The sequence below is a fragment of the Xanthomonas floridensis genome, assembly GCF_001642575.1.
In the GTDB taxonomy this organism is placed as follows: Bacteria; Pseudomonadota; Gammaproteobacteria; order Xanthomonadales; family Xanthomonadaceae; genus Xanthomonas; species Xanthomonas floridensis.
In genome coordinates this window covers 1-49,068 of the sequence record NZ_LXNG01000026.1, presented here as the reverse complement: position 1 = coordinate 49,068, position 49,068 = coordinate 1, and the positions used below count along the sequence as shown (strand labels likewise).

The following is a 49,068-nucleotide window of genomic DNA, read 5'->3' as shown; positions in this document are numbered from 1 at the left end:
ACCTCGCGCCGTGTCTGCTTGCGCTTGCCGTTGTACTCCGCGTCGCCAAAGCTCAGCTGCATCGAGATCGTCCGCTCGGTTCGTTGATCCATTGTGGCAGTATCAGATGGAGTTGTTCAGACCTTCCTTAGCGGTGAAGCCTGTTCGCGCACGGGCGCGCTCCTCACTGACGGGTGTGCTGCCGCAGGCGTTAGCGGCGCTGCGCCAGCAGCGAGCGCTCGTACTGCGCCAGGTCGATTTCCAGCTGCCATTGCAGCCGCGCCTTCTCGCTGGCCTGGCGAAAGGCACGGCAGTGGGCATCGTCTGCCTCGCGTTGCAATGCGTCGTGGCAGGCCTGGACGCCGCCGCCATCGGCAGTCCACAGGCTGGCACCTGGCAGGAAGCCATACGTCAGCCCGTTGCGCGCCAGCTGCTTGAGCGTGGGGTAATCGATACCCTGTTCCTGCATGGCGCGTTGGTATTCGTGGGTCATGTCGGCACGCGACACGCCGGCATCGTCGGTGGCCAGCACCACCGGCACGCCTGCGCGCAGGTACATCGCCAGCGGGTGTTGCGCGCCCTTGACGCCCAGAATCACCTCGTTGCTGGTCAGGTTGATTTCCACCGCCACAGGTTGCTTGCGCATGCGCTCCAGCAGCCCACTGGCATCGTCCTCGTAGGGCAGGTCCACGCCATGGCCGATACGGCGTGCGCCGGCATCCACGGCCTGGCGGATATGCGAACGCAGCTGCGCCGGCGGTACCAGGCCCAGGGTCAGTTCGCCTGCATGCAGGGACAGCGGAACGCCTGGATAGCGCGTGGCGAAGAAGCGGAACATCGCCATATGCCGCGTGTAGTCGGCCAGTGCCACCGGGTTGTCTTCGGGCGCGACGATGTTCACCGCCACCGCGCGGCTACCACCGGCGGCCACCAGCGCATGGGCAAGCGCCATCTGCCCGAACACCGCCGGCTGCGGCAGCACGCGCAGCACATACGGCACGTAGCGATAGGTGACCCGGCAGCCGGGGCGCGCATCGGCCTGGTCGCAGCGCAGCACGCGGCGAACCTGCGCATCGATATCGGCCAGCGCCGCCTGTGCGGCCTGCACCAGCGGCGGCAACGCCTCCTGCAGGGCGGCCAGGTTGGCACTGTCGTCATCGCCTCGCCAGGGCAGCGCCTGCATGCGCTGCGCGGCCTGATCCATCTGCGGCGGGTTGGCGATGATTTCCACGTATGGCACGCGGTCGCGCGCGGCCTGGTCGAGCACCGCGGCCACGGCATCGGCCACGCGTGTGTGTACCACCGCATCGAACTTGCCGAAGCTGCCGAAGAACTGGCCGTGCCCGGTGGGCTGCGCGGCAGTGGGCAGGAACCTGCGCATCGACAAGGCATCCACCACCCGCCCGTACAACGCTGCATTGCGTGCGGCCAGGCCGCTGGCCGGCTCCTGCGCCTTGCCGCAGGGCGGCGCGCGCAGGCTCAGGTCATCCAGTTGCACGCAGGCGCCGTCTTCGCTGGCCCACTGCAGGTAGTCCTCGGCATACACCGAACCGGACAGGTGGTTGTGCAGGTCGCCGCCCTTGGGCATGGCCTGCAGCCAGGCGCGCAGCTGTGCAGGTTGCGCGGAGGCGGCGTGGAACAGCTGCGCCACCTGTTGCTCGCGCTGCTGCGCGGGAGCGACGGAAGCCGTGCGTGCCTGGGCGATGCAGGGCAACAGCACGCAAGCGCTCAGGATCAGATAACGATGCAGACTCGACATGCAGGAAATACTCGCTAAAGACAGTGGGGCGCCTGGTGGCTGCAGGCGGCTGCACAGGGATGCCAGGCAGGAAAGCAGTGCCCACGCAAGGCAGGCATGGCAGATGCAGGCTGCCGCCACGCAAGCACGATGGCGTGCGCAATGTCAGCCGGAGCACTGGCGGACACCGCATCACCCCCCCTGCGCAGGCGGTGCCTGACCCGCCGCATCACGCAGCCGGCAGCGTCGCTCGCGCGCCAGGCAATCACCGTCGCGCGTGCCATGCAGCGCCCGTGACGACTATATGCGGCGTGACTGCGCGAGTATGCGTCTGCGCATGCCGGCATCGGCTCATTCCAGCGCATAGCGCAGCACGAACAAGCCGGCGATCGCCCAGGTGGCCGGGTGCACGCCGCGCCAACGGCCGCTGCCGAGCTTGAGCGCCGCGTAGGTGATGAAGCCCAGTGCCAGACCGGTGGCGATGGAGTAGGTAAGCGGCATGGCGAGCATGCAGATCGCCGCCGGTAACGCTTCGCTGACATCGTCCCACTGGATCTGCGTGCACTCGCGCAGCATCACCGAGGCCAGATAGATCAGTGCCGGCGCGGTGGCATACGCTGGCACCATGGCCGCCAACGGCGAGAACAGCAGCGCCAGCAGGAACAAGGCGGCGACCACCAACGCGGTCAGGCCGGTGCGCCCGCCTACCTGCACGCCGGCGGCGCTTTCCACGTAGGCGGTGGTACTGGAGGTGCCGAGCAACGAACCGGCCAGGATGGCGGTGCTGTCGGCCAGCAGGGCGCGGTCGAACTGCCGGCGTTGCGCCTGCGTGCGCAGCAGGCCGGCGCGCTGCGCCACGCCCATCAAGGTGCCGGTGGCATCGAACATCTCCACCAGCACGAACACCAGCACCACATGCAGTACTGCCGCAAGTGCACCGCTGCTACCGTGGCCGTGCAGCGCGCCGGCAATATCCAGCTGCAACAGCGTCGGCGCCAGGCTTGGCGGCAGCGACAGCACGCCCTGGTAGCGCACCAGACCCAGCGCCAGCGCCGCGGCGGTGACGGCCAGAATGCCGAGCAACATCGCCCCTCGCACGCGGCGCACTTCCAGCACGCCGATCAACAGCAGGCCAGCCAATGCCAGCAGCGGTTCGGGCCGATGCAGGTCGCCCAGGGTCAGCAGCGTTTGCGGATGCGCCACCACCAGCCCGGCCTTCTGCAGGCCGATCAGGGCCAGAAACAGGCCGATGCCGGCCGCGATTGCGCTGCGCAACGTGGCCGGAATGCCATCCACCAGCCAGCGCCGCGCGCCGGTGACGGTCAGCAGCAGGAACAGGCAGCCGGACACGAACACCAGCCCCAGCGTCTGTTGCCAGCTGTAACCCAGCGTGCCCACCACGGTGAAGGCGAAGAACGCATTCAGGCCCATGCCCGGTGCCATGCCGATCGGGTAGTTGGCCAACACGCCCATCAGCAGCGAGCCCAGCGCCGCGGCCAGGCAGGTCGCCACGAACACCGCGCCATGGTCCATGCCGGTGGTGGCCAGGATGTCGGGGTTGACGAAGATGATGTACGCCATCGTCAGGAAGGTGGTGGCACCTGCCAGCAGCTCCGTGCGCCCAGTGCTGCCGTTGGCGGCCAGCGCGAATCCGGGCCAGCGCATCAGCGGGCGCTCCGGCAACGGTGGGGGAAGGCGATCACACAAGCGACCATCGGCAGGCATCTCATCGGCACAGGGGGCAACGCGCGGTCGTTGCGCAGACGCGCGGGCCGAACATCTTGCACTGTGCGACCGCAGTTGCCACGGACCTTGGGCACGGAATGCGTTGCGAGCGCAATGCCGGTTGCCAGCACGGTGCATGAGCGCCAGCGCCTGGCGCGGCTGCGCCAGCATTGCCCGGTGCGTGCAGCAACCGCATCGTGCAAGACGGTGCGCGGCCCACGCCCATCCACAGGGTCCCTGCAAGGTTGGCGGCTGCTTCGCCGTGCAGCATGACCGGCATCAGCCACCTGCGCGCCCGCTGTCGTCCTGTCTGCGCAGGCGCGACACACGCGCAATGCTCAAAGATCCAGCACCAGGCGCGGCGAACGGCTGCGCGAGCAGCACAGGGTGATCTGCGTGTTGCTGGCGCGCTCGGCCTCGCTGAGCACGCTGTCGCGATGATCGGGGACACCGGCGATCACACCGGTCAGGCAGGCCCCGCACATGCCTTGCTCGCACGAGAGCGGCACCTCGATCCCGGCATCCAGCAGGGCGCTGGCAATGCTGCAATCGGCCGGCACCTGCAGCACGCGGCCGCTGGTGGCCAGCTCCACCTCGAAGGGGCTGTCGGCGTCATGCGCAAGGCCGGTATCGGCGGCGGCGAAGTGTTCGCGGTGCAACTGCGCGTCAGCCCATCCCTGCGTCCTGGCAAGCTGGGTGAAGTGGTCCATGAACGCGGCCGGCCCGCATAGATACAGTTGGTCGTGCACACCTGCCTGCACGAGCGCTTCGGGCACATGCACGCGCGGGCTCTGGCCGCCATCGCTCAGATGCACATGCACCTGGCCATGCGTGAAGCCTTGTTGCAGCCGCTGCACGAAGGCCACGTCGGCATGCCGGCGTGCGTAGTAATGCAGCACGAACAGCTCGCCGCGCGCTTCCAGCGCCTCGGCCATCGACAGCAGCGGGGTGATGCCGATGCCGGCCGCCAGCAGCACATGCCGTTCGCCCGGATGCAGCGGGAACAGATTGCGCGGGCTGGAGATCTGCAGGCGGTCGCCGGGGCTGAGCTGCTCGCACAAGTGCCGCGAGCCGCCGCGCGAGGCATCGGCCAATTTGACGCATAGCACATAGTGATCGCGCACATGCGGCGCGCTGGCGATCGAATACTGGCGGATCAAGCCATCCGGCAAGTGCAGGTCCACATGCGCACCTGCCTCGAATGCTGGCAATTCCGCGCCGACTGGTTCCAGCCGGATCGCGCGTTGGCGATGGCCTTGATCGACGACGTCGGCAACACGCACTTCATGCAGGCTCATGGCGCGCTCCTTGGCGGTCAACGCAGGAAGAAGTCGCTATAGCCCTGGCTGCGCAGGCCACGGCGGTAGGCGATCGAACTGCGGTCGGCCGGGATATGCACTTCCAGCAGCGGGTCCAGCGGCAGGTATTCGGGGCGCTGCGCTTCCACCATGGCGCGGTCTTCCTCGAACACGCGCAGGTTGAAGGCGTGCACGTCTTCCACCGGCAGATGAGTGTCGAAGTTGCGCGCAATCGGCACCAGCAGGCGCGTCTTGTGCTTGGATACCGGGCTTGCGGCGTTCATGATCACCAGCCGCTTGCCCGGCACCGGGAAATGGATGGTGAGGGTGGCGGTGAACGGCAAATGCACTTCGAAGTGGCGCAGCCACTGGAAGCCGGGGTCCACGTCCGGCAGCGGCATGTCCACCGAATAGTTGGCCACACTGCTGAGGTAGTCGGCGTTGAAGCCGGTCGGCGTTTCGGTGGTGGTATAGGCCGGCACCTCGCGCTTGTCCGGCTGGGCGAAGGTGGCGGTATGCACGAAGGCGAAATGCGCCACGTCGATGAAGCCTTCCAGTTGCCGCGCCGCGCTGCCGGCGATGTCGAACGCCGGGCACACGATCTGCTGAAAGCCATCCTCGTCCCAACCCGGCATCGGCGGGATCTGCACCTCGGCCTCGCTCACGCCGGCGGGTTTGGCCAGGCACACCCAGATCAGCCCGTAGCGCTCGGCCACCGCATAGGTGTGCAGGCGCATCTTGGCCGGAATGTTCTGATTTGGACTGGCCGGGATGTGATTGCAGCGCCCGCCCGCGCCGAAGCGCAGGCCGTGGTAGGCGCAGACCACGCCGCCACCATCGGCGGTACCCATGCTCAGCGGCACGCCGCGGTGCGGGCAGACATCGCGCGCGGCCACCAGTTCCTCGCCCAGCCGGTACAGCACCAGTGGCTCGTCCAGCAGGGTGGCCTTGAACGGCGCCTGCCCCACCTCGCTGCCCAGCGCCACCGCGTGCCAGTGCTGGGCCAGGCGCTGCCAGTCGGCGGCTTCGAAGGTGCAGTGCAGCGGCAGGGCGGGGACGGCGACATCCATGGGGCGGTCTCTGGCGTGAGGCGGGAGCGGTGCCGGATTGACTCTAGGAAGCCGGGGGTGTGTGATCAAACATCGTTTTTCCGCCAAGCCATTGCAAAAAATGCAACGCCAACCGAGCTACGCCCCATGCTGACCTTCTCCCGCTTCACCCGTTACTTCATCGAAGTGGCCCGCTGCGGCAGCATCCGCAAGGCCTCGGAGGTGTTGCACGTGTCGGCCTCGGCGATCGACCGGCAGATCCTCAAGGCCGAGGAAGAGCTGGGCGCGCAGCTGTTCGAGCGCCTGCCCGGGCGGCTGCGGCTCACCGCTGCCGGCGAGTTGCTGCTGGTGGACGTGCGCGGCTGGGAGAAGGCCTACGCCCGCACGCTGGAGCGCTTCGACGAGCTCAAGGGGCTGCGCCGCGGGCACGTGGAGATCGCCATGATCGACGCGCTCAGCGAGGGCGTGGTGCCGGCGGCGGTGGCGGCCCTGGTGCAGGAGTACCCCGGCATCACCTTCAACCTGTCCACCGCGCGCAACCAGCGGGTGATGGAAATGGTGACCTCGGCCGACGTGGACATCGGCCTGCTGCTGGACCCGGTGAGCAGCGTGGACCTGGAGGTGCGCGCGTTTGCGGATATCCCGCTGGGGATTGCCATGCCGGTCGGCCACCCGCTGAGCACGCGCACCGAACTGCAGCTGAGCGAGACACTGGAGCACCGATTGCTGCTGCCGGCCGCGCCGCTGATCGTGGGCGAGCATGCCAAGGTGCTGTACCAGCGCCAGCACATCGATGTGAAGCGGCTCACCCACTGCAACGATGTGCGCACCTTGCGCGGCCTGGTGCGTGCAGGCGCCGGCGTGGGGCTGATGTCGTGGCTGGACGCCGCACCCGACGTGGCCGACGGGCGGCTGGCGTTCGTGCCGTTCCGCCAGCACCTGACCAAACCGATGACGCTGGCCTTGTGCGTGGCCCCGCAGCGTCAGCTTTCGCGCTCGGCGCAGCTGGCGATCCAGGCGCTGGCTGCGAAGATCGATGCGATGACGGTGCCGGAGGTAGGGTGAGTGTGCGGCGCAAGCGGCCCTCACCCCTGCCCCTCTCCCGCAGGCGGGAGAGGGGAACGGCAACGCCCTCGCTGCGGGCCGATGGTGTGTGCAGGTGCTGGATGGCGGCATGCAGTGCTGTCAGCCCTCTTTGGGGACGTAGAGGGTGCGCAGATGCTGACGAGCGCATGCAGACATGGCTAGCCGCGCGGGGATACCGCGGATGCCGCCAACAGCATGCAGGCCACCAACAGCATGCAGATACCGCCAACAGCATGCAGGCCACCAACAGCATGCAGATACCGCCAACAGCATGCAGGCCACCAACGGCATGCAGATACCGCCAACAGCATGCAGATACCACCAACAGCATGCAGGCCGCCAACAGCATGCAGATGCCGCAGCGGCTATCCCTTCTCCCGCGTGCGGGAAAACGACAAAGCGCCGAGCTAATCACCCCGCCACCCGCGCCCGCAGCGCGTCCCTTCTCCCGCCTGCGGGAGAAGGTGCCCGCAGGGCGGATGAGGGCAGCGCTCACCCGGTACAATCGCAACTGCTCTTTCAGGCCACACCCGCACCATGCAGTTGATCGATATCGGCGCCAATCTCACCCATGATTCCTTCGATCGCGACCGCGACGCCGTGCTGCAACGCGCCCGCGACGCAGGGGTGTCACAGCTGGTGATCACCGGCGCCAGCCGCGAGCATTCGCCGTTGGCCCTGCAATTGGCGCAGCAACACCCCGGATTCCTGTACGCCACCGCCGGCGTGCATCCGCACCATGCGGTGGAATTCACCGCCGAATGCGAAGCGGAGATGCGTACCTTGCAGGCACATCCGCAAGTGGTGGCGGTAGGCGAATGCGGGCTGGATTACTTTCGCGATTTCGCGCCACGCCCGGCCCAGCACAAGGCCTTCGAGCGTCAACTGCAATTGGCCGCCGACAATGGCAAGCCGCTGTTCCTGCATCAGCGCGATGCGCACGATGACTTCCTGTCCATCATGCGCAGCTTCGACGGCAAGCTGGGTGCGGCCGTGGTGCATTGCTTCACCGGCACGCGCGAAGAGCTGTTCGCCTATCTGGACCGCGATTACTACATCGGCATCACCGGCTGGCTGTGCGACGAACGCCGCGGCGCGCATCTGCGCGAGCTGGTGCGCAATATCCCCGCCAACCGGTTGATGATCGAAACCGACGCGCCCTACCTTTTGCCGCGCACGCTCAAGCCCATGCCCAAGGACCGCCGCAACGAGCCGATGTTTCTGTCGCATATCGTCGAAGAACTGGCGCGCGACCGCGGCGAAGACGTTGCCGTGACCGCTGCCAACAGCACCGCTGCGGCACGTGCGTTTTTCCGTTTGCCGGCAGCTCAGCCGGGCAGTTGAAGACGCACGCAGGCATCGGCTGCCGCATTGGCGAACGAGCGCATCGCCCAGGGCAGTGCGTTGCCTATCGCTGCCATCGCGCGCAGGTGCCTGCATGCATGGCGGTGCCGTAGATGATGATGGCAGCCGTTGGATAACACGCTGCCCGCCAGCACGTGCGCAGTGCGATAGCGCCGCAGGATGCACGGCAATCTCGCCGGGGAGACCAGGGTACGTAAAGGTACGACGTGCAGCCGGGCGCCAAGGCTTGGCCGTTGCGGCACTGCCGCTACGCGCTGGTGCCGCATGAACTGAGAAGCGCCCCGTCCGGCGATGCGCCGGTGGTTGTCATGGACAGGTCGTCATGCGGTCACCGGCAATGTCCACCTTCGCCGACGGGCAATCGGCCCTCGCACTGAAGGGAAAGACCATGCGCATTTCTCGTTACCTGGAGCGCGGTGTGTTCGCCGTGGCTGCAGTGCTCACCTTGACCCTTGGCGGCGTCACGTCGGCCTACGCGGATTCGTTCAAGGTCAGTGGGAATCTGTCCTATCGGTCCACCGAAGTGAAACGCCTGGCCAACTGTGCGGCGACGCAGTGGTACAACAAGTCCGAGTCCGGCGGACAGATCAACGACTGCAACAACGCCGGCAACGACGCTTACTGGGACGGGGTGCATCTGTCTGCGGCAACGGAGATGGAGATCATTGGCGAACGTGTCGGCTATTACAAAGGCGCCTGTCCGCCCAAGCACGGTTTTGCATACGTCAAGTGCTACTACGTAGACGGACGCGCCAAGGGTCACCCGGTGATGACGGTAGCGGTCGAGTCGTACGGCCTGGGTGGGATGACTGCCCGTGTGACCTGGTACTACCTCTGAGGGTGCGAGGCCACCGAGGCACTGCGCTGCCACATCGGTGGCGGCGCAGTGCGTGCGTCGAGTACGTCAGCCAGTGGCTGCGCGATAGCAGACCGCCGTGCTGTGGCTATCGCCCACCAGCACGGCAGCTGGGTAAAGCATGCATGGTTGAACTGACGGCGATGCGGCGCGACGCCGCCTTGTACTGCAAAGCCATCGTGGTGCCGTGGCTAGGCAGCCAGCAGTTCCCAGCCCTGCGCATCGCGTAGCCGCAGGCCTGGTTGCGGTGCGTCCACGCTAACGCGCAAGCCGTCGGCCCACGGCAGTTGGCGCTGTTGCGGAAACCACCGCCGGCGCTGGTCCACCACGATCAACAAGCCTTCATCGTCGCCCAGCGCGACAAAGCCTTCCACGGCCGGCGCGAACGGGTGCACGCCGAAATGATGGCCAACGCTGCTGGTCACCGCGGCCACGTTGCTGCTGGGCAGGCCGATCTCGCTCAGGCACAGCAGTTCGCTGCCATGAAATATGCCCTGGCCGGTGGGTGTGTCTTGCAGTGCATTGCGCGCAATCAGTTCGAGCACGGCCCCATCGGGGCCGGCAAAGTAGACCGAACGCGATTGCCACACGCCATCGAGCTGGAAGCGTTCCTGGCCAGCGGGATCGGTGAGCAGCGTTGCACGTGCGCCGATCCAGGCCGCCGCTGCATCGAAGCGCGCAGGCGCCACGTTGAAGGCCAGGTGCACGCTGCCCACAGACTGCTGCGCCTGGATGCATTCCAGCGTGCTCCATCCGATGCGGACGCTGTTGCCCGACAGCGGCAACTGCAGCGTATCTGCATAGAAGCGCAGGCTGAGGGTCGGATCGAGGCAGGGCAGAACAAGGTGGCGCAGTTGCATGGCGATACTTCTGTGGCGGGGAAGTCCATATTGAACAACCTCAATCATGGTTGAGATCAAGAGCCCGTTGCCAGCAAAGCGCTGTTGTTGGGATGGCAGGTCCGAACCTGATCGCGCTAAATGTGGCCGGAATATGTCGCATGGCGAACCCGTGGGGTATTAAACGAAGTTGCCTCCGTTTTTTTGCAGAGCCGTCAAGTAGAGTCCGGATGTGATTAGCGATTGTCACTGCGCGCAACAGCGGATTTAAGTTGCCATCCTTGGGTGGAACCGATTGCACAATGGTGACCGCAGCCACCGGAAGTCCCCTCAAATGGGTTTCTCATCTTTAATCGATCAAAAGCCGGGAGTGAATAAAATGAGCATAAAGATTTTATTTATGGCAGCCAGCGTGCTGGCAGCATCGCTGTGTTTTTTGCCGAGTGCCAATGCCCAGCTGACTCACCCTTTCCATGTGCTGATGGTCGGTGTTCCGAACAGCAGTAACATCAACTCAGTTTATGTGGTTGGCAGGGGTGTCAATAATACAGGATTTGAAACGTGTATTAGAGTGACTCGTGGAGGCGATCGTGGAGCAATCACGTGGGTTACACCTCCCCAATCTCTGGTGGCCAACGGAACAACCGTAACCATTCTCGGATTTACTTCAACTCGTTGCCAAAACGGCATCGTGCTACGTAGGATGTCGACTGTCCCAGGGTTTGACCGTCTTACAAATTTCTGGTTCTCACTGCGCTGATATCTGCCGCGCATATCACTGCTGCAGTCAGGGCATGTGGTGGGCAGCAGTGATGCGTGGCAGCATGGACCTTGTTTCAAGCAACGGATTACCCCGGGGGTAGGCGTAAAGTGGCGAGCGGTGCGGCAAGCCAGTGCGCAGGTGTGGAAAGTGCCGCGCCCGCTGCCGGGCGCGTAAAGGGCGATCAGCCGCTTGAGGTCGTTGCGACGCCGGTTCTTGATTACATTCAGATCAATTCCGCCAGCCCCCATAGATGGCGCACCAGCGGAGCGCTGTCCAGCGCGCCCGGTGCAACCGCCAGGGCCAGTCGTGCGAGCGGCATGCGTCCTTCGATATCCAGGTAGCGCACGCCGGGGCGCTGCAATTGCGCGGTGGAGGCGGGCACCACCGACACGCCCAGTTCGGCGGCGACCAGGTTGATGATCGACGACATCTGCGGCGCCTCCTGGGTAATGCGCAAGGTCACGCCGGATTCGCGGCAGGCGGCGAGGATTTCGTCGTAGAGGCTCGAACCGAAGCTGCGCGGAAACAGGATGAACGGCTCGCCGGCCAGCGCCGCCAGCGGCGCGCTGTTGTGGGCGGCCAGCGGATGTGCCGCCGGCACCGCGATCTTCATCGGCTCATCGGCAAAGCGCAGTAGCTGCAGGTCCGGTGGCGTGCTCAGTCCGTAGCGGACGAACGCCGCATCCAGGCGGCCATCGGCCAGGCCCACCAACAGGCTGGCGGTGTTGGTTTCTTCCAGCAGCAGTTCGACTTGCGGCCACTGCCGCCGGAAATCGCGGATCAGGCGCGGCACCACCGGACTGAAGGCGGCCGAAGCGGTGAAGCCCATGCGCAAGCGGCCCGATTCCCCGCGCGCCACGCGGCGGGCCGTTTCGGCGGCGCGCTCCACATCGGCCAGCACCCGTCGCACTTCGCCGAGAAAGGCCTCGCCGGCTGGCGTCAGCTCCGCACCGCTATGGGTGCGGCGGAACAGCGGTGTGCCCAGCTCGCGTTCCAGCGTCTGGATCTGCTGGCTCAGCGGTGGCTGGCCGATACCGACCCGGCCAGCGGCACGGGTGAAATTGCCTTCCTCGGCAACCGCCAGGAAATAGCGCAGGTGACGCAGCTCCATGATATCTGTTTCACATATGGCAACTGCCAGCATCATATATTGGACAGGGGGTGGTAGCAGGCGAATACTCGCCGTCCCCGGTCTCATCCAGATACCCGTGCCTGCTTCCGACTCCCGCCCCAGCGCCCTGCCGGCCACTGCCGCCGTCCCCGAGATCGCGGCGCCTGCCAGCGGCCGCATACGGCTGGCCTTGTTCCTGGCCGGCTTTGCCACCTTCTCGCTGCTCTACAGCGTGCAGCCGGTATTGCCCGAGTTCGCGCGTGCCTTCGGCGTGGATGCGGCGGTCGCCTCGTTGCCGTTATCGCTGGCCACCGGCGGGCTGGCGCTGGCGATCTTCTGTGCCGGTGCGGTCTCGGAAAACCTGGGCCGGCGCGGGCTGATGTTCGCTTCGATCGCATTGGCCGCGGTACTTAACCTGGTGGCGGCCTTCCTGCCGGACTGGCATGCGCTGGTGGTGGTGCGCACCTTGTCCGGCATCGCGCTGGGTGGGGTGCCGGCGGTGGCCATGGTGTACCTGGGCGAAGAACTGCCCGCCAGCAAGCTGGGCGCGGCCACTGGCCTGTACGTGGCCGGCAACGCATTCGGCGGCATGAGCGGGCGCATCATGATGAGCGTGCTGACCGACCACACCGACTGGCGCACCGCACTGGCGCTGCTGAGCGGGTTCGATCTGCTGTGCGCGTTTGCATTCCTGTGGCTGCTACCGCCTTCGCGCCATTTCGTGCGCCGGCAAGGGGTCAACCTGCGCTTCCATCTGCATGCCTGGGCCGGGCATCTGCGCGACCGCAACCTGCCGTGGCTGTTCGCGCTGCCGTTTCTGTTGATGGGCGTGTTCGTCAGCCTCTACAACTACGCCGGGTTTCGCTTGGGCGGGCCGGAATTTGGACTGAGCCAGAGCCAGATCGGCATGATCTTCAGCGCCTACGTGTTCGGCATCGTCAGCTCGTCGGTGGCCGGCGCGGCGTCGGACCGCTTCGGTCGCGGGCCGGTGGTCAGCGCCGGCATCGTGTGCTGCGTGGTCGGCGTGGCGCTGACCCTGGCGCATGCGCTGGCGCTGGTGGTGGGCGGCATCGTATTGCTGACGATCGGCTTTTTCATCGCGCATTCGGCGGCCAGCGCCTGGGTGAGCCGGCTCGGTGGCGCGCATCGCAGCCATGCCGCCTCGTTGTATCTGCTGGCCTATTACGCCGGCTCCAGCGTGATCGGGGCACTGGGCGGCTGGTTCTGGCAGCACGGCGGATGGGCCGGGCTGGTCGGCATGTGCCTGACGCTGCTGGCGCTGGCGTTTGCCGCCGTGCATGTGTTGCGCCAACGCGCCGATGATGCACGCCCGTACGGCCGGTGTGCCCCACATCCTGCGCGTGGGCAATGACATGCAGATCGAGCGGCTCGACCATCTTGGTGCTCACCGTTGCCGACGTGCACGCCACCTGCGATTTTTATGCGCGCGTGCTCGGCATGCAGGCGGTGCGCTTTGGTGAAGGGCGACGTGCGCTGGCCTTCGGGCAACAGAAGATCAACCTGCACGCCGCCGGGCGCGAGTTCGAACCGAAGGCGCGGTTGCCGATGCCCGGGCCGGCAGATCTGTGTCTGATCAGCACACCCCCATTGCAGCAGGCGCAGGACCACATCGCCGCTGCCGGTGTCACCATCGAGCAGGGGCCGATCCAGCGTACCGGCGCAACCGGTGCGTTGCTGTCGATCTATTTCCGCGATCCTGACGGCAACCTGATCGAGGTCAGCAACCTGCTGTAGCGACCGATTGCCGTGCCATGTGTGCGCTGTGCGACGTGGCAGGTGGCGCGATGCAAGGCACCTTGAAGCGATGGCCGTCGCTCACCCTTCCGAGCTAGCGTGCCCGCTTGCTGCGTGCCGTCTGCGCTGCAGAAGGCGGCGCGGCGATCGCATCGGCCGCACCCTGTGCCAGGGTTTCCAGCAGGCGCCCACGCCGCTGTTCCAGATCGGCCAGTTGGCGCTCGATTTGCTGCAGACGCGCGCGATGCACGTGTGCGGTTTCCGGGCACATCTGCGCACCTTCCAGTAAGCGCATGCAATCGGGAAATCGGAGAATATCGTCCAGGCTGAAGCCAGTGGCGATCAGCCGCTGGATCTGCCGCACCTGCGCAACGCATGCGGCGGGAAACACCCGATAGCCATTGGCGCTGCGCGAGGACGTCAGCAGGCCACGCGCGTCGTAGTGACGAATCGAGCGCACGCTGACGCCGGTCTGCAGTGCCAGTGCGCCAATGCTCAGCGAGGGTTCGGGAGGCGTTGCCATGCGCCAAGCATACGTTGCAAGTACTGCTTGACCCTCACACTGATGTCAGGCTGGAGGATGGCCGCTCTCATTGTCTGGAGCTCACCCCGATGCCTGTTCGCTTCTTCCCTGTCGCTGGCATGCTGCCGATGCGCTGCGCGCTGGCTTGCCTGTTGCTGCTTTCTTCAACCTTGGCCGCGGCGGTCACCCCCGCTTCGCGCACCTATACGGTGACTGCGCCCGATGGCGTCACCCTGGCCGTGCAGGAACACGGCGCCGGCGATGCTCCGGCGATCGTGTTCGTGCACGGCCTGCTCGGCAGCCGCATCAACTGGGATGCGCAGCTGGCCGACCCGCTGCTGCAACGTTACCGGTTGATCACCTACGACCTGCGCGGGCATGGTCTGTCCGGCAAACCGACTGCCGCATCGGCCTATCAGGACGGCGCGCGTTGGGCCGACGACCTGGCGGCAGTGCTGAAGGCCGCTAATGCTCACGACGCCGTGCTGGTGGGGTGGTCGCTGGGTGGCGCGGTGATCAGCAATTATCTGAGCCGGTATGGCGATGACGGCCTGGGCGGCGCAGTGTATGTCGATGGCGTGATCGAACTACGCGCGCAGCAACTGGGAGCACACCCGGCGATCTACCGCGACCTGGTGTCCGATGACCTGCGCACGCATCTGCAGGCGGTGTACGACTTCCTGCGGCTGTGCTTTGCCACTCAACCGCCTGTGCCGGTATTCGACACCCTGCTGGCCAATGGCCCTGGCCTCGTGGGACATGCAACGCGCAGTGCAAGGCATGTCGATCGATACTGCCGGCCTGCAGCGCACTCGGCTGCCGGTGCTGCTGGTGTATGGCGCGCGCGATGCGCTGGTGCGGAGCGCGCCGACGCTGGCGCGTGCACGTCAGCTGCAGCCGCGCGCGCAGATTCGCCTGTATCCGCAGGCAGGCCATGCTCCGTTCCTGGAAGAAAGCGCACGCTTCAATCGGGATCTTGCGCAGTTCATGGAGCAGGCTGGCGTTGGGCAGTGAGCGCAATGGGCAGTGGCGGGATTGCGTGGTGAGTCATGCGCGTGTGCAATGACAGGCAATGATGCGTCGCGCTCGTACCGGCGTGTCGGTAAGCGCAAGGCCCGCTGGCCGACTGCTGCAATCCTGGGAGGCGGCCTCTCCGGTGACGGCGTGCCACGCTCCAGGCGGTTGCTTGGAATCGACCATCCAGCCCCAATGTCATGAACTCGCTGACGGCGGCACGCGTGGACATTTCAGCTGCATCCAGTGCCTTTGGTTGCGCGTACTAGATGCTGAGTTGTGCCGATGACGCAGTGCACTGTAATCCACACGGTTCACTGCATCATCGAGCAAGCGTGCGCTGCAACCGCTCCGGTAGAGCTTGCAATGCGTTGCGCGCAGTATGTGTCTGCAAGGCGATCCCATGGCAATTGGAGTTGTTCGATGACCGCTGTCCTAGCCCAAGCCGACGACGCGCTGCAGGCGTTCATCGAGCGCCACCAACGTCTGTTCGTGCTCAGTGGTGCCGGGTGCAGTACCGATTCGGGCATTCCCGACTACCGCGACCTGCAGGGCGGCTGGAAGCGCCCGCAGCCGGTGACGTTTCAGGCCTTCATGGGCGAGTTGTCCACGCGCCAGCGCTACTGGGCACGCAGCCTGGTGGGCTGGCCGCGGTTCGGGCTGGCCAAGCCCAATGCCACCCATCACGCACTCGCCGCACTGGAGGCGCGTGGCCAACTGGAATTGCTGCTCACCCAGAATGTGGACCGCCTGCACCAGGCCGCCGGCAGCCAGGCGGTGATCGACCTGCACGGCCGGCTGGACGTGGTGCGCTGCATGGGCTGCGAACGGCGCATGCCGCGCACCGAGTTCCAGCTGCTGCTCGAGCAGGCCAATCCCGGCTGGGCCGACCTGGAGGCGGCCCAGGCGCCCGATGGCGATGCGGATCTGGACGATGTGGCGTTCGACAGCTTCGTGGTGCCGCCATGTCCGGCATGTGGCGCCGTGCTCAAGCCAGACGTGGTGTTCTTCGGCGAGAACGTGCCGCGCGAGCGGGTGGAGCGTGCATTTGCGCATCTGCAGGCGGCCGATGCGGTGCTGGTGGTGGGCTCGTCGCTGATGGTGTATTCGGGCTTTCGTTTCGTGCAGGCCGCCGCGCGCAACGGCCTGCCGATCGCCGCACTCAATTTCGGGCGTACCCGTGCCGACGCGTTGCTCAGTCTGAAGGTGGAGCAGTCGTGCGCGCAGGCGCTGGCCTTCCTGCGGCCGTACCCTGCCGCCTGACCGCTCCGGCCGATCCTGTTGCTGTACTTCCGCGATCCAGACAGGGCGATCGCGCTCAGCAGTGCCCTGCAGCGCGTCGGCATTTGCCTGCCAGGCGCACCCATGCACGCTACGAACCGGCGCGCGCTGCAGTTTTTGTCGTATGTCCTCGTGCCGGGAATCGCCACGGCTTACTGAACGCCCGCTATCGGATTCTTATGCCGGCCGACATGTGGCATCAGGTGTCGGACATGTGGCTAAAGCATAGGAACCTATGTCTGGGTCCTAGTCGGCGTGATGCCACTTGCATACGCCATTCAACACAGGAAGGAGCCGGCCATTGCCAGTCGGCTTTACCACCACACCGTCAATCACTTCGCCGTCCCGGTTGATCGTGACGTCCGCCTGCAGGATGTCGTTGGACGAACTGTCGACTCTTTCGTGCTCCGTCCATTGGTAAATGGTTCTCGTGCTTGGGTCGAACTGCGACTGCGGATTTGTGATGTAACTGGTGGCCTCGCCATGGAATAGGGCCATTACGATGTAACGCCCTGGCTTGACTCGGGTGAACATGAACTCGCCATTGGCGTTGGTCTTGCCCGGAAGGCCTGACGCAAAAGCACGGTTATCTACTTCAACCCGCACTTTTTTTCCTTTCTTGCGGTTGGCATCAAACAGGTCGATCGCTTCCTTCAGATAGGGAGTGTACGGAAAGAGCATGATTCCCTGATTAGGCGCCGTCTGGAATTGAGAGCCGCCTACCGTCATCACTCGCCCGCATGTGAAGCCCTTGATCGTCGAGTTGCCTTCGGACTGCAGCGTCGTATCCGCGTCTGTGGGGCTGAATATCGCCTTGGGCCTGACAACCTTGCGGCGGTCCGCGATTTCAGGCGCCGCACCGCGATCGCTATCAGCCCTGACGACCGCTGTTTCTCGGCTAGCGGTCACCGATGCCTTGGCGGCCTCGCCTGCACTCATACCGCCATTCAGCGCGGCCAGCAGTGGTTTGGCGAGTGCGGAATTGCGAGCGGCATTGCGTCTGCTCGCATTTGCGGGCTGTCCATTCAATTTTGCATCATCAAAGAACGAACAGACGTTGCCTTTCGCATCGGGCGCAGTCATGCCTTTGGGCAATTCGAAGGAGATGACCGCAGCATCAGTGTCGGGTGCCACTATCATGACAATAGGAAAGCTGCGCGAGGTCGCGGATGCTTCCTGTGCGTAGACCATGGTAATGAGGCCATCTTCGAGAGTGGAGGGGCCTTGGATGAGTTGAAACTTCTGTCTCTTGGCCATGGCCGCAAGGCTGGATGTCACTGCGGACTTGTTGGCGCCGTATAGTCCAACGAAGCTCTGGTGGATAACGCCGCCATTGGAGCCGGGAGATGAATTATAGTTTTGCTCGCATTCGCTCGCTGCATGGGCAGCCTGTGCATGAAGCAGCATCCCCAAACATATTCCGTAAGCACTACACTTAATCGCACTAACCATTGCCTTTCCCATGGCGTCTACATCCTTTTTGTGTGAAGGGAATTGTTGTTCTGGATCGGCTTAATGATAACAAACGTCACCAAAGGTTGCCGGTGTTCAGGTGATGGTGGTCATGCGGTGCGGTGCCAGTGCCGCATTTTACACTGCATTCCCATTGCCTGAGGCGTGTTGCCGACTTGATGTGGTCTCGCTGTCATGACCGAATGCAAGCGCCGTATCCAGCCAAATTTTTCGATGTCGGGTAAGTGTTGAGCTTCTCTGGCCTGAAGGCGGAATCGGCTCCGTCGTACGAGCATGCGTTGCGGGCGATCTTCAATGCCTTGCGCTCGAAGGCGTGAACTGGATCGCCACGATGCCTCCTGCCCAATGACGGCACGCCATGGAGCGTGGCCTCGAAGCAGTGGGAAGCGCGCAGCCGGCTCGAATTGCTGCCACCCAGAACGTGGACCGCCTGCACCAGGCCGCCGGCAGCGGATCGATGATCGACCTGCCCGATTGGGCTGCACGGGCCGGGCAGGCGCCTGATGGCGCGCCAACTGGAAGGCGTGGACTTCGCCGCCTTCGCGGTGCCGGCCTGCACGCAATGCAGCGGGGTGCTCAAGCCGGATGTGGTGTTCTTCGGCGAGAACGTGCCGCGCGAGCGCGTGGAGCGTGCCTTCGCGCATCTGCAGGCGGCCGATGCGGTGCTGGTGGTGGGCTCGTCGCTGATGGTGTATTCGGGCTTTCGTTTCGTGCAGGCCGCGGCACGCAATGGTGTGCCGATCGCGGCGCTCAATTTCGGGCGTACCCGCGCTGACGCGTTGCTCAGCCTGAAGGTGGAGCAGTCGTGCGCGCAGGCGCTGGCCTTCCTGCGGCCGCCGCCGGATCCCCTGCAGGCTGCGCCGGCCAGGTACGACAGTGCGCGCTCTGCATGACGCAGTGATCCATCGCAGCGGTTGTGCGGCGGCGCGTGGCGCAGTGCAATGGGCACCCCCACCCCGCGCCCGGATGTTGCCTTGAGCCAGTTGTTCACCCCCATCGCCTTCGGCCCGCTCGCGCTCGCCAACCGCATCGTGATCGCGCCGATGTGCCAATACTCCGCCCAGGATGGCCGCGCCAGCGATTGGCACCGCATCCACCTGGGCACGCTGTCGCAATCGGGTGCGGGCCTGTTGATCCTGGAGGCTGCCGCGGTGCTGCCGGAAGGGCGCATCAGCTACGCCGATCTGGGCTTGTACGACGACGCCACCGAGCAGGCGCTGGATGCGGTGCTGCAATCGGTGCGGCGCTGGTCGCCGATGCCGGTGGGCATCCAGCTGGCGCATGCCGGCCGCAAGGCCTCGACCGATCTGCCGTGGAAGGGCGGGCAGGCCATCGCCCCCGATCACGCGCAGGGCTGGCAGACCGTATCTGCCTCGGCGCAGCCATTCCAGCCGGGCAAGCCGGCGCCGCAGGCGCTGGACGAGGCCGGCATCGATGCAGTGGTCGCCGCGTTCGTCACCGCGGCAACCCGCGCCGAACGCCTGGGGTTGGACCTGATCGAACTGCATGCCGCCCATGGCTATCTGATGCATCAGTTCCTGTCGCCGCTGAGCAATCAGCGCAGCGACGCGTATGGCGGCTCGCTGGAGAACCGCATGCGCTTGACGTTGCGCATCTTCGATGCGGTGCGTGCGGCGGTGTCCGCGCGCATCGCGGTCGGCGTGCGCATCTCGGCCACCGATTGGGTGGAGGGCGGCTGGGATCTGGAGCAGAGCATCGTCTTGTCCAAGGCGCTGGATGCACGCGGCGCGCATTACATCCATGTCTCCAGCGGGGGGCTCGATCCGCGCCAGCAGATTCCGGTGCAGGCCGGCTATCAGATCCCGTTTGCGCAGGCGATTCGTGCGCAGGTCGCCACGCCGGTGATCGGCGTGGGCCTGATCACCGAGCCGGCGCAGGCCGAGGCGATCCTGCAGGACGGCCAGGCCGACGCAATCGCGCTGGCACGCGGCATCCTGTACGACCCGCGCTGGCCGTGGCATGCCGCCGCGGCGCTGGGTGCATCGGTCACGCCGGCCCCGCAGTATCTGCGCTGCGAACCGCGCGATGCACGCGGCGTGTTCGCCAGCTGACGCACGCCACCGACGTCATACCGAAGAGGACGCACACGCATGCCGATAGGATTTCTGGGAATGGGCACGATGGGCCTGCCGATGGCGCACAACCTGCTGCGCGGCGGCTTCGAGATAAGTGTCTGGAACCGTTCGCCAGAACGCGCGCGGAGCCTGCGCGATGCCGGGGCGACGGTGGTGGATGCGCCGGTGGGCGCTGCGTGCGGCCCGCTGTTGTTCTCGATGCTGGCCGACGATGCCGCGGTCCGTCAGACCGTGCTGGACGGCGGCGTGCTGGATGCACTGCCGGCCGGTAGCGTGCACGTCAACATGGCCACCATCTCGGTGGCGCTGGCGCACGAGTTGACCGCACTGCACGCCGAGCGCGGCATCGCCTATGTCGCCGCGCCGGTGCTTGGCCGCGTCGACGTGGCCGAGGCCGGCAAGCTCAATATCCTGGCTGCCGGCGACGCTGCGGCGCTGGCACGGGTGCAGCCGATGTTCGATGTGCTGGGGCAGAAGACCTGGCACATCGGCGATACCCCGGAGCAGGCCAACGCAGTGAAACTGGCGGCCAATTTCTGCCTGGCCAGCGCCATCGGCGCCATGGCCGAGGCCAGCGCACTGGCGCGCGGGCACGGCGTGGACGCCACCCAGTTCCTGGGCATGCTCACCACCACCTTGTTCGCTGCACCTGCGTACCAGGGCTACGGCAAGCTCATCATGCAGCGCCAGTACACACCGGCCGGCTTCACCGCCACGCTGGGGCGCAAGGATGTGGACCTGGCCATCCAGGCCGGTGCCGACAAGCAGGTGCCGATGCCGTTGGGCGAACTGTTGCGCGCCAGCCTGGACCAAGCCATCGCGCACGGCGACGGCAACGCCGACTGGGCCGTGCTGGCAGAGGTGTCGGCGCGGCGGGCAGGGCAGGCCTGATCGCGACGCAAGAGTGCGGATGTGTTGCGCGCTTTCCTCGAAAGCGACATGCGATGCCTCTTGCTCACCCGAACATGCAGCGGACCTTCTAAAATGTTGGCTCGTTACAGCCGCCGCTCCAGGGAGGATGCGATGCGACACCTGCATATCACGCTCGGTTCGACCGAGCGCAAACCCCGCGCACCACTCTGCGCCGGTGGCGCACGATGACTGCCGAACCGGTCGTCAACCAGGGCCCGGTGGGTCCGGACCATCCGGAGCACCCGGACCACTATCTGTTTGCACAGATCCGCGAAGCGGTGGGCGTGCTCGATGCCGAGCTGGACAAACCCACCGACGAGGCCAGCGTGCGCATGGCCGCGCGCCTGCTGCCGCTGGCCAAGCAGCACGGCTTCGATCAGGTGGATTACGTGGTGCTCAGCCGGCACGTCGGCGAGGTGGGCGAGAACGTATTCCTGGTACGCGGCGAACTCTCCGACCCCGCGCACCTGCGTGCGCACATCACCACCCAGGAAGCGATGGAGACCTCGGTGGAGACCTCGATGGCGCAACTGGACGAGATCAATCGCCGGCTGATGCTGCGCCTGCCGCCGCGTTGATCCGCATCGGCAGTGGCATGCGTATCGCTTTTGGCGCCGTACGCCACCAGCGCAACGCCCGCCATGCGCTGATCGGCTGATCCGCAGCACGGCGGGTCAAGTGTCGTTGCGCTTCTCTGCGTTGCGTCGGCCTTGTCCGTTGCGCCGCGTCGCACTGTAAAAGTTACCGACGCAAGCACTGCGCCTGCGGTGCCATGCATTGGCTATCATTGCGCCGATGCGCTCCGACTACATTCTCACGCTGTCCTGCCCCGACCGCACCGGTATCGTGTACCGCGTCACCGGCCTGTTGTTCGATCTTGATTGCAACATCCTCGATGCCCAGCAATTCGGCGACGACGAAAGCGGCCGCTTCTTCCTGCGCGTGCATTTCAACAAGCCGCCCGGCACCGGGATCGCCAGCCTGGAGCAGCGGTTCGCGCTCCTCGCCAACGAGTTCCAGATGGCCTGGCAATTGCACGATGCGCGCCGCCGCGCGCGGTTGCTGGTGTTGGTGAGCAAGCAGGGGCACTGTCTCAACGACCTGTTGTTTCGCATGCACAGCCGGCAACTGCCGGTGGATATCGTGGCCGTGGTCTCCAATCACGCCGATTTCGCACCGCTGGCCGCGTCCTACGGCATCGACTTCCATCATCTGCCGGTGAGCGCAGACACGCGCGCCGAACAGGAAGCGCAACTGCTTGCCCTGGTCGAGGACCTGCACATCGATCTGGTGGTGCTGGCGCGCTATATGCAGATTCTCTCGCCTGCGCTGTGCCGCGCATTGGCCGGGCGCGCGATCAACATCCACCACAGCTTCCTGCCCAGCTTCAAAGGCGCCCAGCCGTATCACCAGGCGCACGCGCGCGGCGTCAAGATCATCGGCGCCACCGCCCATTATGTTACCGAGGACCTCGACGAAGGTCCGATCATCGAGCAGGACGTCGCCCGCGTGGACCACGCCATGACCCCGCGCGATCTGGTACGCGTGGGCAGCGACACCGAATCGCTGGTACTCGCCCGTGCCGTGCGCCGCCACGTCGAGCATCGCATTGTGCTCAACGGGCACCGCACGGTGGTGTTTCGCTAAACAGGATTACGAACAAGGGTGCACGGAGAAGGCGACCTGGGCGAAGACTGGCGCACGCATCCAATGCTTGATCGATGTACTACGCCCAGTGCCGCTGAATAACGCCTGCGCCTGGCCCTTGCTTGAGTCATCCAAGACTAGTTGGAACCTTTCATGGGCACGTTTCATGCCAAGGTTGTTGGCGTCTTGGTCTCCAATGCAAATGGAATATCCCGACAAGCCTATATCGCGAAATTCTGTCGGATTGGTATGCCTGTCGTGCTTCACCGCGAGCCTGCAAACCCTTACGACGCGAATGCCGTCGCTGTCTTCATTACCGCACGGGTGCTGATTTTCTTTTCCGCATCCGTGCAGATCGGCTATCTCCCCGCAGACCTTGCACCTGAAATAGCAAGACACCTGGATCAAGGTGGGAAAGTAACGGCCGTGGTTTCTAAAATCACTGGCGGATCTGAGAGCAAGCGGTCACTAGGCGTCAATCTTAGGATCACCAAATTTTGAGATGCCGCAGGTGGTCGGCACCTACGCGCCGACCACCAGGTGCGCTAATGTCTTTTTGAGCATCACCGCGCTGCGTTGGCATTCATCACTGCATTGCGGTTGGCGTCCAGATACTGCGCCGGGTCGCGCATGCCGGTGGTGTGGCACTGGCCGGTGGTGTGACCGCGGTTGACGCCGCCGGGCAGCTGCGCATTGACCTGCTCCACGGTGCCGTCTTCCGGGTCGTTCAACACCAGGTCCGAGGCCGCGTTGCAGTAATCGTTGGTGTACCAGTTGGTCTTGGCGAACGAGGTGGTGTAGTAGTTGACCTTGGCGCGCGCGTCGGCGGGAATGCCGGCCAGCCAGGCCTTGGCGCCGTCGTAGGTGAGGTCGGTGTTGGTGCCGCAGCCCACCCCGAACCACGAGCCCACCGCAGCAAGCACGCCGGACAGATTGGTGCCCTGGTAGGGCGTACCCACCGATTGCATCACGCGCCCGCCGCTGGCGTTATCCAGGCCGCTCCAGTAGTACGCATACAGATGCAGCGCGGCCATGCCGCCCTGGCTGTGCGCCACCGTGGAGAACGAGGACCACTGGCTGGCGAACTGTGCGATGCGCTGTGCAAACTGATCGTTGCTGCGGTTTTGCTTGGCATCCAGGAATGTCGAGGCATTGGTGAACTGCGCCTGCGGCCACACGCCGTTGGAGCAATAACCGTGCACCAACACCAGTTGCGAGCCTGCTGCCTGCGGCTGTGCCATCGCGGTGGCCAGCGTCGACGGGCGCGGCCCCATGCGCATGCTTTCGTCGATCGCCGCGCTGGAGCGCGCGATGCTGGCACGTCGCAATGCGGGCACCTGCAATGGCAGCGTGCCGGCCTGTACCAGCGGAATGTAGTGATCCGGGTCTTCGATACGCAGCCCGCGCAGCGTGAACGGCGCACGCGCACCGGCACGCGCGATCCAGCGTTCGTCCAGGCTCAGCGGCAACTGCCCCTGCTGCGGCGTCAGCATGCCGCCGATCCACGCCACCGGCACGTCCTTGCCTTTGGCATCGGTGCCCCACACCTGCCCGAACACCCGATAGTGCGACGGTGCATTGCCGCGCGCGGCCACCGGCAGCGCCACCGTCAGCCGCGTACCCTCGCCAGCACGTGCGTTGAGCGCGTTGCCGAGCAATCGCAGCGAGGTGTCCAGCACCGGCAGCACGTGTTCGCTGGTGCGGACAAACGCCTGACCGGCCTGGTCGTGGCCACGCACGATCACCTGCGCGATCCAGGTGCCCTCACGCGTTGGCTGGAAGTTGCCCCCGTACACACCGTCGCCGGCGGCGCCATCGTTGTGCGCCCCATCGTCGGCCATCGGCAGAACGCGCACGCTGCCTTGCGGATCGATCACGCGCAGGCTGGCTTCGTCGATCTGTCCGGCCTGGCCCGCAAGCAACGTGGCTCCGCGCGCATCGTTGCCGCTGAGCATGGCGTTGAGCGTGAGCGACTTGCCCACCAACTGCTGGCGATCGCGCGGATACGAGGCCAGCTGCGTGCGTGGGTCGCCTTCCATCAGCACATAGCCACGCTGCGCCACCGGTGATGCCGAGTGCAGCGTCAGCGACCAATTGCCGTTCTGGGCGGTGTCCACGGCATAGCGCATGCCGCTGGTGCCGCTCTCGGCCGTGCCCAGCAGTGTGCGCTGTGCCTGCAGTTGCGGTGCAACCGCAGCAGTGCGTGCGCTGGCAACGCGTGGCGCGCTGATCGCCGCATCCCATGCCTGTTCGCCTGCCAGCACCATGAAACGCAGGTGGCCGTTCTCCACCGGCAGCGTGCCTTGCCAACGCGCTGCAGTCCCTGCGGGCGTCAGTTCCACCGGCAACAACGCACTCTTGGACAGGATCGCCGACTCGGCCGGATCGGGCGCGCGCATCTGCGCGAACTCCTCCGGTGGGCCGGCAAGCAATTTGGGCTGCAACTCGGCCGCGGCCAGCGGCAGGGACACGAGCGACAGGCTGCACATCAGCGATAACAACGACGGCTTGGGCATGGCGACATCTCTCCTTGGACGTTGCGGATGCGTTGCCGCCGCGCATGGCAACGGCATCGGATGCAGCGCCCCCTCGCCGCGATTCGCCGACGGTTATACCTCGCACTTGTGACAGGTCTGCTGTGCGCTGCAACACCTCACGCGCAGCAAACATACCGCCAGAAATAAAAAGTACAGACTGTGATCTGGGTCGTGGACATGGCCACGCCGCAACGCAGTGCGTGCTGAAAGCCGGAGGTCTGCAGACGCTGTGCAGCGCGAATTTGGCGGGTGTCAGTCCAGCCGGACCCGCACGGCGCTGGAGCGGTAGCGCTCCACCCACGCGACAGTCTGCGCAATGCCGCCGAAGGGATAGAAGTGCAGGCTGACGTCTCCATGCGCTTCAGTCAGGCCATTGGCCAGGCGATCCACAAAACGATCCGGCCCCGCAGTGCCGAACAGCTTGCCGAGCGAGATGCCGTACTTGGACAGCATCGAGGCGCAGGCACCGACACCGCAGCTGGCGGCATAGCGTGCAAGCACCGCCACACCAGCTGGACCGGGAACGCCTACACGCACGGGATGTGCAACGCCGCGTGTGCGCAGTGCTTGCAACCAGGTCAGCACGATGTCGGCATCGAACGCGAATTGCGTGACGATCAGCGGCGTCATGCCGCGCTCGGCGATGCTGCGACACTTGCGGTCCAGTACCTCCCATCGATCGATGGCAGGCATGCTCGGATGCCCTTCCGGATGCCCCGCCACGGCGATGGTCTGGATGCCGGAGCGCTCGAAGATCCCGGTATCGATCAGCGACAAGCTGTCCGCAAACGGCCCGACCGGAGCAGGCGGATCGCCCGCGATCACCAGGCAGCGCTCGACGCCGGCTTCCTGGGCGGCGCGACTGACGAAGGTGTGGAGCTCCGCGCGCGAGGCGATGCGGCGCGCGGACAGGTGCGGCATCGGCTGGAAGCCGAGTGCGCGCACCATCCGAGCTGCGGCCAGTCGCGCGTCGTCGTCCTGGTTGGGCAGGTAGGGGATGGCAATGGTCGAGCCGCGCATGATCCGGGGCGCCGCTGTCGCCAGCCCGGCAATGTGCTTTGCGCTGACCTCCAGCGAATAAGCCTCGGTGATGGTGCTGGCGAGGCTGGGAGTGTCCGGATCAGTCAAAGGTGTTGCCGTCCTGTGGTGGTGAGTGGCTGCGCCGCTGCGTCAGCCCTGATCGAGCGGGCAGGGAGCCAGAGAACACGTCGAAATCCCGGTCGCGCCCCAAGACCCGCTTGCACTCAATCGTCCTGTTCCGCATCGCCGTAGAATTTCATGCCCAGTTGTATGCGATGGCGCCCGCTTTCCACGCGGTGTCGATTGGTGTCGCGCAGCGAGTAGACGCAGCCGCAGTATTCCTGCTGGTAGAAGTTCTCGCGCTTGCTGATCTCGACCATGCGCGAGGAACCGCCGCCCTTGCGCCAGTTGTAGTCCCAGTACATCAAGCCGGGATACTTCGCCGCAGCGCGGACGCCGCAGTCGTTGATCTGCTGCATGTTCTTCGAGCGCGAGATGCCCAGGGAGCTGGTGATCACCGGGAAGCCGTGCTCGTGCGCATACAGCGCGGTGCGTTCAAAGCGCATGTCGAAGCACATGGTGCAACGCACGCCGCGCTCTGGTTCGTTCTCCATCCCGCGGGCCCGCGCGAACCAGTTGTCCCGATCGTAGTCGGCATCGACGAAGGGCACGCCGCACTGCTCGGCAAAGCGGATGTTCTCGTCCTTGCGCAGCTCGTACTCCTTGCGAGGATGAATATTGGGGTTGTAGAAGAAGATGGTGTAGTCGACGCCGGACGCCAGCATGGCTTCCATCACCTCGCCGGAGCATGGCGCGCAGCAGGAATGCAGCAACACCTTGTCGTGGCCGGCAGGCAGGGGAAGTGGCGCGCGCGTTGCGGTGGTGTCCATCAGTGGGCTCCGGGTGTCGTGGCGATGGCATTGGCAGGCTGGCGGGCCAGTTCGATGAAGGCGCGCAGGTAGTCGATGGCGATATCGGCCTCGCGTGCGCCCAGGAAGATCTGCTTGGGGATGCCGCGCGCGCCCAGCCGCACCGGCACCACCTCCATCCTGGAGGCGTATTCCTCCACCAGCCAGCGCGGCATGGCGGCCACGCCGCGGCCACTGGCCACCATCTGCATCATGATGTCGGTGGTCTCGATGGCCTTGTGGCGGCGCGGCGTGACACCGGCCGGTAGCAAAAACTGGCTGTAGATATCCAGGCGTTCCAGGTCCACGGGGTAGCTGATGAGTACCTCGCGGGTCAGCTGCTGCGGCTTGACGTAGGCGGCTGACGCCAGCGCATGGCCCTTGGCCACCACCAGCACCTGCTCGTAGTCGAACACCGGCTCGAACCTCAGCCCGGGCTTGAACAGCGGGTCGGGGGTGACCAGCAAATCGATCTCGTAGCCAAACAACGCGCCAATGCCGCCGAACTGGAACTTCTGCTTCACGTCCACATCCACATCCGGCCACGTGGCCAGATAAGGCGACACCAGCTTGAGCAGCCATTGGTAGCAGGGATGGCACTCCATGCCGATGCGCAGCGCGCCGCGTTCGCCCTGCGCAAACTGCCCGAGGCGCTCTTCGGCCAGGGCCAGCTGCGGCAGCACCCGGTTCGCCACGGCCAGCAGGTATTGCCCGGCCTGGGTCAACCGCAGGCTGCGTCCCTCGCGCAGCCAGACGTCGGTGCCCAGCTGCTGCTCCAGCTTTTTCATGCTGTGGCTCAGTGCGGACTGGGTCAGGTTCAGCACGCCCGCGGCGGCGGTCAGCGAGCCCTGCTGCTCGACCTGCTGGACAATGGTGAGATGGATGCGCTCAAGCATTCAGATGATCCGAATTCATGGATTGTTGAAATAACACCATTTTACTTCATCAAATGCGACCCCTAGCATCGGGTTCGTCGTCATTCGCCGCCTCTGGGCCTGCCCGCATCAGCATCACCCGAGGTCGGGCCTGCCTGTTCTGGCGGCGAACGCGCTTCCCCACTGCTCAGGTCCCTCCGCATGACTGCAACCCTGCCACCTCCACTCCGCGTTGTTGCCGTCTCTGGCGGGCTGCAGCGTCCCTCCAAGGCCGCCGCGCTGGCACACCACCTGATGGCCCTGATCGGCGGCGACCTACCGTGCGAGCCACATCTGGTCGAACTGGGGGCGTTGGCACCGCACTTTGCCGGCGCGCTGTGGCGCTCGCAGCTGCATGCAACGGTGGAGCAGGAACTTGCCGCCGTAGAGCAGGCAGACGTGCTGGTGGTGGCAACGCCGGTGTATCGCGGCTCGTTCACCGGGTTGTTCAAGCACTTCTTTGATTTCATCCATCAGGATGCCCTCATCGACACCCCGGTATTGCTGGCGGCGACCGGAGGCAGCGACCGTCATGCACTGGTGATCGAGCATCAATTGCGGCCGCTTTTCAGCTTCTTCCAGGCACGCACGTTGCCGCTGGGCGTCTACGCGACCGACCGGGATTTCCTGGACTACCGCGTGCACAACGATGCCCTTGCCGAGCGGGCCAGGTTGGCGGTGCAACGGGCACTGCCACTGATCGCATTGACGCGGCAGGCACCGGCCAGCGCCGCAACTGCGGTGGCCGCGGCCTGAGCGCTACCGGCCTCATGGCTGCACGGCGGGCCACCTGCGCCTGCCGCGACAGGATTGTTTGGTGCGTGCCGGCTGCTCCAGATGCCGGGCGCGCATCCAGCCGGCACCCACCGCTGCGCCGCAGGGCGCGCGTCCCATTCAAAGAAACAAGGCGTCAGCTGCAATGACTCAACAATTCACCTTCACCATCAAGAGCCTCCGGTTCGACGAGGACTACCAACCCTCGGCCACCACGCGCAACACCACCAACTTCGCGAACCTGGCCAGAGGGCAGCGTCGTCGGGAGAATCTGCGTAACACGCTGGCGATGATCAACAACCGCTTCAACGATCTGGCCCACTGGGATAACCCCACGCGTGACCGCTACGCTGTCGAGCTCGACATCATCTCAGCCGAGATGCACATCGGTGGCCGTGACGCGGGCGATGCCTTTCCGTTGATCGAGATATTGAAGCCTTCCATCGTCGATCAACACACCGGTGCCCGCATCGATGGCATTGCGGGCAATAATTTTTCGTCCTACGTGCGCGACTACGATTTCAGCGTGCTGCTGCCAGCGCACAATCAGGACAGCTCCGGTTTCAACATCCCCGAGGATTTCGGCCACCTGCACGGCACCCTGTTCAAGCACTTCGTGCACTCGGACGCCTACACCGCGCGCTTCAACAAGCCGCCGGTCATCTGCATCAGCGTCTCCACCAGCAGAACCTATCACCGCACCGGAAACCGGCACCCCATCCTGGGTATTGAATACAGGCAGGATGCGTTTTCGCTGACCGATCAGTATTTCGAAAAGATGGGCCTGAAGGTGCGCTATTTCATGCCGCCGAACAGTGTTGCCCCGCTGGCGTTTTACTTCTTCGGTGATTTGCTCGGTGACTACACCAGCCTGGAGCTGATCGGCACCATCAGCACGATGGAAACCTTCCAGAAGATTTACCGGCCAGAAATCTACAACGCCAATTCCGCAGCAGGTGCGATCTACCAGCCGAGCCTGAAACACCAGGATTATTCGTCCACCCGGATCGTCTACGACCGGGAAGAGCGTAGCCAGCTCGCGGTGACGCAGGGCAAATTCACCGAGGAACACTTCATCCGGCCCTACGGCAACCTGCTCGAGCAATGGGCGTCCCGCCACGCTTCCTGATCCCCCAAGGCAAGACACCACTCATCATGAAAAAGCTGCTCCCCACCTCAACCGCCGGCAGCCTGCCCAAGCCGTCCTGGCTCGCGCAACCGGAGAAACTCTGGTCGCCCTGGAAGCTGCAGGACGGACAACTGATCGAAGGCAAGCAGGATGCATTGCGCCTGTCGCTGCAGGAACAGCAGCACGCCGGCATCGATATCGTCAGCGATGGCGAACAGACCCGCCAGCATTTCGTCACCACCTTCATCGAACACCTCAGCGGTGTCGATTTCGAAAAGCGCGAGACGGTCAGGATCCGCGACCGTTACGATGCCAGCGTGCCGACCGTGGTGGGCGCGGTGAGCCGGCCCAAGCCGGTCTTCGTCGACGATGCGAAGTTCTTGCGCCAGCAAACCCGGCAGCCGATCAAATGGGCGCTGCCCGGTCCCATGACCATGATCGATACGCTCTTTGACGCGCACTACAAAAGCCGCGAAAAGCTGGCCTGGGAATTTGCCAGGATCCTCAATCAGGAGGCCAGGGAACTCGAAGCCGCCGGCGTGGACATCATCCAGTTCGACGAGCCGGCCTTCAATGTCTTCTTCGACGAAGTCAACGACTGGGGTGTTGCGACCCTGGAACGCGCAGTCGAAGGACTTAAGTGCGAGACCGCCGTCCATATCTGCTATGGCTACGGCATCAAGGCCAATACCGACTGGAAGCAGACCCTGGGCTCGGAGTGGCGCCAGTACGAGGAGTCGTTCCCCAAGCTGCAGACATCCTCACTCGACATCATTTCGCTGGAGTGCCACAACTCGCACGTGCCGATCGATCTGATCGAACTGGTCCGCGGCAAGAAGGTGATGGTCGGCGCCATCGACGTGGCAAGCAATACGATCGAAACACCGCAGGAGGTGGCTGACACGCTGCGCAAGGCGCTCCGGTTTGTCGATGCCGACAAGCTCTACCCGTCCACCAACTGCGGGATGGCGCCGCTTGCCCGTGACGTCGCAAGAGGCAAGCTCAAGGCTCTTAGTGCAGGTGCAGACATCATTCGTGCAGAACTGGCGGCGGGCTAGCACGCGGGTACTTGTGTGGATCAATGGCCGACGCACGGTGGCGATGCGCGCTCCATCCTGCCGTAGCAGCTGGTGAGCGACATCGGAGATGCACCAATTTCGAGCCTGTGCACGCGAGGGCACGTTGTCGTTCATCAGGTTGCAGAGCGCGGCAATTGATCTGCAACTGCACCCGCAGCAGGTCGCCTTCTGTCAATGGAAACAGGGCGGCAGTGACGTCGCTGCGCTTCAGCCTGGGGTACGCCAACAGCAGTTCCAGCGTGTCCATCGATTGCCACGGACACCACTGCATCCAGGTACAGGCGCAGGCGCGTCGGTGGCGAGCCACCTGGTCATTCCCTGCGGCGGACATATCCACGCTTCCGGCCCGACGACCGCGCGCCATCGTGACGTAGCCGGCCAGCGGATCGCGGTCGGGACGCACAGCCGACACAGTGCCGATGCTGAACCTAGGTACGTCCGTGTGGCCTGCCCGATTGCCCGCGTTGCACTGCCTCGCTAGAGTTGCGGGGTCGAAAGAGTGCAGGCCGGATGGTAGCCCGGTCATCCATCCATCCGGGTGGCAAGCTCTCCCGCTGAGGGTATCCGCGACACCGAGACCGGCATTGCCGGAACGAGGTGTGCCCGGTGATCTCTCACGACCCATCATCGGCGCGCCTCCACTGACCCTGGAAGGATATTGCGCATGAATCTCACCTCAAACACCCTCTTGATCACCGGCGGTGCCACCGGCATCGGCTTTGCGCTCGCACGCGCGCTGGTGGAGCAGGGCAACACCGTCATCGTCTGTGGACGCAACGCTGAGGCATTACGCCAGGCCAAGGACACGCTGCCCGCACTGATCACCCAGGTCTGCGATATCACCGACACGGCAAGTCGCCATGCATTGGTGGACTGGTTACGGGCACACCATCCGCACTGCAACATCCTGATCAACAATGCCGGTGTGCAACAGCATCGCGACTTCACCGGCACCGATGCTGTGGCCAACCTGGATCAGGAGATCGCCATCAACCTGACCGCGCCGATCCATCTGATCGCCGAGCTGCTGCCGTTGCTGCAGCAGCAACAGAATGCGGCCATCATCAACATCACCTCGGGGCTGGCGTTCTCGCCGATGGCCGATGTGCCGGTCTACTGCGCCAGCAAGGCGGCGCTGCACTCCTTCACCTTGAGTCTGCGTCACCAGTTGAAAGGCAGCGCCGTGCGCGTGATCGAGATCGCTCCGCCGATCGTGGACACCGGGCTGGGGGGCGGCACGCGCAGTGCAGGGACCGCAACGCGCAACATGATGCCTGCTGAGCAGTTTGCCATCGAGGCCATCGCCCAGCTGGAAGACGACAAGGACGAGGTACTGATCGGGATTTCGGCCGACACCCGTCGTTTGGGTGAGGCCTTGTTCGAGCGCATGAATCACCGCTAGTTAGTGGGTCACGTCGCTGGTGGTGGTTGCATGTTGCAAACGCCACCAGCGACGTTTGGCTGCGATAGCGTTCGATTTAGAGCAGCCAGCACAACTACCGTGCTCACCACCAGGCGGGCGTGGGCGCTGCTCGGTGCGGCATCTATTTCGTACATTCCGGTCCTGAGCACGTCGTCCGCACCCACCTGACGACTACCCGCGTCGTCTTGTCAGCCGCGTCTAGCGGGCGATGGTCCGCGCTCAGCAATCGCCTTGCCTGCATGGGTGGCTATCGCTGGCGCGCCACTGCTTCACCAGCTGGTGGCGATTGCCCTGATAGGGCTCCTGCAGATAATCGATCCTGTCGATGGCTTCTGCGCGGAAGATGCGGAAATCGCCACAGGCCTCGCACCATGCGGCGATCTTCCATCGTGCATCGACCAGGCCCAGCATGATCGGCCAGATCGTGCGCTCCGATACCACGCCGGCCTTGCTCGTATAGCCGATGCGCAGCTTGCGTTGCGCATGCAGCGCCTTGCGGATCTTGCCAAGGTCCACGATGGACTCTGGCTGCTGGCCCCGGCTGATGTACAGCGCGCTGTCGTCCAGCGCCAGGCGCATCTCCTGCGAGATCACGCCGTCGAGTTTTGCCAGTGCGTTCTGCACCGCTTGGGTCATCGCATCGTCGCTCTGGCGGCTGACCCACTGCGCGCCAGTGACCAGCGCACGAATCTCTTCTTCGGTGAAGGCCAGCGGCGGGAGCACAAAGCCTGGTCGCAGGATGTATCCCACGCCCGCCTCTCCCTCGACATCGGCGCCCATCGCCTGCAGGGTGGCAATATCGCGCCGGATCGTGCGCAGCGACACGCCAAGTTCTTGCCCAAGCGTGCGTCCGGACACCGTGCCGCGGTGTCGACGCAACACTTGCAAGAGATCGAACAGGCGCTGACTGCGCGCCATGTCAGTCCATCCTGACCAAGCCCTTGCCAGGGCGTTTCTGGCCGGATTCCAGGGCGTTCATCAGGCCGATGGCGCCTTCCAACGGAACGATCTCGCCGATCGGCAGGCCAAAGGTTCCGGCTTCGGCTGCGTTGGCGAGGTAGGCCAGGATGGCGGCGGACGGTTTGCAGAACACCAGCTTGAAGCGGCGGTCCACCACGGCGCGGGCGAACTTGCCCAGGTCCGGTTCCAGATCCAGCAAGCTGCCGCGCTTGTCGCGCAGCAGCGCCAATCCCGCAGCTGCCTTCATGACGGCGGAGGTGTCGAAGATCACGTCGAAGCGCTCACGGATATCTGTCGGTTGGGTCACCCTGTAATCGTAGACCTGTTTCAGGCCCAGCGATCGGGCCCGCTCCATCGATCCCGCGCTACAACTCCCTGACACGGTGGCGCCCAAAAGCTGCGCCAGCTGCACCGCCGCTTCGCCCACCGCGCCGGCGCAGCCGTTGACGAACACATGCTGGCCTTTCTTTAGCGCAGCCTTGTCGACCAGACCATTCCACGCGGTAACCCCCGGCGTGCCCAGGCACGCGGCATTTTCGTAGGAGACGCTATCGGGTTTTTTGACCAGATTTTCTTCGGTGGTGATCACCGCCTCGGCCAGCGCGCCGCACTCCTTGAAGCGTGCCAGGCCGAACACCGCATCGCCGGGCGTGAAGCGGGTGACGCCTTCGCCCACCGCCAGCACCACGCCCGAGAAATCCATGCCCATCGCACGCGGAAAGTTCCGCCCGGTCACGATCTTCATGACGCCGTTGCGCATCTTCCAGTCGACCGGATTGATCGCGGCGTACTTCACCTTCACCGCGACCTGGCCTTTTGCCGGCGCAGCAAGCGTGAAGTCGGCCAGCTGCATGACGTCCTGGCCACCGTAGCGGTTGTATTGAAGGCGTTTCATTGGGGCGGTGCTCCGGTGGTGGTAGCGGCAGGTGCGCAGGCGGTCTGGCAGGCGGGATGCACGCCCCGTTGGTCGACCGGGCTGCCGGGACGGGCGGCAGGCCCGGTTCGGCGGCCGACAAAAGGCCGGCTTGCGCGGTAGAGCGCGCACTTGGCCGTACGCGAGGGCATTCGTGTGGGCGCGCGCGCGGCGCGTGCGCTTGACGCTGCGGGGTCGGTAATGCAGCAGCGGATGGAGAGGGTCACCAGGACACTCCTCGTGTTGGGCGCCCAGTGTAGAAAGCGGTGGTGACAGATTCTGGCACCATGCTTTTGCTGGATTGCTGGATTGCCACAGCGCCAAGCCAGGGCCCCGCGTGACTTCATCGCATGCATGCGCGGTGCGGCATGCGCGAGCCCGACTTCGCCTATCGGTCGATCAGATAGACGCGTATCGCAATGCAATCGCTTCATGGAAGCGAACGGCTGCCTCCCTTCCCTTTGTCTGCGCTGCCGAGATGCCGGCGGGTTCTGAAAGGCGGCCCTGACCCGGCGTCCTACCGCTCGTCGGACAGCAGCCGGTGCGGCTTCCATTGCGACCGACCTTATGTATGATGACCATCATGAAAAAGACCTCGCCAAGTTCCCGCGCATCGTCAGGCCGCAAGGCCGACAGCCATGCACGTATCGTCGAAGTCGCTGCGCGTGCGATCCGGCGCACCGGCTACGACGGCACCGGCGTGGCCGACATCATGAAAGAGGCCGGGCTGACCCACGGTGGCTTCTATGCGCACTTCGCATCGCGCGAGGCGTTGCTCGCCGAGGCTGCCGACCATGCCGGGGCACAGACGGTGGCCGTCTCCGCGCAGATCGCGGCCGCCGCGCCGCCGGAGCAGGCAGCGCAGGCGCTGATGCGGGCGTATCTCTCCGATGGGCACGTTGGCAACGTCGAATCCGGCTGTCTGATCGCCGCGCTGGGGTCGGAAATGCACCGGCAGGCACCGGCAGTCCGGCAGGCGGCAACGCGCCGCATCAAGGAAATGATCGACCTGGCTGCCCGCCAATCGCCGGACTGGGGAACGCCGCAGGCGCATGCGCGGGCACTGGTGACGGTGTGCGCCATGGCCGGCACCTTGATGCTGGCGCGTGCCGTGGACGATCCCGCATTGTCGGCCGCGATGCGCAAGGCGGCCCTCGACCACTTCGACGCAGCCTGAGCAACGCGCCCGCGTTCGTCCTTGGTCATAAATATGATGTTCGTAATATTTTGGATGTACAGACAGCCATCCGCCGCAGCCGCGGCTTTCCACCACCCCCCGTGCGACGGCAGCGCCTGCATGGCTTGCTTCCACACATCACCTGAGAACCGCCAGCTATGAACCGCAAGATCGCGCTCGTGACCGGAGCCTCCTCCGGCATCGGTGAAGCCACCGCCGCCCACCTGGCCCAGGCCGGCTATACCGTCTATGGCACCAGCCGCCGCGGCGGCCGCTCCACGACGCCCGGGGTGCAGATGCTGTCGCTGGATGTCACCAGCGACGCGTCGGTGACCGCCGCCATCGACACCCTGCTGCGCAAGGAAGGCCGTCTGGACCTGTTGGTCAACAATGCCGGCTTCAGCGTCGCGCCCGCCGCAGCCGAAGAGAGCTCCATCGCGCAGGCGCAGTCGGTGTTCGACACCAACTTCTTCGGCACCGTGCGCATGAGCAATGCGGTGATCGGCCAGATGCGCAAGCAAGGCGGTGGGCGCATCCTCAACATCGGTTCGGTGCTGGGGCTGGTGCCGATTCCATACACGGCGCTGTATGTGGCCAGCAAGCATGCGGTCGAAGGCTATAGCGAATCGCTGGATCACGAACTGCGCGATTGGGGTATCCGGGTCTCGGTGATCGAGCCGGCGTACACCAGGACGCCGTTCGATGCCAATTCGCTGCAGCCGGATGCGCCACTGGAGATCTACCGCGACCTGCGTACGCATCTGGCCGCGCACGTCGCTGAGGTGATGCGCAAGGCCGACGCGCCGAGCGTGGTGGCCGAGGTGGTGGTGAAAGCAGCGCAGGATCCGCAACCGAAGGCGCGCTACACCGCCGGCAAGGTGGCCTGGCAGCTGAGCCTGCTGCGTCGCCTGCTGCCCAACCGCATGCTCGGCAAGGCGCTGCGCAAGGAACTCAAGCTGGATCAGGTCGCATCGCCGGCCCGCGCCAGCGGCGCATCCGCTGCCGGAGCGCGCGCATGATGCGCAGGATCGATCGCACCGATGCCAAGATGCGCGCACGCGCCTGTGGGGAGCACGCATGAAAGCCGTCATCGTCGATCAGTACAAGACACATGGCCCGGTGCGGATCGGCGACATGCCGATGCCGCAGCTGCGCCCCAACGATGTGTTGATCAAGGTCAGCGCAGCAAGCCTCAACCCGCTGGACGCCAAGGTGCGTGATGGCGAATTCAAACTGCTGCTGCCGTTCAAGACGCCGTTCGTGCTGGGCAACGATGTGGCCGGCGTGGTGACGCAGGTCGGCACCGCGGTGCGCGACATCGCGGTCGGCGATGCGGTGTTCGCCAAGATCGAGCCGGGCCGCATCGGCACCCTGGCCGAGTACGTGGCGATCGATGCGGCAGTGGTGGCACCCAAACCGGCCAGCCTGAGCATGGAGCAGGCCGCATCGTTTCCGCTGGTCGGCCTGACCGCCTGGCAGGCACTGGTGGAAACTGCTGCGCTCAAGCCGGGGCAGAAGGTGTTGATCCATGCCGGCTCCGGTGGCGTGGGTACCATCGCGATCCAGCTGGCCAAGCATCTGGGAGCGTATGTGGCCGCCACCACCAGCACTGCCAATGTGGAGTGGGTCAAGGCGTTGGGTGCCGATCTGGTGATCGACTACACGCAGCAGGATTTCCAGGCGCTGGTGCGCGATTACGACGTGGTGCTGCATAGCCTGGATACGCCGACGCTGCTCAAGTCGCTGCAGCTGCTCAAGCCCGGCGGGAGCCTGATCTCGCTGTCCGGTCCGCCGACCCCCGCATTCGCGCAGCAGCTCGGCCTGGCGTTTCCGCTCAGGCTGGTGATGCGCCTGCTCAGCCGCAAGGTGCGTGCGCAGGCCAGGCAGCGGCAGGTCTCCTACACGTTCCTGTTCATGCGCGGCGATGGTCCGCAGCTGCGGACGTTGGCAGCGCTGCTCGACAGCGGTGCATTGCGCCCGGTGATCGACACGGTGTATCCGCTCGCGCGCACGCAAGAAGCGCTGGCGCATGTAGACACCGGTCGCGTCAAAGGCAAGGTCGTGGTGACGCTGTAGCGGCAGCGATTACGGGCTGCTGCAGCATCGGGGTAGCGATGCGGCCATGGGTTGAAGCGACAACGGGCAGCGCAGGGTGCCACCCCGTTTGCATCTGTGCTCCCTGCGTGGCTAGCCGGTGCGCCAGGCGAGTCGCGCCGCGAATCTGGCCGGAAGGAACTGCCAGGCAGCGACCGGCCACACCGCCGGCCTATCCGCCCGGATGTCATCAAGGTTCTCAGACGCGGCAACGCCCAGGTTGACCCGGCGGTCCGGATGGGCCGGCAATACCCTCCCGGCAGATGCAACAGCCGGAAGGGATCCTGGAAGGTGGCCGCCGCATCTGGCGCATCTAACGCCGCCGCCGCGCTGCGAGGCGGCCTCGGATCGCATGAAGCGTCAGGCCTGCAGCCGGGACCGCAAACCACGCACGTCCGCTTGCCAGTCGTCGAAGGCATCGGTGTCCTCCCACAACTCGCGCAACTCCGAGGTTGGTCCAAGAATGCGATCGATCGCCTGCGCGGCGTCGCTGGCCAACTGGGCGTCAGGGAGCGGCTTCACCCTGGCGATCCATTCCACGACATCCGGCTCATCCAGCGCCTCGGCTGTCGGGCGTCCCAAGGCTGCAACGATCGCTTCGATGGCCGCCAACGCAGTGGTTGCGTCGGTCGCATCCACAGCGCTATCGGCAGCAAGCACTGCTGCAACTGCCTCGCGAACGAGCGACAAGTCGCCACTCTTGGTGAGGTCACAGACCCAATCTGCGGCTGTGTCGTTTTCAAAAGAACCGATACCCCAGCACCCCATGCACGTTCTCCAGGTCGAATGGTTGGCAACAGACGCGTGGTGGCGTCCCGCCTGATGGATGAGCATGCCCCAGCTCATTGCCGCACGTAGCGTAGGTGTGTGGCCGCAGGCCCGTCAAAGACCTTGTCGATACGCAATTGTGTCCCGGGCTCGCCGAGGTGTTCGAACAGACGTCGTCCGCCGCCGAATAGGACCGGTGCCAACGCAATCTCCAGCTCGTCGACAGCGCCCAGGGTCAGATACTGCTGGATCACAGCCGCGCCACCGGCAATACGAACATCACGGCTGCCTGCCGATTCGCGAGCCAGTTCCAGCGCACGTTCCGGCCCGTCGTTGATGAAGTGGAAGGTCGTTCCGCCGGGGCGCACCCAGGGCTCGCGTTTCTCGTGGGTCAGTACGTAGACCGGTGTGTGAAACGGGGCCTCCTCTGGCCATGCAACCTCGCCTTGGTCGAACATGCGCTTGCCCATGATGTTGGCGCCGATGCGTGCGAAGGTGCTGCGGACCATGTCGTTGACCGGGCCGGTCGTACCGCCCGATGCAAGCTTGAGGACGTGCTGGCGAAAGGACTGCGATGTGATCAGCCAACCCATCATCGCGCCCCATTTGGCTCCCCAGTTCTTGTGCTCGGGGTCGTCCATGGTCATGCCCTCCGGCGCCATGTAGCCATCAAGGCTAAGGCCGATACTGACGAATACCTTGCTCATGGTTTCACCTCTCGGATGCTTGTGTATCGCCGATCGTCGGACGTCGGCCTGCGCGCGCGGCGACGCCGGCTTGAATGCGGACTTGGAGTGGCTGACAAAACGTAGCGAGCAGTCTGCAGGCGGGTGTGGACGGCGCGGAGGAATTGGAGTGTACGAGTGGTACATGCCGATTCCGAGCACCGGCCGTGCCCGCCTGGCGGCTCCGCAGTAGTTTCGTTAGCCGCTCTTGGCCCCGCGGTTGGCGGGGATGAACTGCGAACCTCACGCCCGGGCCAGGCGATCGTTGCCGCGTATTCGCGCGCCGCCGTGCCGCACCGATTCGCGCCCGTCTGCCCATGCGGCTGGTCAGGCGCGATGTGCATGCCGCTTGCGATCGGCGATCGCCAACTGCAGTAGCTCGATGACGGGTGCACTGCTGCTCGTCGAGACAGCTCGAACCTTGACATGGCGTAGTGCCTTGCCGGTCCCTTGCATGATGCCGTGCGGATCCGCAAGCGAGGTGCCATGATAGAAACCCAGGTTGACGTAGGCGTCGTGGACCGAGAGGTAGGCATAGTGCTCGGTCATCTTCCTGGGGCCAATGCCTAAGCTGATGATTTTGAGTTTTGGCCATGCAAGCTCGACAACCTCGCTGTGCAGCGAAACGATCGTGCGGCGCAACGACTCGCAAACCAGGCGCGGCTCCGCTTTTGCAATGGACAGGATGTCGTCGAACGTTGCGAGTGTCTTGGTGGTCGCCATGCTGCCTGCCGTGAAGTCCGAGCCCCGAGCAAGGCCGCACCGCGAAGCGGATCGGCCTGAATGAAGAATCAAACGGCCGTGCCATCGACCGTTGGCACAGGAGCGTTGCCGACCGCCACGACCCGCGATGCATGCGAGCATGCCACACGCACCGGTGACGCGGTTCCGACCAGGGAGCGTGGACGCGCGGCGGCGCCCAGGCAATGGACACAGCAGCGCAGGGCGAGGGCGAGCCGGGAAGAGCGTCAGGGATGAAGAGGCGGTCGCGGCCGCTTTGACAAACGATGTGGCAGAACGCACGTCGGACTTCGTTCCTGGCGCGTCGAGCGAAGACCGGCCGGTTGCGAAGACGCCGGAGGGGTACCGAAGCGACACGCCGACACACGATGCCAGGCACCGCCGACTGAGGCGCGTGCGTGTCGCTTTGAAGGCACCCGCTGCCTGCGCCGACGACACGTAGTACTCGGGTTTTCGTGGTCTGCTGCGAGGTCGCGCAACGGTGATCGTTGCACTGCAGATACATCCGGCTTGCGCACGGTATGCGTAGCCGCAGCGCGATCATCCCGCACTCGTCGCAGCGCTATCGCGCGGCGCTGCATGCGAACGTGCGTCTTTGCTTCGTCGTCATCCGCATCACCGGCAGCGACTGCCATCGACGGACGCTGTCGGTGCCGCAGGGACTGGCCGGCGCGGTGGTGATCAGCCCCTTCTTCAGTTCCATCCAGGCGCGCAATCGATGCCAGGACCGGCTGCCGCTTCGGGGAGGTCGTTTGATGCGCTGTCCATCGACTGCGACTGCGACTGCGACTGCAGCCGGTCAACGGGGCGGTCGTTGTACCTGCCGCGGTTACTCCGCCCAGGGCTCCAGCACCACTTTGCCGGTGGTCTGGCGACCTTCCAGTAGTCGGTGCGCCTGCGCGGCCTGTGCCAGCGGCAACACCGTGCCGATCTGCGGGGCCAGTTTGCCGGTCATGATGAAGCCCATGATCTCGCCCAGTACCTCCTGCATCAGCCCGGGCTGGGCCTGATAGCCGCCGATGTAGAAGCTGGTGACCGTGTGGTTTTTCAGCGTGAGCTGCCAGGGGTCGATCAATGCGGTCTTGCCGCTGGACTGGCCCAGGAACACCATGCGCCCGAACGGTGCCAGCGCCGCCAGCCCTTCGCCGACATTGTCGCCGCCGGCACTTTCCAGGACGACATCCACGCCGCGTCCATCGGTCAGCGCCAGCACCTGCTCGGACCAGCCGGGTGCGGTGTAGTCCACCGAGGCATCGGCGCCCAGGCGTTCGGCCAGTGCGCGTTTTTCCGGCGAACTGGCCGCAGCGATGACCTTGCCGGCGCCATACAGCTTGGCCAGTTGCACCGCGAACGAACCCACGCCGCCGGCCGCCGCTTCGATCAACACCGTCTCGCCCGGTGCCAGCCGCGCGGCATGCCGCAACGCGATGCCGGCAGTGAGCCCGTGCGCGACCACTGCGGCGGCCTGCACCGCGCTCACGCCGGGAGGCAGCGGCACCACCAGCGCGGCGGGGAAGGCGATGTACTGCGCGTAGCCGCCCACGCCCGGCGTGGCCAGCACCGCCATGCCCACGTCCAGTCCAGCGACGCCTTCACCGAGCGCGGCGATCGTGCCGGCTACCTCGCTCCCGAGGGTGTACGGCAGTGGCGACGCCTCGATGTAATCGCCGCGCCGACGCATGACGTCGGCAAAGTTCAGGCCGACCGCTTCGATCTTGATCAGCACTTCGCCATTGCCGGGCTGCGGCTGCGGAACGTCTTCGTAGATCAGCACGTCGGCGCCGCCGTGCTGGTGAAACCGTACTGCTTTCATGATGCATGTCTCGCTGGGTGAGGTAGCCAGGTGGCCGGAGGCGTCTGCCGCAAACAGGTGTCGGCAGGCGATGCTGTCCCGGTCGCAAGGCTGTGCAGGCGATGGTCGCGGGACACTTCACAAGGTATATTCGGTAAACCTGATGTCAATCAGGCACCACTCATCCACCAGGTATCCCGCGAGACACTTGCAATGAACACAGCGATGCCGCAGCCCGCCTTCAGATTCGACTGCCCGGGCCGCGAGACGTTGGAGCAACTGGCGGACAAATGGTCGGTGATGGTGCTGGCCTGCCTGCTGGTGACGCCGCTGCGCTTCAATGCCATCAAGCGCAATCTCGAAGGCGTTTCGCAAAAGGCCTTGACCCAGTGCCTGCGTCGGCTGGAGCGCAACGGCATCATCGCGCGCACGGTCATCGTGCGCTCGCCGATTGCGGTGGAATACCGCATCACTCCGCTCGGCCTGCGTCTGAAAGAACCAATTCAATTGCTATGCGCCTGGACGCTCGACAATCAGCGTGCCATCGCCAAAGCGCGGGAAACCTTCGACCGCGAAACCGCGTAGGCGCTGATGCAGCGATCTGCGACAGGGCGTGGCTGCGTTGCGATGTGCACCTCAGTGGCAGACAGGCACGCCGCGATACTGGACGGCAGGGCATCGCAGCGCATGCAATGGCGCACTATCGCGCTTGCACCAGCCTCGCAGGCACGGACAACCGCAAGGTAATGCGATGCTGACACCGTGTCATGGACATGTCATTGCCGCACGAAGGGGTGCGCAGCCAGATGCCTTAATGTGCAGCAACCGCCACTGACCTTGACGTTGTGCAGCATTGCACTGCATGCCGTACCACCACATCTGCACCACAACTCGCAGCGTCGCAACGCAAACGCCCCGCAGAGAGCGGGGCGTTTGCAGTACCGGCACGGCAGCGTTGCAGCATGTCCAACGTTGATCTGGAGCGTGCGGCGCAGGCCGCGTGAACTGCCTCAGTAGTTGACCTGCAACTGCAACCGCAGCAGATCGCCTTCCACCACCGGATACGGCGCAGTGGTGACATCGGTGCGCTTCATCTTCGAATACGCAAACACCAGTTCCAGCGCATCCATCGGCTGCCATTCGACACCGGCTTCCACTTCGTCCAGGCGCATGCGCGGTGCATTGGTGTCGAACTTGGAGCCGCCGCGGTAGGTTTGCCATTTCAGGTACGGCAGCAGGGTGCCGTAATTGAAATCGTGCTTGAACATCGCCTGCACATAACCGCCACTCAACGAGCGGGTACGGATACGGCGCTGCGCCACATCCAGCTCCGGGCCGCGGCCCACCGTCCACTCGGCCTGCAGGCCGAATGGCTGCGGGTAGTAGATGACGTGCGCGGCCACGCGCTGATCGGTATAGCCGTTCGGGTCGGTGATGGCCGGGGTGAAGCTGCGGCCGCCGATGTTCACCGCCGCCGCAGTTGGTACGAAGCGCCCGCTGTAGGCATCGGCGCCCACTTCCAGGTACTGGCCATTGGCGAACTTGAACGGGTAGGTGGCATGCACCACCGCATGCATGCCGTCGTTACGCTCGGCACGGTTGGCGCCCTGGCCGTTGTAAACGCCCGCGCCCAATACACCGTAATCGCCGGAGCCCTTCAGGCCGGACTTGACCAGGTCCTGGAAGCGTCCCTTGGCCACGGTGGGGCTGTAGTAGAACACCGCACCGATATCGCGCTCGTCGCGCAGGCCGGAGTTGAGCGCATCGGCGCGATCCAGGGTGAGGCGGTTCTGGCTGGACTGCAGGTTTTCCCAGCCATACGGCATCTTCGACTGGCCCACGCGCACGCGATACTCGCGCTTCTTGTCGAAGAAGATGTCGGCGTACGCATCGCGCAGCTGCGCGAAGTTGGAAGTGGTGGAACCGGTCGGCGTGCTCGCAAAATCCGGCTGGAAATACAGCGACACGTGCTCGTTGAGGTCGCCGCTCAGCACCAGGCGCGCACGCCGGATGCCAAGGCTCTGGTCGTTGCCGATGAAGCGGTCGCCCGGCGCGCGCAGGTCCTGCGCATCGCCGCCGATGCCCTGGTTGTAGCGGATCTGGGTGTAGCCACGCAGGCTCAGCTTGTCGTACCACTTCTTGCCGGCGTCGGCCGACTTGGCCGGTGCAGGCGCAGCTGCCGCTGCGGGAGCAGGAGCGGCCTGAGCGATGGCGGTATCGGCCGGCGGCGTGGCCCCCGGCGCCGGTGGCAGTGGTTGAGCGGGTGCGGCGGGCATCGCCGATGCCGGCAGCTTGCCGTTTTCGTCCACCTGCACGAATTTACCAAGCTTGTCGCGGCCCGGCGCGGGCTCGGCGAAGATCTGCTTGGTCTTGCGGTCGACGTACAGCTCCAGCTCAGCGGCCAGCGTGCTGCCGCTGGCGGTCGCGCTCAGGGCGCACAGGACGGTGGCGAGATTGCGTTTTTTCATGGATCCGGCTCGTACAAGGGAAATCGGGGTCGGTGGAGCGATCGGACCGGTGCGCCAGCGGGCTGCAGACACGGCAATGGACCTTCCATCAAGATGCCCGGTCGTCCCTGACGGCGCGGCAATGGCAGCAGTTATATTTAGATTTGATGTCAGTTTGGTGACACTGGCGGCGTGTCCCTTGCGCTGCTTGTGTCAGCAGCGTGTCCGCACGGTGTCAGTTATGCGACCGGCGCAAGACGCGCCCCGCGCAAGCTGGAGCATCGGCGCAAGGCAGCATTGCCGCCATCAGGGCGGGAAGGTCCCGGCCCGTGCGTGATCACGCTGGCGCAGTGCTCGCGAGCGACAGGTGCAGCGGTGGCCGCAGGCTCCCGGACACCAGCGCGCCCTCCTGTGTGTTGGCCGACCAGCTGCACAGGGCCACGGCGCACCACATGGCGGTCAGTGAGCTTGACCACGTCGATCAATGGATCGCCAGTGTCGTCAGCACGCGGAGTGAGGCCACCGCCGGCGCGGCGGCCAAGAGCGGCTACTGAACCTATTTCGCTCACCGCCAGGCCGGCGCGGCCGATGCTCGGAGCGACATGTGCTCCTCGTCCGTTTCGGTTCGTCCACGCCGTCTACCCCAACCTGACGACCGCTCCCTACGTTGTGGTAGCCACGCGTAAGCCGGCGACCGTGCGGGCCAGCGTTCGGGCATCCCGCCGGAAGCAGGTCGGCACCCGCTTCCGGTCATGGGGTACGGGCGATCACGTAGCGGAATGCTCACCCAGGAAGCGACGGCCGAATTTGGCGGCCGCCGACGCGCCTGCTCAGTGCGCCGCCAGCGCCGCCGCCACCGTCTCGCGCAAGGGCGTGGTCGGCCGCCCGATCAGCCGGCTCAGCGTGTGGCTGTCATCGAACAGGCTGCCGCCGCGCGAGGACGCCGAGCACTGCGCCAGCACTTGCGCAAACCCGGCCGGCACGCCCAGCTGCACCAGCGCCGCGGCGTAGTCGGCCTCGGGAAGGTCGTGATAGACCACCGGCTTGCCCGACTGCCGCGACACTTCTGCCGCGTACTCGGCCATGGTGAAGGCGGTATCGCCTGCCAGTTCATAGACCTGCCCGGCCTGCGGCGCGTCCGACGCCAGCACTGCCGCCGCTGCCGCCGCGTAGTCCGCGCGCGTGGCCGCACTGATCTTGCCCTCGCCGGAGCTGCCCATTGCCCCACCGTGCTGCACCTCGGCCGCAATCGCGCCGGTGTAGTTCTCGGTGTACCAGCCGTTGCGCAGCAGCGCATGCGGCACGCCGCTGTCGCGCAGCAGGGCCTCGGTGGCCACATGCTCTTCGGCCAGCGACAGCGTGCTGGTCTCGGCATGCAGGATGCTGGTGTAGGCGAGCAGTTCGACCCCGGCGCGCTTGGCGGTTTCGATCACATTGCGATGCTGCGGCACGCGTGCGCCAACGGCATTGGACGACACCAGTAGCACCCGGCCGACTCCGGCAAACGCCTGGTCCAGGCTGTGCGGGTCGGCGTAGTCGGCCTGACGCACGGTGATGTCGCGTTTTGCGAACCCGGCGAGTGACGCCGTATCACGGGCCGTTGCTACGATGCGGCTGGCAGGCACATGGTTCAGCAATGCGTCGACGACCAGCGCGCCCAGCTGCCCGCTGGCGCCGGTGACAAGGATCAGGGGGGAGGCATGTGCCATGTCGTGCTCCAATAGGTTTAGAGAAGAGGTTTGGTCTAGTATCTAGACCTTGTGGTCAGCGAGCCTATTGTCAGGACCGCCCGGTCCTTCGCAAGAAGGCAGTTTTACTCCCCCTGGTTACCGTGAGATACCCCGTGAATGCGATTGCCTTGTTCCCGCCGCCGCCTTCCCTGGAAGGTCCCTTCGACGCCACCAAGTGCCCCGTGCGCGATGTGCTGGACCAGATCGGCGACAAGTGGACCTTGCTGATCCTGTTGACGCTGATCCCCGGTCCGTCCCGCTTCAGCGCCATCCAGCGCGCCGTGCCGGACATCTCCAAGCGGATGCTGACCCAGACCCTGCGTAACCTTGAGCGCAACGGCATGATCACTCGCAAGGTCTACGCCACCAAGCCGCCCAGCGTGGAGTACGCGCTCTCCAAGCTCGGTGTCGCGCTGCTGGGCCCGGTGTCGCAACTGCTGAACTGGGCCGGCGAACACCACGCCAGCATCCGTGCCGCCCGCGAGCGATTCGATCGCGCCCAGACCGCCGGCCTGACCGAAGCCAACGACGCGATCGCCTGAGTCGGCTGCATCGCCGCATGGACTGCTGCAGCATGCAGGTGCGTGCCTGGCGGCCTAGCCGAGCGCGGCGTCAGGCAGACGCGTGGCATGGGTGTGCGCGTCATCCCGTCTGGCAAGGGGCGTGGGCGCGGCCATGCGTTGATGGCAGTGCGCGCTCGCCAGCCGCGCCTGCCCGCTCTATCGGTGCTAGCGCGCCGCGCTCGGCGGGCGATGCGTTGGCGAATTTCGCTACGTCGTTGGCGCCGGGAATTGCCTGTCACCCCTCAAAGTTGGCCGACCATTACTGGTTGGCAGTGTCGGAAATCTCGATCACAGCCAGCTGCGCGTCTGCCAGCAATAGCTTGCGTAAGTCTCGGTGAACCGCCCGGCCAGCGCCCGTTCCTCAGGCCTGATCTGGAACCGGCTCACATAGCTCACGTACAACGGCACGGCCATCAGCGCGAGTGCGTGCTGCAGATAACACGCCCATGCCAGCAACAGGAGCGCGTGTCCCAGATACATCGGATTGCGCGTGTAGCGATAGATCCCGTGCGTCACCAATTGCGTGGTCCGCGCCGGATGCAGCGGGTTGACGGTCGTACCTGCGCGCCTGAAAACCCTTTTGGGCAGACCATTAAGGGCCAGGCCGGCGCAGGCCAGCGCAGCAGCAATCGCCGGATGCACTGGCAGGCCGGGGAACGCCGCAGGCGCGGCGCGCGCAAGTGCGTAGGCACCCACGGCCAGCAGCAGCATCACCACAGGCGGTGGAATCCTGGTTTCAAGTCATTGCATTGCAGATGTTCACTCAGCGCGGCATCCGGCGTTTCAGTCCTGGTGCCGGGCAACGCATTGCCGATCGAATGGGTGCCGGGCGCAAGACCATGCCCGGCATCGCCTGGCTGCCCTATCGCCGCCCGGAGCGGCGCCAGGACACCCAGATCCAGCCGACACCAGCGGCGCAAAGGCTGGTGACCGTCCCGACCCGTATCCAGTGGGTGCCGACCATCGGAGCGAGCGCTGCGCCCAGTGCCAACCCGATCAACGCGAGTGCGGCCACCTTGCGGCGGTCTGCCAACTCGCTGGCTGTCTTCGCCTGTCTCACGCGGAGCGCTTCCTAATCTGCAGGATCCCTGTGCAACACTGCCTGCGCAATCGCATCTGCCTGAGAGGGTGTCATCGCTGGCTGCGTCCCAATGAAAAGTGGTTCGAGGTGGGTTGTCGAGCTTGCCAAGGACGTTGCCTGCTCACAAGACTGCAGCGACGTATAGACGGTCCGGCCGACGCTCGGGGTGCAGCCAGCAGCATTGCTGGTGGCAGGTTCGGTAGGCGTCCCTGTGTTGGGCAATCAGATCAAGCTGGCAATGTCCTCAAGGAAGGCTAACCTGCAGGACGATCCAAAAACGCATTGAACAAGGTCACCAATTCCTCCGCAAAGTGTGGGTCGTCCAGCAGGGCAGGGCGCTCGGCAGTGACCGTATGAATGATTGCATGCGCAGACATGCTCACCATGCAAATCGCCAGGTCCGGATCCGGCACGTTGCGCATCAATGGCCTGATGGCCTCCATGAAATGGTCGCGCAGCGGCTGGTTGTCATGCTCTGCCAATCGAGCAGTGCGCGGCAGCTCATCGTGGATCGCTCGATGCAAGGCCGGCGCGATGCGGTGCTCGTCGATCAGCAGCCTGACCAGGGTCACGAGCACCTCGCGTAGCGCTGGCTGCTCGGGCAGATTCATCAGGATCTCGCGTAGGTCCGCATGGGTGTGGTTGGCATGCCGGCGCTGCAGCTCGGCAATGATCGCTTGCTTGTTCGGGAAGAACTGATACAGCGATGCAATGTTAACGCCGGCGCGCTCTGCGATCGCATTGGTGGTCAGCCCGTCCCAGCCAACCTTGGTCAAAATGTAAGTCGCGGCCTGGACGATCGCGTCCACCGTGGCTCTGGAGCGCGCCTGCGCGGGAATCTTCCTGGGTTTCAGGGCGGTCTTCTTCATGGCGAGCAGCGCACCGGAATGTGAGTTTTCGAAAGCCAAGCATCAACTTACGATTTACTCCATGAACACACAGCTGCCGCGTCATTGGGACGCCTTCCAGGCCGCGAATCGCTTTCGCAGGGCGATCCGCAAGTTTCAACCAGAACCCATCCCGGAGCACGATATCCAGGCCATACTTCAAGAAGCCTCGCTCGCACCATCCAGCGGCAATCTTCAGCCCTATCAGCTCCACTGGATCCGCACACCGACCATGAAGAAAAAGCTGGCAGCGGCCTGCAATGGGCAGAAAGCCGCAGCTTCGGCCGCCGACTTCGTGGTGGTGGTGGCCAGTCCTGCGCTGGGCAGGCGCACGATCGCCGCACAGCACGCCTATGTCGAAAGCGCATCCGAACTACCCGCCGAATCCAAAGCCTACTATCGCAAGCAATTGGGAATGTTCCAGAAGATCCTCGGCCTGGGCTCGTCGATCCTGTGGTCCCCGCTGCTGCTCCTGGTTACGGCACTACGTCCCAGCCTGTCGTTGCTGCCCATCGGCCACACAGGTAGCCGCCACTGGGCAGCGCGCAATGCCATCTTCGCTGCGCAGACACTGATGCTCGCCGCTGCCGCGAAAGGCATCGACTCCTGCCCGATGGAGGGGTTCTCGGCCAGCCAGGTCGCCAGGCTGTTGGGACTACCCAGAGGCGCAGTCATCCCCCTGGTCATTGCGCTGGGCTACCGTGCGGACGATGCAAGAATCGAACACCGCTGGCGACTTGCCGCAAGCGACTCGGTGATTCTGCATTAAGGAAGGTCTGAACAACTCCATCTGATACTGCCACAATGGATCAACGAACCGAGCGGACGATCTCGATGCAGCTGAGCTTTGGCGACGCGGAGTACAACGGCAAGCGCAAGCAGACACGGCGCGAGGT

Annotated in this window: 45 protein-coding genes, 3 other RNA genes and 3 pseudogenes; 27 read left to right on the top strand and 24 right to left on the bottom strand. The window is 64.9% G+C overall.

Going from position 1 to position 49,068, the window contains the following annotated elements:
* Nucleotides 1–190 precede the first annotated feature (190 nt).
* The 4 genes from A7D17_RS15680 to A7D17_RS15665 form a co-directional block, all read right to left on the bottom strand.
* Entirely contained in the window at nt 191–1,738 is a 1,548-nt protein-coding gene (locus A7D17_RS15680; protein WP_064509940.1) for an adenosine deaminase family protein, read from the bottom strand.
* A gap of 330 nt (nt 1,739–2,068) precedes the next feature.
* A complete protein-coding gene (locus A7D17_RS15675) occupies nt 2,069–3,382 on the bottom strand; it encodes an NCS2 family permease (RefSeq protein WP_064509944.1) in 1,314 nt (437 codons plus the stop codon).
* Nucleotides 3,383–3,780: 398 nt separating this feature from the next.
* Nucleotides 3,781–4,740: a PDR/VanB family oxidoreductase gene (locus A7D17_RS15670; RefSeq protein WP_064509943.1), complete on the bottom strand. Its 960-nt coding sequence runs from the start codon at nt 4,738–4,740 to the stop codon at nt 3,781–3,783.
* 17 nt (nt 4,741–4,757) lie between these two features.
* The gene (locus A7D17_RS15665; RefSeq protein WP_064509939.1) at nt 4,758–5,810 is read right to left on the bottom strand and encodes an aromatic ring-hydroxylating oxygenase subunit alpha; all 1,053 of its coding nucleotides are present in this window, start codon (nt 5,808–5,810) and stop codon (nt 4,758–4,760) included.
* A 126-nt stretch (nt 5,811–5,936) separates the two neighbouring features.
* Here A7D17_RS15665 and A7D17_RS15660 point away from each other — a divergent pair, with 126 nt between their 5' ends.
* The 3 genes from A7D17_RS15660 (at nt 5,937) to A7D17_RS15645 (ending at nt 9,078) form a co-directional block, all read left to right on the top strand.
* Entirely contained in the window at nt 5,937–6,854 is a 918-nt protein-coding gene (locus A7D17_RS15660) for a LysR family transcriptional regulator (RefSeq protein WP_029218470.1), read from the top strand.
* A 558-nt stretch (nt 6,855–7,412) separates the two neighbouring features.
* A complete protein-coding gene (locus A7D17_RS15655) occupies nt 7,413–8,219 on the top strand; it encodes a TatD family hydrolase (protein ID WP_064509938.1) in 807 nt (268 codons plus the stop codon).
* Nucleotides 8,220–8,628: 409 nt separating this feature from the next.
* Nucleotides 8,629–9,078: a hypothetical protein gene (locus A7D17_RS15645; RefSeq protein ID WP_153041971.1), complete on the top strand. Its 450-nt coding sequence runs from the start codon at nt 8,629–8,631 to the stop codon at nt 9,076–9,078.
* Nucleotides 9,079–9,287: 209 nt separating this feature from the next.
* Here the strand turns inward: A7D17_RS15645 and A7D17_RS15640 are convergent, their stop codons facing one another.
* Nucleotides 9,288–9,956: a VOC family protein gene (locus tag A7D17_RS15640; protein WP_064509935.1), complete on the bottom strand. Its 669-nt coding sequence runs from the start codon at nt 9,954–9,956 to the stop codon at nt 9,288–9,290.
* Between the two features lie 358 nt (nt 9,957–10,314).
* Here A7D17_RS15640 and A7D17_RS24195 point away from each other — a divergent pair, with 358 nt between their 5' ends.
* On the top strand, nt 10,315–10,695 hold the full coding sequence (locus A7D17_RS24195; protein WP_153041970.1) for a hypothetical protein: 381 nt from the start codon (nt 10,315–10,317) through the stop codon (nt 10,693–10,695).
* Between the two features lie 226 nt (nt 10,696–10,921).
* Here A7D17_RS24195 and A7D17_RS15635 read toward each other — a convergent pair whose 3' ends face one another.
* Nucleotides 10,922–11,809, bottom strand: a complete 888-nt coding sequence (locus tag A7D17_RS15635; protein WP_064509934.1) for a LysR family transcriptional regulator — start codon at nt 11,807–11,809, stop codon at nt 10,922–10,924.
* A 97-nt stretch (nt 11,810–11,906) separates the two neighbouring features.
* On the opposite strand from A7D17_RS15635, the gene A7D17_RS15630 reads away from it, so the two are divergent.
* Nucleotides 11,907–13,181, top strand: a complete 1,275-nt coding sequence (locus A7D17_RS15630) for an MFS transporter (RefSeq protein WP_064509933.1) — start codon at nt 11,907–11,909, stop codon at nt 13,179–13,181.
* Between the two features lies 1 nt (nt 13,182).
* A pseudogene (locus tag A7D17_RS15625) lies at nt 13,183–13,564 on the top strand (VOC family protein).
* Nucleotides 13,565–13,658: 94 nt separating this feature from the next.
* On the opposite strand, the gene A7D17_RS15620 reads toward A7D17_RS15625, so the two are convergent.
* A complete protein-coding gene (locus A7D17_RS15620; protein ID WP_064509931.1) occupies nt 13,659–14,087 on the bottom strand; it encodes a MerR family transcriptional regulator in 429 nt (142 codons plus the stop codon).
* An 89-nt stretch (nt 14,088–14,176) separates the two neighbouring features.
* Here A7D17_RS15620 and A7D17_RS15615 point away from each other — a divergent pair, with 89 nt between their 5' ends.
* Both A7D17_RS15615 and A7D17_RS15610 read left to right on the top strand, forming a co-directional pair.
* Nucleotides 14,177–15,133 carry an alpha/beta fold hydrolase gene (locus tag A7D17_RS15615; protein WP_239692224.1) on the top strand — a complete coding sequence of 319 codons (957 nt, stop codon included), beginning with the start codon at nt 14,177–14,179 and terminating at the stop codon, nt 15,131–15,133.
* Nucleotides 15,134–15,524: 391 nt separating this feature from the next.
* A complete protein-coding gene (locus A7D17_RS15610) occupies nt 15,525–16,364 on the top strand; it encodes an NAD-dependent protein deacetylase (RefSeq protein ID WP_064509930.1) in 840 nt (279 codons plus the stop codon).
* Between the two features lie 264 nt (nt 16,365–16,628).
* Here the strand turns inward: A7D17_RS15610 and A7D17_RS15605 are convergent, their stop codons facing one another.
* Nucleotides 16,629–17,789 carry a carboxypeptidase-like regulatory domain-containing protein gene (locus A7D17_RS15605; RefSeq protein WP_153041969.1) on the bottom strand — a complete coding sequence of 387 codons (1,161 nt, stop codon included), beginning with the start codon at nt 17,787–17,789 and terminating at the stop codon, nt 16,629–16,631.
* Nucleotides 17,790–18,238: 449 nt separating this feature from the next.
* On the opposite strand from A7D17_RS15605, the pseudogene A7D17_RS15600 reads away from it, so the two are divergent.
* The 6 genes and pseudogenes from A7D17_RS15600 to A7D17_RS23065 form a co-directional block, all read left to right on the top strand.
* A pseudogene (locus tag A7D17_RS15600) lies at nt 18,239–18,748 on the top strand (Sir2 family NAD-dependent protein deacetylase); the annotation flags it as partial.
* 48 nt (nt 18,749–18,796) lie between these two features.
* Nucleotides 18,797–19,927 (top strand): NADH:flavin oxidoreductase/NADH oxidase, encoded by a 1,131-nt coding sequence (locus tag A7D17_RS15595; protein WP_064509928.1) that lies wholly within the window; start codon nt 18,797–18,799, stop codon nt 19,925–19,927.
* Nucleotides 19,928–19,966: 39 nt separating this feature from the next.
* Nucleotides 19,967–20,842 (top strand): NAD(P)-dependent oxidoreductase, encoded by an 876-nt coding sequence (locus A7D17_RS15590; RefSeq protein WP_064509927.1) that lies wholly within the window; start codon nt 19,967–19,969, stop codon nt 20,840–20,842.
* 206 nt (nt 20,843–21,048) lie between these two features.
* Entirely contained in the window at nt 21,049–21,441 is a 393-nt protein-coding gene (locus A7D17_RS15585) for an XVIPCD domain-containing protein (protein ID WP_046962938.1), read from the top strand.
* Nucleotides 21,442–21,658: 217 nt separating this feature from the next.
* The gene (gene purU / locus A7D17_RS15580) at nt 21,659–22,510 is read left to right on the top strand and encodes a formyltetrahydrofolate deformylase (protein WP_064509926.1); all 852 of its coding nucleotides are present in this window, start codon (nt 21,659–21,661) and stop codon (nt 22,508–22,510) included.
* Between the two features lie 153 nt (nt 22,511–22,663).
* Complete coding sequence (locus tag A7D17_RS23065) at nt 22,664–23,011, top strand: HIRAN domain-containing protein (protein ID WP_082862047.1); 348 nt, start codon at nt 22,664–22,666, stop codon at nt 23,009–23,011.
* A 62-nt stretch (nt 23,012–23,073) separates the two neighbouring features.
* Here the strand turns inward: A7D17_RS23065 and A7D17_RS15575 are convergent, their stop codons facing one another.
* The 4 genes from A7D17_RS15575 to A7D17_RS15560 form a co-directional block, all read right to left on the bottom strand.
* Nucleotides 23,074–25,026, bottom strand: a complete 1,953-nt coding sequence (locus A7D17_RS15575) for a choice-of-anchor X domain-containing protein (protein WP_064509925.1) — start codon at nt 25,024–25,026, stop codon at nt 23,074–23,076.
* Nucleotides 25,027–25,299: 273 nt separating this feature from the next.
* A complete protein-coding gene (locus tag A7D17_RS15570; RefSeq protein WP_064509924.1) occupies nt 25,300–26,175 on the bottom strand; it encodes a methylenetetrahydrofolate reductase in 876 nt (291 codons plus the stop codon).
* Between the two features lie 116 nt (nt 26,176–26,291).
* Nucleotides 26,292–26,957 carry an epoxyqueuosine reductase QueH gene (locus A7D17_RS15565; RefSeq protein ID WP_064509923.1) on the bottom strand — a complete coding sequence of 222 codons (666 nt, stop codon included), beginning with the start codon at nt 26,955–26,957 and terminating at the stop codon, nt 26,292–26,294.
* Nucleotides 26,957–27,871, bottom strand: a complete 915-nt coding sequence (locus tag A7D17_RS15560; RefSeq protein WP_064509922.1) for a LysR family transcriptional regulator — start codon at nt 27,869–27,871, stop codon at nt 26,957–26,959. Before A7D17_RS15560 ends, A7D17_RS15565 begins: the two co-directional genes overlap by 1 nt.
* Before the next feature lie 180 nt (nt 27,872–28,051).
* On the opposite strand from A7D17_RS15560, the gene msuE reads away from it, so the two are divergent.
* The 3 genes from msuE (at nt 28,052) to A7D17_RS15545 (ending at nt 30,850) form a co-directional block, all read left to right on the top strand.
* Complete coding sequence (gene msuE / locus A7D17_RS15555; protein WP_064509921.1) at nt 28,052–28,645, top strand: FMN reductase; 594 nt, start codon at nt 28,052–28,054, stop codon at nt 28,643–28,645.
* A gap of 163 nt (nt 28,646–28,808) precedes the next feature.
* Nucleotides 28,809–29,792 (top strand): DUF1852 domain-containing protein, encoded by a 984-nt coding sequence (locus A7D17_RS15550; RefSeq protein ID WP_064509920.1) that lies wholly within the window; start codon nt 28,809–28,811, stop codon nt 29,790–29,792.
* A 26-nt stretch (nt 29,793–29,818) separates the two neighbouring features.
* Nucleotides 29,819–30,850: a methionine synthase gene (locus A7D17_RS15545; RefSeq protein WP_064509942.1), complete on the top strand. Its 1,032-nt coding sequence runs from the start codon at nt 29,819–29,821 to the stop codon at nt 30,848–30,850.
* A gap of 154 nt (nt 30,851–31,004) precedes the next feature.
* On the opposite strand, the pseudogene A7D17_RS25270 reads toward A7D17_RS15545, so the two are convergent.
* Nucleotides 31,005–31,127: pseudogene (locus A7D17_RS25270) on the bottom strand (porin); the annotation flags it as partial.
* A gap of 408 nt (nt 31,128–31,535) precedes the next feature.
* Between A7D17_RS25270 and A7D17_RS15540 the strand changes: the two are divergent.
* Nucleotides 31,536–32,273 (top strand): SDR family oxidoreductase, encoded by a 738-nt coding sequence (locus A7D17_RS15540; RefSeq protein WP_064509919.1) that lies wholly within the window; start codon nt 31,536–31,538, stop codon nt 32,271–32,273.
* Nucleotides 32,274–32,413: 140 nt separating this feature from the next.
* A non-coding RNA gene (locus A7D17_RS15535) (sX9 sRNA) lies at nt 32,414–32,488 on the top strand.
* A 25-nt stretch (nt 32,489–32,513) separates the two neighbouring features.
* On the opposite strand, the gene A7D17_RS15530 is transcribed toward A7D17_RS15535, so the two are convergent.
* On the bottom strand, nt 32,514–33,212 hold the full coding sequence (locus A7D17_RS15530) for a helix-turn-helix transcriptional regulator (RefSeq protein ID WP_064509918.1): 699 nt from the start codon (nt 33,210–33,212) through the stop codon (nt 32,514–32,516).
* Nucleotide 33,213: 1 nt separating this feature from the next.
* Nucleotides 33,214–34,491, bottom strand: coding sequence for an alcohol dehydrogenase catalytic domain-containing protein (locus A7D17_RS15525; RefSeq protein ID WP_204377364.1), 1,278 nt, complete (start codon nt 34,489–34,491; stop codon nt 33,214–33,216).
* A 259-nt stretch (nt 34,492–34,750) separates the two neighbouring features.
* Between A7D17_RS15525 and A7D17_RS15520 the strand changes: the two genes are divergently transcribed.
* The 3 genes from A7D17_RS15520 (at nt 34,751) to A7D17_RS15510 (ending at nt 37,420) form a co-directional block, all read left to right on the top strand.
* Nucleotides 34,751–35,344 (top strand): TetR/AcrR family transcriptional regulator, encoded by a 594-nt coding sequence (locus A7D17_RS15520; protein WP_239692223.1) that lies wholly within the window; start codon nt 34,751–34,753, stop codon nt 35,342–35,344.
* Nucleotides 35,345–35,523: 179 nt separating this feature from the next.
* The gene (locus tag A7D17_RS15515) at nt 35,524–36,363 is read left to right on the top strand and encodes an oxidoreductase (RefSeq protein WP_239692222.1); all 840 of its coding nucleotides are present in this window, start codon (nt 35,524–35,526) and stop codon (nt 36,361–36,363) included.
* A 58-nt stretch (nt 36,364–36,421) separates the two neighbouring features.
* Complete coding sequence (locus tag A7D17_RS15510; RefSeq protein ID WP_064509914.1) at nt 36,422–37,420, top strand: NADP-dependent oxidoreductase; 999 nt, start codon at nt 36,422–36,424, stop codon at nt 37,418–37,420.
* A gap of 378 nt (nt 37,421–37,798) precedes the next feature.
* On the opposite strand, the gene A7D17_RS15505 is transcribed toward A7D17_RS15510, so the two are convergent.
* The 5 genes from A7D17_RS15505 to A7D17_RS15485 all read right to left on the bottom strand — a co-directional run bounded on the left by A7D17_RS15505 (nt 37,799) and on the right by A7D17_RS15485 (nt 41,485).
* A complete protein-coding gene (locus A7D17_RS15505) occupies nt 37,799–38,272 on the bottom strand; it encodes a DUF4259 domain-containing protein (protein WP_161946554.1) in 474 nt (157 codons plus the stop codon).
* Nucleotides 38,273–38,280: 8 nt separating this feature from the next.
* Nucleotides 38,281–38,913, bottom strand: coding sequence for a dihydrofolate reductase family protein (locus A7D17_RS15500; RefSeq protein WP_064509913.1), 633 nt, complete (start codon nt 38,911–38,913; stop codon nt 38,281–38,283).
* A gap of 89 nt (nt 38,914–39,002) precedes the next feature.
* Nucleotides 39,003–39,078, bottom strand: a non-coding RNA gene (locus tag A7D17_RS15495) — sX9 sRNA.
* Between the two features lie 180 nt (nt 39,079–39,258).
* Complete coding sequence (locus A7D17_RS15490) at nt 39,259–39,654, bottom strand: hypothetical protein (protein ID WP_064509912.1); 396 nt, start codon at nt 39,652–39,654, stop codon at nt 39,259–39,261.
* 847 nt (nt 39,655–40,501) lie between these two features.
* Nucleotides 40,502–41,485 carry a quinone oxidoreductase family protein gene (locus A7D17_RS15485; RefSeq protein WP_064509911.1) on the bottom strand — a complete coding sequence of 328 codons (984 nt, stop codon included), beginning with the start codon at nt 41,483–41,485 and terminating at the stop codon, nt 40,502–40,504.
* A 30-nt stretch (nt 41,486–41,515) separates the two neighbouring features.
* On the opposite strand from A7D17_RS15485, the gene A7D17_RS15480 reads away from it, so the two are divergent.
* Nucleotides 41,516–42,049: a winged helix-turn-helix transcriptional regulator gene (locus A7D17_RS15480; RefSeq protein ID WP_239692221.1), complete on the top strand. Its 534-nt coding sequence runs from the start codon at nt 41,516–41,518 to the stop codon at nt 42,047–42,049.
* 425 nt (nt 42,050–42,474) lie between these two features.
* Here the strand turns inward: A7D17_RS15480 and A7D17_RS15475 are convergent, their stop codons facing one another.
* Nucleotides 42,475–43,932, bottom strand: a complete 1,458-nt coding sequence (locus tag A7D17_RS15475; protein WP_064509909.1) for an OprO/OprP family phosphate-selective porin — start codon at nt 43,930–43,932, stop codon at nt 42,475–42,477.
* A 581-nt stretch (nt 43,933–44,513) separates the two neighbouring features.
* On the opposite strand from A7D17_RS15475, the gene A7D17_RS15465 reads away from it, so the two are divergent.
* Nucleotides 44,514–44,589: non-coding RNA, sX9 sRNA (locus tag A7D17_RS15465), on the top strand.
* 152 nt (nt 44,590–44,741) lie between these two features.
* On the opposite strand, the gene A7D17_RS15460 is transcribed toward A7D17_RS15465, so the two are convergent.
* On the bottom strand, nt 44,742–45,620 hold the full coding sequence (locus A7D17_RS15460; protein ID WP_064509907.1) for an SDR family oxidoreductase: 879 nt from the start codon (nt 45,618–45,620) through the stop codon (nt 44,742–44,744).
* A gap of 134 nt (nt 45,621–45,754) precedes the next feature.
* On the opposite strand from A7D17_RS15460, the gene A7D17_RS15455 reads away from it, so the two are divergent.
* Nucleotides 45,755–46,183, top strand: coding sequence for a winged helix-turn-helix transcriptional regulator (locus A7D17_RS15455; protein WP_064509906.1), 429 nt, complete (start codon nt 45,755–45,757; stop codon nt 46,181–46,183).
* A gap of 309 nt (nt 46,184–46,492) precedes the next feature.
* Here the strand turns inward: A7D17_RS15455 and A7D17_RS15450 are convergent, their stop codons facing one another.
* Nucleotides 46,493–46,915: a methyltransferase family protein gene (locus tag A7D17_RS15450; protein ID WP_064509905.1), complete on the bottom strand. Its 423-nt coding sequence runs from the start codon at nt 46,913–46,915 to the stop codon at nt 46,493–46,495.
* Between the two features lie 44 nt (nt 46,916–46,959).
* Between A7D17_RS15450 and A7D17_RS15445 the strand changes: the two genes are divergently transcribed.
* On the top strand, nt 46,960–47,280 hold the full coding sequence (locus tag A7D17_RS15445; protein ID WP_153041968.1) for a hypothetical protein: 321 nt from the start codon (nt 46,960–46,962) through the stop codon (nt 47,278–47,280).
* Between the two features lie 259 nt (nt 47,281–47,539).
* On the opposite strand, the gene A7D17_RS15440 is transcribed toward A7D17_RS15445, so the two are convergent.
* Complete coding sequence (locus tag A7D17_RS15440; protein ID WP_064509903.1) at nt 47,540–48,154, bottom strand: TetR/AcrR family transcriptional regulator; 615 nt, start codon at nt 48,152–48,154, stop codon at nt 47,540–47,542.
* Nucleotides 48,155–48,215: 61 nt separating this feature from the next.
* On the opposite strand from A7D17_RS15440, the gene A7D17_RS15435 reads away from it, so the two are divergent.
* Nucleotides 48,216–48,941, top strand: coding sequence for a nitroreductase family protein (locus tag A7D17_RS15435; protein WP_064509902.1), 726 nt, complete (start codon nt 48,216–48,218; stop codon nt 48,939–48,941).
* The last annotated feature ends 127 nt before the right edge of the window (nt 48,942–49,068 follow it).

Bases quoted from the DNA above. Each gene is read 5' to 3' on its own strand.
- A7D17_RS15680 (WP_064509940.1), bottom strand. From the start codon at position 1,738: ATGTCGAGTCTGCATCGTTATCTGATCCTGAGCGCTTGCGTGCTGTTG.
- A7D17_RS15675 (WP_064509944.1), bottom strand. From the start codon at position 3,382: ATGCGCTGGCCCGGATTCGCGCTGGCCGCCAACGGCAGCACTGGGCGC.
- A7D17_RS15670 (WP_064509943.1), bottom strand. From the start codon at position 4,740: ATGAGCCTGCATGAAGTGCGTGTTGCCGACGTCGTCGATCAAGGCCAT.
- A7D17_RS15665 (WP_064509939.1), bottom strand. From the start codon at position 5,810: ATGGATGTCGCCGTCCCCGCCCTGCCGCTGCACTGCACCTTCGAAGCC.
- A7D17_RS15660 (WP_029218470.1), top strand. From the start codon at position 5,937: ATGCTGACCTTCTCCCGCTTCACCCGTTACTTCATCGAAGTGGCCCGC.
- A7D17_RS15655 (WP_064509938.1), top strand. From the start codon at position 7,413: ATGCAGTTGATCGATATCGGCGCCAATCTCACCCATGATTCCTTCGAT.
- A7D17_RS15645 (WP_153041971.1), top strand. From the start codon at position 8,629: ATGCGCATTTCTCGTTACCTGGAGCGCGGTGTGTTCGCCGTGGCTGCA.
- A7D17_RS15640 (WP_064509935.1), bottom strand. From the start codon at position 9,956: ATGCAACTGCGCCACCTTGTTCTGCCCTGCCTCGATCCGACCCTCAGC.
- A7D17_RS24195 (WP_153041970.1), top strand. From the start codon at position 10,315: ATGAGCATAAAGATTTTATTTATGGCAGCCAGCGTGCTGGCAGCATCG.
- A7D17_RS15635 (WP_064509934.1), bottom strand. From the start codon at position 11,809: ATGGAGCTGCGTCACCTGCGCTATTTCCTGGCGGTTGCCGAGGAAGGC.
- A7D17_RS15620 (WP_064509931.1), bottom strand. From the start codon at position 14,087: ATGGCAACGCCTCCCGAACCCTCGCTGAGCATTGGCGCACTGGCACTG.
- A7D17_RS15615 (WP_239692224.1), top strand. From the start codon at position 14,177: ATGCCTGTTCGCTTCTTCCCTGTCGCTGGCATGCTGCCGATGCGCTGC.
- A7D17_RS15610 (WP_064509930.1), top strand. From the start codon at position 15,525: ATGACCGCTGTCCTAGCCCAAGCCGACGACGCGCTGCAGGCGTTCATC.
- A7D17_RS15605 (WP_153041969.1), bottom strand. From the start codon at position 17,789: ATGCTGCTTCATGCACAGGCTGCCCATGCAGCGAGCGAATGCGAGCAA.
- A7D17_RS15595 (WP_064509928.1), top strand. From the start codon at position 18,797: ATGGGCACCCCCACCCCGCGCCCGGATGTTGCCTTGAGCCAGTTGTTC.
- A7D17_RS15590 (WP_064509927.1), top strand. From the start codon at position 19,967: ATGCCGATAGGATTTCTGGGAATGGGCACGATGGGCCTGCCGATGGCG.
- A7D17_RS15585 (WP_046962938.1), top strand. From the start codon at position 21,049: ATGACTGCCGAACCGGTCGTCAACCAGGGCCCGGTGGGTCCGGACCAT.
- purU (WP_064509926.1), top strand. From the start codon at position 21,659: ATGCGCTCCGACTACATTCTCACGCTGTCCTGCCCCGACCGCACCGGT.
- A7D17_RS23065 (WP_082862047.1), top strand. From the start codon at position 22,664: ATGGGCACGTTTCATGCCAAGGTTGTTGGCGTCTTGGTCTCCAATGCA.
- A7D17_RS15575 (WP_064509925.1), bottom strand. From the start codon at position 25,026: ATGCCCAAGCCGTCGTTGTTATCGCTGATGTGCAGCCTGTCGCTCGTG.
- A7D17_RS15565 (WP_064509923.1), bottom strand. From the start codon at position 26,957: ATGGACACCACCGCAACGCGCGCGCCACTTCCCCTGCCTGCCGGCCAC.
- A7D17_RS15560 (WP_064509922.1), bottom strand. From the start codon at position 27,871: ATGCTTGAGCGCATCCATCTCACCATTGTCCAGCAGGTCGAGCAGCAG.
- msuE (WP_064509921.1), top strand. From the start codon at position 28,052: ATGACTGCAACCCTGCCACCTCCACTCCGCGTTGTTGCCGTCTCTGGC.
- A7D17_RS15550 (WP_064509920.1), top strand. From the start codon at position 28,809: ATGACTCAACAATTCACCTTCACCATCAAGAGCCTCCGGTTCGACGAG.
- A7D17_RS15545 (WP_064509942.1), top strand. From the start codon at position 29,819: ATGAAAAAGCTGCTCCCCACCTCAACCGCCGGCAGCCTGCCCAAGCCG.
- A7D17_RS15540 (WP_064509919.1), top strand. From the start codon at position 31,536: ATGAATCTCACCTCAAACACCCTCTTGATCACCGGCGGTGCCACCGGC.
- A7D17_RS15530 (WP_064509918.1), bottom strand. From the start codon at position 33,212: ATGGCGCGCAGTCAGCGCCTGTTCGATCTCTTGCAAGTGTTGCGTCGA.
- A7D17_RS15520 (WP_239692223.1), top strand. From the start codon at position 34,751: ATGAAAAAGACCTCGCCAAGTTCCCGCGCATCGTCAGGCCGCAAGGCC.
- A7D17_RS15510 (WP_064509914.1), top strand. From the start codon at position 36,422: ATGAAAGCCGTCATCGTCGATCAGTACAAGACACATGGCCCGGTGCGG.
- A7D17_RS15505 (WP_161946554.1), bottom strand. From the start codon at position 38,272: ATGCTCATCCATCAGGCGGGACGCCACCACGCGTCTGTTGCCAACCAT.
- A7D17_RS15500 (WP_064509913.1), bottom strand. From the start codon at position 38,913: ATGAGCAAGGTATTCGTCAGTATCGGCCTTAGCCTTGATGGCTACATG.
- A7D17_RS15490 (WP_064509912.1), bottom strand. From the start codon at position 39,654: ATGGCGACCACCAAGACACTCGCAACGTTCGACGACATCCTGTCCATT.
- A7D17_RS15485 (WP_064509911.1), bottom strand. From the start codon at position 41,485: ATGAAAGCAGTACGGTTTCACCAGCACGGCGGCGCCGACGTGCTGATC.
- A7D17_RS15475 (WP_064509909.1), bottom strand. From the start codon at position 43,932: ATGAAAAAACGCAATCTCGCCACCGTCCTGTGCGCCCTGAGCGCGACC.
- A7D17_RS15460 (WP_064509907.1), bottom strand. From the start codon at position 45,620: ATGGCACATGCCTCCCCCCTGATCCTTGTCACCGGCGCCAGCGGGCAG.
- A7D17_RS15450 (WP_064509905.1), bottom strand. From the start codon at position 46,915: ATGCTGCTGCTGGCCGTGGGTGCCTACGCACTTGCGCGCGCCGCGCCT.
- A7D17_RS15445 (WP_153041968.1), top strand. From the start codon at position 46,960: ATGTTCACTCAGCGCGGCATCCGGCGTTTCAGTCCTGGTGCCGGGCAA.
- A7D17_RS15440 (WP_064509903.1), bottom strand. From the start codon at position 48,154: ATGAAGAAGACCGCCCTGAAACCCAGGAAGATTCCCGCGCAGGCGCGC.
- A7D17_RS15435 (WP_064509902.1), top strand. From the start codon at position 48,216: ATGAACACACAGCTGCCGCGTCATTGGGACGCCTTCCAGGCCGCGAAT.